Origin of the sequence: Halomonas jincaotanensis (assembly GCF_018448785.1) — a bacterium.
Classification (GTDB): domain Bacteria; phylum Pseudomonadota; class Gammaproteobacteria; order Pseudomonadales; family Halomonadaceae; genus Halomonas; species Halomonas jincaotanensis.
The window spans coordinates 1-57,169 of the sequence record NZ_JAHCLU010000011.1; the positions used below are offsets into that span (position 1 = coordinate 1).

54 protein-coding genes and 1 pseudogene (1 of these 55 cut by a window edge) are annotated in these 57,169 nt (G+C 60.7%); 16 read left to right on the plus strand and 39 right to left on the minus strand.

Translation table 11 applies throughout. From position 1 onward, the window contains the following. Positions 1-154: 154 nt before the first annotated feature. Positions 155-1,645 (minus strand): glycerol kinase GlpK, encoded by a 1,491-nt coding sequence (gene glpK, locus KG088_RS11050; protein ID WP_213825590.1) that lies wholly within the window; start codon positions 1,643-1,645, stop codon positions 155-157. Between the two features lie 153 nt (positions 1,646-1,798). Here glpK and KG088_RS11055 point away from each other — a divergent pair, with 153 nt between their 5' ends. Next, positions 1,799-2,557, plus strand: coding sequence for a DeoR/GlpR family transcriptional regulator (locus KG088_RS11055; RefSeq protein WP_213825591.1), 759 nt, complete (start codon positions 1,799-1,801; stop codon positions 2,555-2,557). A gap of 298 nt (positions 2,558-2,855) precedes the next feature. After that, the gene (locus KG088_RS11060; RefSeq protein WP_213825592.1) at positions 2,856-3,920 is read left to right on the plus strand and encodes an endonuclease/exonuclease/phosphatase family protein; all 1,065 of its coding nucleotides are present in this window, start codon (positions 2,856-2,858) and stop codon (positions 3,918-3,920) included. Positions 3,921-3,987: 67 nt separating this feature from the next. On the opposite strand, the gene KG088_RS11065 is transcribed toward KG088_RS11060, so the two are convergent. Then, on the minus strand, positions 3,988-5,367 hold the full coding sequence (locus KG088_RS11065) for a class II fumarate hydratase (RefSeq protein ID WP_213825593.1): 1,380 nt from the start codon (positions 5,365-5,367) through the stop codon (positions 3,988-3,990). A gap of 207 nt (positions 5,368-5,574) precedes the next feature. Here KG088_RS11065 and KG088_RS11070 point away from each other — a divergent pair, with 207 nt between their 5' ends. Continuing rightward, positions 5,575-6,135 (plus strand): carboxypeptidase-like regulatory domain-containing protein, encoded by a 561-nt coding sequence (locus tag KG088_RS11070; protein WP_213825594.1) that lies wholly within the window; start codon positions 5,575-5,577, stop codon positions 6,133-6,135. Positions 6,136-6,159: 24 nt separating this feature from the next. Here KG088_RS11070 and hda read toward each other — a convergent pair whose 3' ends face one another. Together hda and KG088_RS11080 are read right to left on the minus strand one after the other, a co-directional pair. Further along, entirely contained in the window at positions 6,160-6,861 is a 702-nt protein-coding gene (hda, locus tag KG088_RS11075) for a DnaA regulatory inactivator Hda (protein WP_213825595.1), read from the minus strand. Then, positions 6,858-7,943 carry an AI-2E family transporter gene (locus tag KG088_RS11080; protein ID WP_213825596.1) on the minus strand — a complete coding sequence of 362 codons (1,086 nt, stop codon included), beginning with the start codon at positions 7,941-7,943 and terminating at the stop codon, positions 6,858-6,860. The genes hda and KG088_RS11080 overlap by 4 nt, the downstream gene beginning before the upstream one ends. A gap of 133 nt (positions 7,944-8,076) precedes the next feature. On the opposite strand from KG088_RS11080, the gene purM reads away from it, so the two are divergent. Further along, positions 8,077-9,150 (plus strand): phosphoribosylformylglycinamidine cyclo-ligase, encoded by a 1,074-nt coding sequence (gene purM, locus KG088_RS11085; RefSeq protein WP_213825597.1) that lies wholly within the window; start codon positions 8,077-8,079, stop codon positions 9,148-9,150. Beyond that, positions 9,147-9,887 (plus strand): phosphoribosylglycinamide formyltransferase, encoded by a 741-nt coding sequence (gene purN, locus KG088_RS11090; protein ID WP_213825598.1) that lies wholly within the window; start codon positions 9,147-9,149, stop codon positions 9,885-9,887. Before purM ends, purN begins: the two co-directional genes overlap by 4 nt. Before the next feature lie 22 nt (positions 9,888-9,909). On the opposite strand, the gene KG088_RS11095 is transcribed toward purN, so the two are convergent. The 5 genes from KG088_RS11095 to KG088_RS11115 all read right to left on the minus strand — a co-directional run bounded on the left by KG088_RS11095 (position 9,910) and on the right by KG088_RS11115 (position 15,648). Beyond that, complete coding sequence (locus tag KG088_RS11095; protein ID WP_213825599.1) at positions 9,910-11,742, minus strand: autotransporter domain-containing protein; 1,833 nt, start codon at positions 11,740-11,742, stop codon at positions 9,910-9,912. Positions 11,743-11,947: 205 nt separating this feature from the next. After that, positions 11,948-12,514: a dCTP deaminase gene (dcd, locus tag KG088_RS11100; RefSeq protein ID WP_213825600.1), complete on the minus strand. Its 567-nt coding sequence runs from the start codon at positions 12,512-12,514 to the stop codon at positions 11,948-11,950. A gap of 99 nt (positions 12,515-12,613) precedes the next feature. Then, positions 12,614-13,414, minus strand: coding sequence for an iron-sulfur cluster carrier protein ApbC (gene apbC / locus KG088_RS11105; protein ID WP_213825667.1), 801 nt, complete (start codon positions 13,412-13,414; stop codon positions 12,614-12,616). 160 nt (positions 13,415-13,574) lie between these two features. After that, positions 13,575-14,807 carry a coiled-coil domain-containing protein gene (locus KG088_RS11110; protein WP_213825601.1) on the minus strand — a complete coding sequence of 411 codons (1,233 nt, stop codon included), beginning with the start codon at positions 14,805-14,807 and terminating at the stop codon, positions 13,575-13,577. A gap of 163 nt (positions 14,808-14,970) precedes the next feature. Beyond that, positions 14,971-15,648, minus strand: a complete 678-nt coding sequence (locus KG088_RS11115; protein WP_213825602.1) for a polyamine aminopropyltransferase — start codon at positions 15,646-15,648, stop codon at positions 14,971-14,973. A 214-nt stretch (positions 15,649-15,862) separates the two neighbouring features. On the opposite strand from KG088_RS11115, the gene KG088_RS11120 reads away from it, so the two are divergent. Further along, positions 15,863-16,858 (plus strand): serine hydrolase domain-containing protein, encoded by a 996-nt coding sequence (locus KG088_RS11120; protein ID WP_213825668.1) that lies wholly within the window; start codon positions 15,863-15,865, stop codon positions 16,856-16,858. Positions 16,859-17,035: 177 nt separating this feature from the next. Continuing rightward, complete coding sequence (locus KG088_RS11125; RefSeq protein WP_250148211.1) at positions 17,036-17,971, plus strand: YihY/virulence factor BrkB family protein; 936 nt, start codon at positions 17,036-17,038, stop codon at positions 17,969-17,971. A 138-nt stretch (positions 17,972-18,109) separates the two neighbouring features. Here KG088_RS11125 and KG088_RS19585 read toward each other — a convergent pair. The 17 genes and pseudogenes from KG088_RS19585 to KG088_RS11210 form a co-directional block, all read right to left on the minus strand. Beyond that, positions 18,110-18,382 (minus strand): annotated as a pseudogene (locus KG088_RS19585) (phospholipase D-like domain-containing protein); the annotation flags it as partial. Positions 18,383-18,483: 101 nt separating this feature from the next. After that, complete coding sequence (locus tag KG088_RS11135) at positions 18,484-18,720, minus strand: hypothetical protein (protein ID WP_213825604.1); 237 nt, start codon at positions 18,718-18,720, stop codon at positions 18,484-18,486. A 62-nt stretch (positions 18,721-18,782) separates the two neighbouring features. Next, positions 18,783-19,421, minus strand: coding sequence for an urease accessory protein UreG (ureG, locus tag KG088_RS11140; RefSeq protein ID WP_213825605.1), 639 nt, complete (start codon positions 19,419-19,421; stop codon positions 18,783-18,785). 11 nt (positions 19,422-19,432) lie between these two features. Further along, positions 19,433-20,209, minus strand: coding sequence for an urease accessory protein UreF (locus tag KG088_RS11145; protein ID WP_213825606.1), 777 nt, complete (start codon positions 20,207-20,209; stop codon positions 19,433-19,435). Beyond that, entirely contained in the window at positions 20,199-20,714 is a 516-nt protein-coding gene (ureE, locus tag KG088_RS11150) for an urease accessory protein UreE (RefSeq protein WP_213825607.1), read from the minus strand. The genes KG088_RS11145 and ureE overlap by 11 nt, the downstream gene beginning before the upstream one ends. 43 nt (positions 20,715-20,757) lie before the next feature. Next, entirely contained in the window at positions 20,758-22,461 is a 1,704-nt protein-coding gene (ureC, locus tag KG088_RS11155) for an urease subunit alpha (protein ID WP_250148212.1), read from the minus strand. Beyond that, positions 22,458-22,829, minus strand: a complete 372-nt coding sequence (locus KG088_RS11160; RefSeq protein WP_213825670.1) for an urease subunit beta — start codon at positions 22,827-22,829, stop codon at positions 22,458-22,460. Before KG088_RS11160 ends, ureC begins: the two co-directional genes overlap by 4 nt. Positions 22,830-22,854: 25 nt before the next feature. Next, entirely contained in the window at positions 22,855-23,157 is a 303-nt protein-coding gene (locus KG088_RS11165) for an urease subunit gamma (protein WP_213825608.1), read from the minus strand. A 25-nt stretch (positions 23,158-23,182) separates the two neighbouring features. Beyond that, positions 23,183-24,091, minus strand: a complete 909-nt coding sequence (locus tag KG088_RS11170) for an urease accessory protein UreD (protein ID WP_213825609.1) — start codon at positions 24,089-24,091, stop codon at positions 23,183-23,185. Continuing rightward, entirely contained in the window at positions 24,088-24,792 is a 705-nt protein-coding gene (gene urtE / locus KG088_RS11175) for an urea ABC transporter ATP-binding subunit UrtE (RefSeq protein ID WP_213825610.1), read from the minus strand. The genes KG088_RS11170 and urtE overlap by 4 nt, the downstream gene beginning before the upstream one ends. Beyond that, on the minus strand, positions 24,792-25,637 hold the full coding sequence (gene urtD / locus KG088_RS11180; protein WP_213825611.1) for an urea ABC transporter ATP-binding protein UrtD: 846 nt from the start codon (positions 25,635-25,637) through the stop codon (positions 24,792-24,794). The genes urtE and urtD overlap by 1 nt, the downstream gene beginning before the upstream one ends. Further along, positions 25,634-26,764, minus strand: a complete 1,131-nt coding sequence (gene urtC, locus KG088_RS11185) for an urea ABC transporter permease subunit UrtC (protein ID WP_213825612.1) — start codon at positions 26,762-26,764, stop codon at positions 25,634-25,636. Before urtC ends, urtD begins: the two co-directional genes overlap by 4 nt. Before the next feature lie 6 nt (positions 26,765-26,770). Next, complete coding sequence (gene urtB, locus KG088_RS11190) at positions 26,771-28,378, minus strand: urea ABC transporter permease subunit UrtB (protein WP_213825613.1); 1,608 nt, start codon at positions 28,376-28,378, stop codon at positions 26,771-26,773. An 81-nt stretch (positions 28,379-28,459) separates the two neighbouring features. After that, complete coding sequence (gene urtA, locus KG088_RS11195) at positions 28,460-29,788, minus strand: urea ABC transporter substrate-binding protein (protein WP_213825614.1); 1,329 nt, start codon at positions 29,786-29,788, stop codon at positions 28,460-28,462. Between the two features lie 302 nt (positions 29,789-30,090). Beyond that, complete coding sequence (locus KG088_RS11200) at positions 30,091-31,617, minus strand: tripartite tricarboxylate transporter permease (RefSeq protein WP_213825615.1); 1,527 nt, start codon at positions 31,615-31,617, stop codon at positions 30,091-30,093. Next, entirely contained in the window at positions 31,617-32,069 is a 453-nt protein-coding gene (locus KG088_RS11205; protein WP_213825616.1) for a tripartite tricarboxylate transporter TctB family protein, read from the minus strand. Before KG088_RS11205 ends, KG088_RS11200 begins: the two co-directional genes overlap by 1 nt. Then, on the minus strand, positions 32,069-33,055 hold the full coding sequence (locus KG088_RS11210; protein ID WP_213825617.1) for a Bug family tripartite tricarboxylate transporter substrate binding protein: 987 nt from the start codon (positions 33,053-33,055) through the stop codon (positions 32,069-32,071). Before KG088_RS11210 ends, KG088_RS11205 begins: the two co-directional genes overlap by 1 nt. Before the next feature lie 243 nt (positions 33,056-33,298). Between KG088_RS11210 and KG088_RS11215 the strand changes: the two genes are divergently transcribed. The 4 genes from KG088_RS11215 to KG088_RS11230 are packed head-to-tail and all read left to right on the plus strand — an operon-like array spanning position 33,299 to position 37,021. After that, on the plus strand, positions 33,299-33,910 hold the full coding sequence (locus KG088_RS11215; protein WP_213825618.1) for a helix-turn-helix domain-containing protein: 612 nt from the start codon (positions 33,299-33,301) through the stop codon (positions 33,908-33,910). Next, entirely contained in the window at positions 33,907-34,569 is a 663-nt protein-coding gene (locus tag KG088_RS11220) for a response regulator (RefSeq protein ID WP_213825619.1), read from the plus strand. Before KG088_RS11215 ends, KG088_RS11220 begins: the two co-directional genes overlap by 4 nt. Then, positions 34,566-35,945, plus strand: a complete 1,380-nt coding sequence (locus KG088_RS11225; RefSeq protein ID WP_213825620.1) for a sensor histidine kinase — start codon at positions 34,566-34,568, stop codon at positions 35,943-35,945. The genes KG088_RS11220 and KG088_RS11225 overlap by 4 nt, the downstream gene beginning before the upstream one ends. Then, positions 35,942-37,021, plus strand: a complete 1,080-nt coding sequence (locus KG088_RS11230; RefSeq protein WP_250148213.1) for an ABC transporter substrate-binding protein — start codon at positions 35,942-35,944, stop codon at positions 37,019-37,021. The genes KG088_RS11225 and KG088_RS11230 overlap by 4 nt, the downstream gene beginning before the upstream one ends. A gap of 3 nt (positions 37,022-37,024) precedes the next feature. Here the strand turns inward: KG088_RS11230 and cobA are convergent, their stop codons facing one another. Next, entirely contained in the window at positions 37,025-37,837 is an 813-nt protein-coding gene (gene cobA / locus KG088_RS11235) for a uroporphyrinogen-III C-methyltransferase (RefSeq protein ID WP_213825672.1), read from the minus strand. Between the two features lie 351 nt (positions 37,838-38,188). Between cobA and cfa the strand changes: the two genes are divergently transcribed. Both cfa and KG088_RS11245 read left to right on the plus strand, forming a co-directional pair. Further along, positions 38,189-39,340, plus strand: a complete 1,152-nt coding sequence (cfa, locus tag KG088_RS11240; RefSeq protein WP_213825621.1) for a cyclopropane fatty acyl phospholipid synthase — start codon at positions 38,189-38,191, stop codon at positions 39,338-39,340. 114 nt (positions 39,341-39,454) lie between these two features. Further along, on the plus strand, positions 39,455-41,416 hold the full coding sequence (locus tag KG088_RS11245) for a RecQ family ATP-dependent DNA helicase (protein ID WP_213825622.1): 1,962 nt from the start codon (positions 39,455-39,457) through the stop codon (positions 41,414-41,416). A gap of 11 nt (positions 41,417-41,427) precedes the next feature. Here KG088_RS11245 and KG088_RS11250 read toward each other — a convergent pair whose 3' ends face one another. After that, positions 41,428-42,060, minus strand: coding sequence for a hypothetical protein (locus KG088_RS11250; RefSeq protein WP_213825623.1), 633 nt, complete (start codon positions 42,058-42,060; stop codon positions 41,428-41,430). A 191-nt stretch (positions 42,061-42,251) separates the two neighbouring features. On the opposite strand from KG088_RS11250, the gene KG088_RS11255 reads away from it, so the two are divergent. Next, positions 42,252-42,590: a 4a-hydroxytetrahydrobiopterin dehydratase gene (locus KG088_RS11255; protein WP_213825624.1), complete on the plus strand. Its 339-nt coding sequence runs from the start codon at positions 42,252-42,254 to the stop codon at positions 42,588-42,590. Then, entirely contained in the window at positions 42,591-43,778 is a 1,188-nt protein-coding gene (locus KG088_RS11260; protein ID WP_213825625.1) for an amino acid aminotransferase, read from the plus strand. A gap of 130 nt (positions 43,779-43,908) precedes the next feature. Here the strand turns inward: KG088_RS11260 and KG088_RS11265 are convergent, their stop codons facing one another. The 3 genes from KG088_RS11265 to KG088_RS11275 form a co-directional block, all read right to left on the minus strand. Next, positions 43,909-44,655 carry a Crp/Fnr family transcriptional regulator gene (locus tag KG088_RS11265; RefSeq protein WP_213825626.1) on the minus strand — a complete coding sequence of 249 codons (747 nt, stop codon included), beginning with the start codon at positions 44,653-44,655 and terminating at the stop codon, positions 43,909-43,911. A gap of 691 nt (positions 44,656-45,346) precedes the next feature. Continuing rightward, the gene (locus KG088_RS11270; RefSeq protein WP_213825673.1) at positions 45,347-46,666 is read right to left on the minus strand and encodes an MATE family efflux transporter; all 1,320 of its coding nucleotides are present in this window, start codon (positions 46,664-46,666) and stop codon (positions 45,347-45,349) included. An 88-nt stretch (positions 46,667-46,754) separates the two neighbouring features. Further along, on the minus strand, positions 46,755-48,479 hold the full coding sequence (locus KG088_RS11275; protein WP_319941425.1) for a putative bifunctional diguanylate cyclase/phosphodiesterase: 1,725 nt from the start codon (positions 48,477-48,479) through the stop codon (positions 46,755-46,757). A 391-nt stretch (positions 48,480-48,870) separates the two neighbouring features. Here KG088_RS11275 and KG088_RS11280 point away from each other — a divergent pair, with 391 nt between their 5' ends. Beyond that, positions 48,871-49,665: a 2OG-Fe dioxygenase family protein gene (locus KG088_RS11280; protein WP_213825628.1), complete on the plus strand. Its 795-nt coding sequence runs from the start codon at positions 48,871-48,873 to the stop codon at positions 49,663-49,665. Between the two features lie 98 nt (positions 49,666-49,763). Here KG088_RS11280 and KG088_RS11285 read toward each other — a convergent pair whose 3' ends face one another. From KG088_RS11285 to accD, 8 genes are all read right to left on the minus strand, one after another. Continuing rightward, entirely contained in the window at positions 49,764-50,345 is a 582-nt protein-coding gene (locus KG088_RS11285) for a YceI family protein (RefSeq protein ID WP_213825674.1), read from the minus strand. Positions 50,346-50,388: 43 nt separating this feature from the next. Further along, positions 50,389-50,943 carry a cytochrome b gene (locus KG088_RS11290; RefSeq protein ID WP_213825629.1) on the minus strand — a complete coding sequence of 185 codons (555 nt, stop codon included), beginning with the start codon at positions 50,941-50,943 and terminating at the stop codon, positions 50,389-50,391. A gap of 176 nt (positions 50,944-51,119) precedes the next feature. After that, a complete protein-coding gene (locus KG088_RS11295; RefSeq protein WP_213825630.1) occupies positions 51,120-52,316 on the minus strand; it encodes an O-succinylhomoserine sulfhydrylase in 1,197 nt (398 codons plus the stop codon). Positions 52,317-52,326: 10 nt separating this feature from the next. After that, a complete protein-coding gene (purF, locus tag KG088_RS11300; RefSeq protein ID WP_213825631.1) occupies positions 52,327-53,850 on the minus strand; it encodes an amidophosphoribosyltransferase in 1,524 nt (507 codons plus the stop codon). A 64-nt stretch (positions 53,851-53,914) separates the two neighbouring features. Continuing rightward, positions 53,915-54,499: a CvpA family protein gene (locus KG088_RS11305; RefSeq protein WP_213825632.1), complete on the minus strand. Its 585-nt coding sequence runs from the start codon at positions 54,497-54,499 to the stop codon at positions 53,915-53,917. Position 54,500: 1 nt separating this feature from the next. After that, complete coding sequence (locus tag KG088_RS11310) at positions 54,501-55,202, minus strand: SPOR domain-containing protein (protein WP_213825633.1); 702 nt, start codon at positions 55,200-55,202, stop codon at positions 54,501-54,503. Then, positions 55,199-56,629, minus strand: a complete 1,431-nt coding sequence (gene folC / locus KG088_RS11315) for a bifunctional tetrahydrofolate synthase/dihydrofolate synthase (protein ID WP_213825634.1) — start codon at positions 56,627-56,629, stop codon at positions 55,199-55,201. The genes KG088_RS11310 and folC overlap by 4 nt, the downstream gene beginning before the upstream one ends. An 11-nt stretch (positions 56,630-56,640) precedes the next feature. Continuing rightward, positions 56,641-57,169: the 3' portion of an acetyl-CoA carboxylase, carboxyltransferase subunit beta gene (accD, locus tag KG088_RS11320; protein ID WP_213825635.1), read on the minus strand. 491 nt of this gene lie beyond the right edge of the window; 529 of the gene's 1,020 nt are visible here — the last part of the coding sequence; its start codon lies off the right edge, out of view; its stop codon occupies positions 56,641-56,643.

Genomic DNA, 57,169 nt, shown 5'->3' on the forward strand with positions numbered 1-57,169 from the left:
TGCTTTCCATTTGCCTGTTCTACACGGCTGTTCGCCTCAGTACTTCGAGTCTATCTAAGACCACGAAAAGACTTGGCGCGTTTTTTCGCTGGAAGCGCCGTGGCAACGGAGACATATCTTACCGGTATCGCTTAACTTTGCAAGCTCCGAGTGCTCAAAAGCGGTCACTCTTGACCCGCTCCACCGCCTCGAGCCATCCCTGATAGAGCCGCTGACGCTCGCCTTCTTCCATGCTGGGAAAGAAACTGCGCTCGCACTGCCAGAAAGACGCGATTTCGTCGAGATCCTGATACCAACCCAGACGCAATCCGGCCAGATACGCCGCGCCAAGGGCTGTGGTTTCGAGTACGGTGGGCCGGTCCACTTGAACGCCCAGCATGTCCGCGAGGAACTGCATGACCCAACTGTTGCAGACCATGCCCCCATCGACCCGCAAGGCACCGGGCGAGGCTGCCATATCATCAAGCATGCAGGCCTGGAGATCCCGTGTCTGATAACACACCGCCTGCAGCCCGGCCGCCACGATCTCGGCGATGCCGGTATCCCGGGTCAACCCGAGTATCGCCCCTCTTGCCTTGGGGTCCCAGTGGGGAGCGCCAAGCCCGGTAAACGCCGGCACCAGGTAGACGCTGTGGCCATCGCGCGTCTCGCTTGCAAGTGACTCCGTCTCGGAAGCATTGGCGAATAGCTGCAGCCCGTCTCGCAACCACTGCACCGTGGCTCCGGCCACGAAGATACTGCCCTCCATCGCATATGTCGGCTTGCCGTTCAGGCGATAGGCCACCGTAGTCAGTAATCGGTTGCGCGAGGTCTCGGCAACATCGCCTGTATTGACGATCATGAAACAGCCGGTGCCATAGGTGCTCTTGCCCATTCCCGGCGTAAAGCAGGCCTGACCGACCAGTGCGGCCTGCTGATCGCCGGCCACACCGGCAATGGGCAGCTCTACCCCAAGCCAGCCAGTCTCGACCTGACCGAAATCATCGCTGGAGTCCTTCACTTCCGGCAGCAGGCTGGCCGGAATATTGAACAGCTCGAGAAGAGCCGGGTCCCATTGCTGTTCGTGGATATTGAAAAGCGCAGTGCGCGATGCATTGGTAGCGTCAGTGGCGTGAACCTTGCCGCCGGTAAGGCGCCAGATAAGGAAACTATCCACGGTGCCGAAGGCAAGCTCTCCCCTTTCGGCACGCTCACGAGCCCCCTCGACATGCTCGAGCAACCAGGCGAGCTTTGTGGCCGAGAAATACGGATCGATCAGGAGCCCGGTGCTAGCCTGCAACAATTCGGTATGTCCCTGCTCGCGCAATGCCTGACAGCTGTCCGCGGTCCGGCGATCCTGCCAGACGATCGCGTTGTACAACGGCTTACCGGTCGCCCTGTCCCACAACAAAGTGGTCTCGCGCTGATTGGTAATGCCCACCCCAACGATTCGGTCGACTCCTACCCCGGCCGTTTCAATCACCTCATGGCAGGTAGCAAGGACCGTTTCCCAGATCGCTTCAGGGTCGTGCTCGACCCACCCATCGTTGGGAAAATACTGGGTGAACTCTCGTTGCGACGTTGCCACATTACGCCCCGCCCGATCGAAGAGGATGGCGCGAGAACTCGTCGTACCCTGATCGATGGCAAGCAGATAGTCAGTCATGCGAGCTCCTGTGTTTATATGTTCGATTATGATCATCAAGAGTACTGCAGTGTGTTCGGAATTCTTTACTACCTTCGTCGCACGCGCCCCCACCTACACCTGCCGAAACCTGCCAAGATGCCCTACAATGGGACGATCGAGAAGGGAGCCGACATGAATCAGCAACAACGACAGAATGCGATCATCGATCTGGTCCGACATCAGGGCTATGCCAGTATCGAGCAGCTCACCGAACATTTCGTGGTCACCCCACAAACGATTCGACGCGACCTGAATGCCCTGGCCGGTGAGGGGATGATCCGACGTGTTCACGGCGGCGCCGGGCTCGAATCGAGTACGGTCAATACCGCCTACAGCACCCGCAAGTCCCTGAACCTGGAAGCCAAGCAGCGCATCGCCGAGTTACTGGCCCAGCACATCCCCGACCATGCCTCCCTGTTCATCAATATCGGCACCAGCAACGAAGTTATCGCTGAAGCGCTACTTGGGCATCAAGGGCTCGAAGTCATCACCAACAATCTCAAGGTGGCCGCCATCCTGCAGCCCAAGGAGGATTTCAATGTCATCATCGCGGGTGGACAGGTCCGCTCCCGTGACGGTGGAATCATTGGCGAGGCAACCATCGACTTCATCAACCAGTTCAAGGTCGATTTCGGCATCATCGGCATCAGCGGGATCGACGAAGACGGCTCGCTGCTCGAATTCGATTATCAGGAAGTACGTGTCGCCCAGGCGATCATTCGCAATTCACGCCAGGTCTACCTGGCTGCCGATCACTCGAAGTTTCATCGCAACCCGGTGGTTCGCCAAGGCAATATCGCCCAGCTGAACGCACTTTTCACCGACCGTCAGCCTCCTGATACCGTGCTTCGCCTGCTTGAAATCCATGATGTCGCCCTGCATATCGCCTGACTCGCCCACCGCTACTCCTCCGATGCTGCTGCCTTGCCGTTATCGTCTCTCCCGAAGAGTCACGGCAGACTGTCCTTTATGTTCGTTTTTGTTGATAATTTTTCGATTCCAAACATTCAGATTTATCCGAGCACACTGATTGGCAGATCCCTGGCGGGCGTCTTACATGAGCCAACCTCCGGGGTGAGACCCCTGTGCGACGAAAAATCGGCTGATCTCCTAGCCTCAGCCGCCTGATTCCCTGGCCGGGTCGGGTATGTTATGAATGGTGTCTAACCCACTGGTAAAGAGCCCGACCATGCTCGATTTGCTAATCTGCAGTGCGTCTACATTGCTGCTTGCCATGACGCTGCTGGGCAGACTACCGACCCACTGGTGGTGGATACGCGCATGTGAATTTCCGCGCCTGCAGATCAGCTTTCTCGCTCTGGTCACCGCCGCGCTATCCCCTCTCGCCGAGTCTCCCTGGATCTGGTATGCGTTGGCCACGAGTCTGCTGACGGTGGCGCTGCAACTTCCTCGTATACTGCCCTGGACACGGATCTGGCCCATCCAGGTCCAGACCGCCGAGCCGGGACAAGCGCCACGTTGCGTTACCTTACTGGTGGCCAACGTGCTTACCTCAAACCGTTGTTCCGAGAAGCTCATCAGCGTGATTCACCAACACGACCCAGATCTCGTGTTAACGCTGGAATCTGACGAATGGTGGCAGGAGCGTCTTGACGCAGCGTTGAACGACGGCTGGCCCCATAGCGTGAAGATTCCTCAGGACAACCTTTACGGCATGCACCTGTATTCGCGGCTCCCCTTGGAGCGTCCTGAAGTGAAGTGGCTCATTCAGGACGACATCCCCTCGATCCATACCGGCGTCACGCTCCCCAGTGGCGACATCATCAGACTGCACGCCCTGCACCCGCGACCCCCAGCGCCCAATGAGAGTGAGGAGTCGCTTTGGCGTGATGCGGAACTGCTGCTCGTGGGCAAACGCATTCACGAGAATCCGCTACCCACCCTGGTGGCCGGAGATCTCAATGATGTGGCCTGGTCACGCTCCACACGTCTGTTTTGCCGCGTCAGCGGCATGCTCGATCCGCGCATTGGTCGCGGCATGTTCAGCACCTTCCATGCAGCCTACCCTTTCTTACGCTGGCCACTGGATCATATCTTTGTCAGCGAGCATTTTACTCTCAACACCATGCGTCGCTTGCCCAAATTCGGCTCGGATCATTTTCCGATACTCGCCACCCTATGCTTTCGTCCTTCGCGTGCCGATGAAACTTCCACACCCGAGGCCGACCATGAGGAATTTCGCGATGCTGATGAGACGATTTCTGAAGGCCGGGAGCGGGACCAGGAAACCTGACCCGCGAGAGCTTCCCACCCGCTTCCAGCCGGGCCTGTCGTCCCGCTTGTCGTTATTCCAGAGTGGCTTATTGCGGTATTCCTCCTCGCGTCAGCGCAGTGGGATCCAGGAGTCGTTCGAGCTCCTCGCGGGAGAGTTCTGTCTGCTCCTGAGCTACTTCGATGATGGGGCGTCCGGCTTGATAGGCCTGCTTGGCGATCGCCGCCGCGGCGTTGTAGCCAATCACCGAATTGAGTGCCGTCACCAGAATGGGATTGCGCGACAAAGGTTCGGCCAGGTTTGCCTCACGAACCTTGAACGTGGCGATGGCACGGTCCGCCAGCAGCCAGGCGGTGTTGCTCATCAGGCCAATCGATGAGTGGAGGTTGTAAGCGATCAAGGGGAGCATCACGTTGAGCTGGAAGTTGCCACTCTGGCCGGCTACCGTTACGGCGGCATCGAGACCGATCACCTGAGCGGCGGCCTGGGCGGCGGACTCGGGAATCACCGGGTTGACCTTGCCGGGCATGATAGAACTGCCCGGCTGCAGTGCCTCGAGTTCGATCTCGCCCAGACCGGCCAGGGGGCCCGAGTTCATCCAGCGCAGGTCATTGGCGATCTTCATGACCACGCAGGCGAATCCCTTGAGCTGGCCGGAGAGTTCCACCGCCGCATCCTGGGAGGCGAGGCTGGCGAAGAAGCTGTCGTTGGGTGACAACGCCAGCCCTGTCTGGTCGCTCAAGTCGCGGGCCATGCGCTCGGCGAACTCGGGATGGGCATTGATGCCGGTGCCGACGGCCGTGCCGCCCTGCGCCAACCGGCAGAGGCGTACCATCGCGCTATCCAGCCGCTCGATGGCTTGCCCGACCTGACTCGACCAGCCGCCAAGCTCCTGGCCGAGTCGCAACGGCATGGCATCCATCAAGTGCGTACGACCCGTCTTGACCACACCGTCGAGTTCCACCGCGCGGGCATCGATGGTCTGCCGCAAGTGTACCAGGGCCGGGCGCAAGCGAGACTGAACCGCCAGTGCAGCCGACAGGTGAATCGCCGTGGGTACCACGTCGTTGCTCGACTGGCCCATGTTGACGTGATCGTTCGCACCGACGTCTTGCCCCTCCCGACTGGCCAGGTGGGCAATCACCTCATTGACATTCATGTTCGAGGAAGTGCCGGACCCGGTCTGGAAGATATCGACCGGGAACTGGTCATCATGTTGACCGGCGATCACTTGTTCTGCAGCGGCGACGATCGCCTCGGCACGCGGAGAATCGAGCAATCCCAGATCGCGATTGACCCGGGCGGCGGCCAGTTTGATACGCGCGATGGCGTGGATGAAAGCCGTGGGCATTGGTTGCCCGGATACCGGAAAATTGTTGACGGCCCGTTGTGTTTGAGCCCCATAAAGGGCCGATGCCGGCACTTCCAGCTCGCCCATGCTATCCCGTTCGATACGATATTCGCTCATGCTCTCTACCTCCCAGCCACGCTGAATAGATGACTTAACCATGGTGGCCACTCTGCCGGCTTGCAAGGCAGAAGCGTCTTCTAACGGTCTAAACAACGTCTTCAATAGACCTTGAGCCTCGATGTCCCCCTCCTGACAATGATCGTCGACGGTTTTGCGTTATGCTCTCTGGACGAGCCATCCAATAGTCTCTCCGGGAGAGTCAAGATGCCACGCTGGATCCTTCCCCTTCTGATCGTACTTCTACTTGCCGGGTGTCAGGTCATCGAGCCCCGCTATCCCGACAGAGAGCGCGAACGCATCGAGGTGATCGACAAGAGTGACGATTTGCCCGGAGTCGATGAACGCGAGCCATCGCCACCGCCCACTGCCTCCCGCCGCGTGCCCCGGCAGGTCGACTTTCCAGCGCAGGAGTATGCGGCGCTTGAAAAGAGCGGCAGCGGTGTCATCTCGGGACGGCTGACACTCAGCGGGCGTCCCATTCCTGATCGCCCCATCTCGGTGGCGCCGGTTACCACCTATTCGGCCGAAGCGGCTGAACAGGCGCTGGCGGGGCGCGCGGTGGAACCCGCCGACCCCAGAGCAAGGGACTATACCCATACCAGCCGGACCGACGGCAATGGGCGATTCCGCGTTAGCGGTCTACCCGCCGGCGAATTCTATGTCTCGAGCAGTGGGCGTGACCCCGCCAGCGGCGAAACCCGCGTGATCATCCACCAGATTAGTCTCGACAATGGCCAGCAGCGCAACGTCGATCTCAGTCGATAACGTTGAGCTCAGCCGCCATGAAAGCTACCAGCCCAATGCCTGCTTGACGAACGGTATCGTCAATTTGCGCTGGGCAGAGAGTGACGCCACATCGAGGTGCCCAAGCAGAGAGAACAGGTCGACGAGGCGCCGCGGGCCACGATGCAGGATATAGCGGGCAACGTCGTCTGACAGCTCTATGCCGCGCTCCTTCGCCCGCAATTGCAGCGCCGCGAGGCGGTCGCTGTCATCGAGCCCTTGCAGGTGGAAAGTCATGCCCCAACTCAGACGAGAGCGTAGATCGGGGAGGGCCGCCGGAAGCTGGCGGGGAGGCGCTTCCGCAGACACAACCAGCTGTTTGCCGGCATCACGCAGGCGATTGAAGGCATGGAACAGGGCCTCCTCCCAACGTTGCCGGCCCACCACACGGTCGAGATCGTCGATGGCGACCAGGTCCAGGCGCTCTATCTCCTCCAGCATCAATGGAGGAAAGTGGCCCAGCTCCTTCAACGGCAGATAGAGCGCGCGCTTATCTCGCGCCGTTGCAGCATGGCAGACAGCCTGTAATAGATGGGTGCGGCCGGTGCCCGGTGCCCCCCAGACGTACAAGAAAGGCTCACCCCCGACATCGAACTGCTGCTTGAGCCATTCAACCAGGGTGGTATTAGGCCCTGGGTAAAAGTTGGCAAAAGTGGCGTCGTCGCGACGGCCCATTCCAAGCGGCAATTGTCCGGAGGCACCCTTCATGGTGATTCCTCATCCTCGCGACGATGACGATGACGATCGGCATCATAGAGGGAACTGTTCTTGTAGTGCCCGTGCAGATAACGGAGCACCACCATGATCATCGCTGCCACCGGAAGCGCCAGCAGCACGCCCGTGAACCCGAACAGCTGCCCCCCGGCCAGTACCGCGAAAATCACGGCAACGGGATGCAGCCCGATCTTGTCGCCAAGCAGCTTGGGCTGCAGCAACACGGTCTCGACAAACTGGCCGAAACCGAAGACCGCGGCAACACCCACCAATATCAGCCAGTCGCCGAACTGGAAGAAGGCCACGAGCCCAGCCACGCTGATGCCGACGATCACGCCCAGATACGGCACGATGCTCGCCAGCCCCGCGAGCATGCCGATCAGCACCCCGAAGCTGACACCCAGCAGCGTCAGCCCCACGGCATAGATCGCCCCCAGGCACAGCATGACGATCAACTGACCGCGCAGGAAAGCGGACAGTACCTCATCGCACTCGCTTGCCAGTTGCACCAGTGAAGGCTCCCAGCTTCTCGGCAGCGAAGCGCGACACTTGGCCATGATGGAGTCCCAATCCAGCAAAAGGTAGAAAGTTACCACCGGAATCAGTGCCAGGTTGGCCAACCAGGCGATCAATGCCAATCCCGAACGCGAGGCCTGTGCCAGCAGGCCAGCGGCGAAACTGCCGGTTTCCTTCCAGTTGTCCACGACCGTCTGGCGGATCTGATCAATATCGGTACTCAAGTCCATGCCGGTGAGCGACTGTATACGTGGCACCACCGTCCTCTGCGTCCAGTTGAGCACCATAGGCAATGCCTCGATCAGTTGTCCAAGCTGGCGACCCAGAATCGGAATTACCAGCAATAGCGTCAATCCGATAGCCAGGGTCAACAACAGAAACACCAGCGACACTGACAGGCGTCGGGTCAAGCCCACTTCCTCGAGACGGTCCGCCAGAGGGTCGCCCAGATACGCTAGGATCATACTGACAAAAAAAGGCGTCAGTACCGGCTCGATGCTGATAAAGAACCAGAGCACCACCAGCGCCACGCCGGTGGCTACCCACCACTGCTTTTGCATCGCTTGCTCCTAGGGACATGACGGGTCGCAGGCTGCCAGCCGTTCGCCGTGATGTTACAATTTAGCTCCCAATCTTGCCTCATATGTCCCGCATTACCCTTTCACGACCGACACTTCATACTCAGGACAGGCCATGACCGACTCCACTCAACGCCCGACCAAGGCTTCGCTCAGCTACAAGGACGCCGGTGTCGACATCGATGCGGGCAATGCCCTTGTGGATCGCATAAAAGGCGTCGCCAAGCGCACCGCCCGTCCGGAAGTGATGGCCGGCCTGGGAGGGTTTGGCGCCCTTTGTGAGTTGCCCTCCGGCTACCGTGAGCCGGTGTTGGTCTCGGGTACCGACGGTGTAGGAACCAAACTCAGGCTGGCCATGGATTTGGGCCGGCACGACACTATCGGAATCGACCTGGTGGCAATGTGTGTCAACGACCTGGTGGTGGCTGGAGCCGAACCGCTGTTCTTCCTCGACTACTATGCCACGGGCAAGCTAAACGTGGATATCGCCGCCGACGTGGTGACGGGCATCGGCAACGGCTGCGAACAGGCCGGTTGTGCGCTGGTTGGCGGCGAAACCGCCGAGATGCCGGGCATGTATGAAGGCAGCGATTACGACCTGGCCGGCTTCTGCGTTGGCGTGGTCGAAAAGTCCGAAATACTCGACGGCAGCAAGGTCGATAATGGCGATGTGATACTCGGACTGGCATCCTCGGGGCCCCATTCCAATGGCTACTCGTTGATCCGCAAGATCCTCGCCGTCAGCGAAGAATCGCTCGACACTCCCATCGGTGGCCTATCCCTTGGCAACGCCCTGCTGGCGCCGACGCGCATCTACGTCAAGCCGTTGCTGTCATTGATCAAGCAAAGCGGTGTGCCTGTGCATGCCCTGTCGCACATTACCGGCGGTGGATTGTTGGAGAACATTCCCCGGGTCCTGCCGCAGGCTCTCGCCGCACGCATTGATACTCAGAGTTGGAACCGTCCCGCCGTCTTCAACTGGCTCCAGCGGCACGGCAACGTCGACGAGCAAGAGATGCTTCGTGTCCTCAACTGCGGTATCGGCATGGTCGTGGTCGTGCCGGCGTCGCATGCCGACCGAGCCCGCGAGCATCTGCAAGCGCAGGGTGAAACGGTGTATCGCATCGGTGAGATTGTCACCCGCCAGGGCGATGAACCGCACGTCCAGTTGGAGACTCGGAAGCCATGAGCGAAACGGACTATTACAGCGACACCCTGGGAGACTTCGCGCCGGACCCAAGCGAAGCGCGTCGCGTCGTGGTACTGATCTCGGGCAATGGCAGCAACCTTCAGGCACTGATCGACGCGCAACAACATGACCAGCTGGGGGGCGAGATCGTCGCGGTAATCTCCAATCAGCCTGATGCCTACGGCCTCAAGCGCGCCCGCGATGCAGGCATCGATGCCGTCGCCCTGCCGCATCGCGAATACGAAAGCCGAGACGCTTTCGATGGCGCCCTGATCAAGGTCATCGAGCGCCATGAACCGGACCTGGTGGTGCTCGCCGGCTTCATGCGTATTCTCACGCCCCGGTTTGTGCAGCGTTTCCTGGGTCGGATGCTCAATATCCATCCTTCGCTGCTGCCCGATTATCAGGGCCTACGCACTCACGCTCGAGCATTGGCCGATGGTGTCCAAGAGCATGGCTGTAGCGTGCACTTCGTCACCGAGGAACTCGACGGTGGCCCCGTCGCCCTGCAGGCAGCAGTGGCCGTCGCCGAAGGTGAGACCGAAGAGAGCCTCAAGTCAAAGGTGCAGGCCAGAGAACACCTGATCACGCCCATTGCCGTGAAATGGTGCCTCGAAGGGCGGCTGCGTTTCGGTACGAAAGGCGTCACCTTCGATGGCACGCCGCTGCCGCCCCAGGGAATGCGAATGTCCCATGCCGACGCCGCCGAGGAACTCGATGAGGCGTCCGGCGATTGAATGCCGCGAAACGCGGTAGAGGCTAGAAACTGAAACCGGCACTCAGCTGGAAATACGGCTCCAGGTTGTCCCAGCCCTCAATGCCCGCACCAGCCTGAATGCGGGTATTGCCCAGCGCGAGGCGCAGGCCGGTATCGAGTCGCAGGTAGTGATCATCATCGCCCTCGCCGCCCTCTCCCGACCAGCGGTTGGTTGGCAGTGACGCCAGCCGGACCTCGGCAGCGTCGTTTTCATCATTCAGATATTCGCCCCAGGCCAGCTCAGCGAAGACACCGATGCCGCCTTGCGGGGAACGATCCATCATCAGCCCGACTTCCACCCGACGCTCATCAAGTTCCTGGTCGGAAACGATCAAGGCATTCGCCATGGAACCCGCTTCACGATAGCCATCGATATCGGCAGCGATGTGCCGATACGCGATGAAGGGCGAGGTATACCAGGCTGACTCTTCGGCCGTCAGCCGATAGTCGAGTCGCAACTCGGCCGCCCAGCTGCGTGCCGAGGTTTCCCCTGACAACGTGCGCTCGGCCATGCCCAGGCTAACCCGCCGGCGTAGCTCAAGATCGAAATCCCCCTGAGTGACAATCGCTTGCCCCCCGAGTCGCCCCAGATGCTGACGCGCAAATAGACTGAAGGCCAGCCCCTCGAGCTCGACATCCGCCGGTGCCTCAAGCTCGCCCTCGCGCTGAGTCACGGTGGCACCCAGCCACCCCTGACCAATCGGCACAACCGCCCCAATGCCTGCGCCACGTTGCTCAGCCTCGACGTTGTCAACATAGCTGACACCCTGGGCCTGATCGTCGCGATAATCCCCGTGCACGAAGATGCGCCATTCGTCGGATTGCTGACCGGGTCGCAATTCACTACCGACCAGTTGCTGCTGGGCATTCATGCTGCCGGTCACCAGGCCACCGGATAACGAGAGAATCCTCGGCGCCTCGATCATCGCGTAGGCATAGTCAGCCAGGATTTCTTGACCGATCGTCGTCGGGTGCACGGTATCGTTGAACAACAACTTAGAGGGGTCCGGGGTGCCCGCTGCCAAGCCGAAGTTGGAAATGTCACAGGACTCAGCGCTAAAACAAACCTCAGATAACGGTATATTTTCAGCCAGACCAAAATCTCCTGGCGTGCTGATCACTTCGTCAAATAGCGCGCCGACATCGAGACGAATGATATTCACCTGACCATCGTATTGGGCCAGTCGCTCACCGAGTGCCTGATTGAAGACCTGCGTCAGTGCCGACAGCGATTCCCGCTGCCCACTCTGCGCACCAGCCGGTGTCGCCCCCACATCAGGAAGGTTGGCAACCACGATGCTCTTAGCCCCCGCCGAAACCAATGCAGTAACGCCTTCAGCCAGCGTCGCTGCACTGGTTGTCGCCGTCGTGACATCGGTAGCGACACCATCGAGGAAATCGTTCCCCCCGCCATTGAGGTAGTAAAGGGCATCGGGGTCAGCTGTGTCCACTGTCACTAGATACCCATCGCGGCTGCGCACCGCTACCCCTACACCGCCGACCACCGATCCCTCCGGACGGGTAATCGAGCCAAGGATATCGTCGGTGATATAGCCACCGGTGGCATAATTGGTGCCATCCGGCAGGTTGAGCACGTCGCGAACAATAGAGGTGGAGGGTAATAGCGGCTCCAGCCCCAGCGCCCTGGCCAGTCGTTGCGTGCTTACCTCACCATAAGGCGAAGGTGCCAGGAATGTCGGGCCCAGTCGGTTGGTGAAGCGCAGGCTTTGTATTTCCCCTGAGGCGAGACTCTCCACGTCCGGAAACTGCCCCGAATCGCTCAGGCTGTCGCCGAAAACGATCATCCTCGAGTAAGCCGAGGCGCCAGCAGGCAAGATTGAGGCTCCCAGCAACACCGATACCATATAACGACGGATTAGCCGTCGACGGTCGAGGGAACGAACAATGCGACAAGAGAAGGGAAAGGGCATGGCCAGGGCCTCATGCAAGTCAGGAAAACCATGACCATGTCTCGCCGGGTCATGGTCTTTCCAGCGTAGAGGAACCCCGTAATTTGGCCAGCCGAACGATGATGTGCAGCTAGGTTCTGGGCAGGGTTACCCCACGCTGGCCCATGTACTTCCCGCCACGATCGCGATAGGACGTCTCACACTCCTCATCGGACTCCAGGAAAAGCATCTGTGCGACACCTTCATTGGCATAGATCTTGGCCGGCAGGTTGGTGGTATTGGAGAATTCCAGCGTGACGTGACCTTCCCATTCCGGCTCGAGCGGTGTGACGTTGACAATAATGCCGCAACGGGCATAGGTGGACTTGCCCAGGCAGATAGTCAGGACGCTGCGCGGGATACGAAAGTACTCCACGGTACTCGCCAAGGCAAAGGAGTTGGGAGGTATCACGCAGACCTCGCCCCTGATGTCCACGAAGCTCTTCTCGTCGAAGCCCTTGGGATCCACTATCGCCGAATGGATATTGGTGAAGACCTTGAAATGATCCGTACAGCGTACGTCGTAGCCATAGCTGGACGTGCCGTAGGAGATCACTCGCTTGTCGTTGACATAGCGGACCTGGTCAGGCTCGAAGGGCTCGATCATGCCTTCCCGCTCCGCCATACGGCGGATCCACTTATCAGACTTGATGCTCATCGAAACGTCCTGCTGAATGATCAGAGAAAACCGGGACCGTTATCATAGCGGTCCCGGCCAGTAACGTCACAGCCACGCTGGATTCCTGAGCCAGCCTTGCTAGCTAAAGGATATCTCGGGGCCTTCATTGCCCCCCCGTTCGCGAATCTGTTCTGCCACCTGACGTGCCATGTCGAGGAACGTGCCGGTTACCTCACCATCCGGTTCAGCCACGACCGTGGGACGCCCGCCATCCACCTGCTCACGAATTGACATGGTAAGCGGCAAGCGGCCCAGCACGCGGGTATCGTATTCGGCCGCAATGCGCTCACCACCGCCTTCACCGAAGATAGGCTCGCTGTGGCCACAATGGGAACACAGGTGCAGGCTCATGTTTTCCACCACACCGAGTACCGGCACGTTGACCTTACGGAACATTTCGATGCCTTTGCGAGCATCCAACAGCGCAATATCCTGAGGCGTGGTCACGATCACCGCCCCGTCCACGGGCACTTTCTGGGCCAGTGTCAGCTGAATATCGCCCGTTCCCGGTGGCATATCGATGAACAGATAGTCCACGTTGTCCCAGGCGGTCTGAGTCAGCATCTGCTGAAAGGCACCGGCGACCATCGGGCCGCGCCATACCATGGGCTCACGCGTATCGACCATGAAAGCCATGGACATGGCTTGAATGCCGTGGACCTGAAGCGGCAGAAAGCCGTTCCCGCTCGATGACTGTGGCCGCACGCCCTCACCAACGCCCAGCATCTGGGCCTGGCTAGGGCCATGAATGTCCGCATCCAGAATACCAACGCGATATCCCTCGGCGGCCATGGCCAGCGCCAGGTTCACGGTGACGGTAGATTTGCCGACGCCGCCTTTGCCGGAAGCCACGGCGACAATATGCTTGACCCCTTCAATCACGACTCACTCCCTAAAGAATATGGGGTTGCCACGCTTGCAGCATGAACCTTCAGTATACGCATCAAATCGCGACATCACGCAATGGCATGGCCAGTACGCAGAACGGCGAGCCATCAAGGCTCGCCGTTCGGGTCATGCCGGATAAACCAATAACAGATCAGTTCTGCTCGGTCTGCTCCTCACTTTCGGAGTCTTCAGAAGACTCAGAGCCGTCATCTGACTCGGATGCAGAATCACCTTGCTCTTCGGACTCACTCGAGGACTCCTCGGAATCACCGGAGGATTCGCTTGAAGAGGCAGAGTCGCCTTCAGACCCGGAGTTGGAGTCCCCTTCAGACTCAGAACCGGAGGCGCTATCTGTCTGTGACTCGGTGTCGGATTGTGAGGCTGACTCGCTATCCTCCTGACCAGACTGGCGCTGTTGCAGATCGGAGAGTTCGCGCTGCCAGTCGGCAAGCTGTGACTCCAATCCCGACAGCTGGCTCTGGCGGCGCTCGATCTGGGAATCGATCTCTGCAACCTCGTTGCGTCCTTCCTCAATGGCGGTCTCGAGCTGCTCGAAGTCGCTATGAGCCTGCTCGACTTGTGCTCGTGCGTCTTCTTGTTGCTCGCTAATAGCTTGCAGCTCGGATTCAGCTGCCTCGCGCTGTTCGCGCAGCGTCTCGAGTTCGGCTTCCAGCGCCTCCTGGGTCTCTTCCTGCTCAGTTACGGCATTGTTGACACGCGCCAAGCTATCCTGAACTGCACTGATATCGTTCTGGAGTGAGGTCAGTTCCTCACGAGCTGCATCACGCTCTTCTTGCGCAGCATCACGCTCCTGTTGCGCCTCTTCAGTGCGAGCCTCAGCCTCGTCGCGGGCTGACTCAGCGGAATCGCGGGCCTCCATGGCCTGGTCGCGAGCCGCTTGGGCTTCCTCAAGAGCGCTTTGGGCTTCATCGCGCTGCTGGGCAACCTCGTCACGCTCTTCACGCAAGGAAGTCAGTTCCTCCTGTGCCTGGTCACGTTCTTGCTGGAGGGTGCTGATTTCCTCCTGCAATGACTCAATCGTCCCCTCCGCTTCCGTGATCTGATCACGTACCGAAGAAAGCTCTTCTTCCGCGTCAGCCAACTCCTGCTCGATGGCCTCTAGTTCCTGCTGTCGCTGTGCCTGGCTTTCCTCGACTGCCGCAAGGTCGCTCCCGGCATCCTCGATTTCTGTGACTTGCTGATTCAGGGCTGCGTTCTCGCTCTCCAGAGCGGAAAGCTCATCCTGAAGAGCATTCGTCTGGTCCCGGTAATCGCCGGAATTTGAGGTGGCAATAATGGCCCAGATAAGAAACACAACCGCGACGGCACCAAGCACCCTGACGCGATTGTCTTTAAGCAATTCACTACTTGGGGTATCCGACATTTCCCGACGTCCTCTTGCTGGTCGATGGCTCCCGACACTTCATGCGCGGAAGATGGTGGTAACACTCAGGATACACAATTGTCGCTCACTGGCTACCTCGACAAGAGTCGCTGACACACGGTGACTCCACGGACAATCATAATATAAGGCTTCTGCATGACTATCACCATGCAAGCCAGATCCAGTGCTTGGCTCCCTTGCCAGGCCGATGGGCCCGCACCATCACTTCTTCTACCAGAAAGCCGACTCGCTTGAGGCGTTCAGTAAAAGCCGGGTCCTGGCCTGCCGACCACACGGCCAGGATACCGTCCGGGCGCAGCGCTGCCTGGGCCGCCGCCAGGCCGTCAGGGGAGTAGAGCCAGTCGTTCTCGCGTCGAGTCAAACCTTCGGGACCGTTGTCCACATCCAGCATGATGGCGTCGAAACCGCCGGGGCCCTTGCGTATCAACTCGCCGACATCACCAAGACTGACCTGCGTTCGCGGATCCTTGAGCGGATAACCCGCGGCCGCCCCGAGGGGACCACGGTTCCATTCCACCACGCCCGGCACCAATTCCGCGACAACCGCTGTGGCGTCATTGGCTAGACACACCAGGGCAGTCGCCAAGGTGAACCCCATGCCCAACCCACCAATCAGCACGCGCGCATCGGCTCGGTCGGCAACACGCCGGCAGGCCAACTCGGCCAGGGCCTCCTCCGAACCGTGCAGGCGAGTGTTCATTAGATCGCCACTCTTGCCGGCAATACGGATTGAGAATTCATCATTGCGCTGCAGGAGCCTGAGCTCTCCGCCTTGTCCGGGAATGCTCGCCGTGGCTATCTCTTCGAATTTGGCCATCATGTCTCGCTTGTGAAACCGTGTGTTGTGTCGAATGGCGCACGCCACTCATCGCCATCATGCGCCGGGGCATGATGGCGACTCCCTCGACCGCCAGGGAACCTATCGGCCAAGATTCGCCTCGAACGCCCCGCCCTTACGTCAGGAGACATGCAGCATGCACCGCCCACCAACACAACGAGGCATCAGGGAAAGAACGCTGTCTTGCGTGAGCATTATGCTGGCGCTTGCCATGATTTGCCATGCATCTAACGCCATGGCCTCCAATCAGAAAGGACCACTAGAAACTGATTTTCAGCGTTTCGAATCAGCCGCAGAGGCGCTCGACCGCCTGCATGCGCTGGTTGTGGCCAAAGACGGCGAGATCGTTTACGAACTTGCCTTCGCCGGCCCCGGCGTGGACCAGCCCGCCAACATCAAGTCACTCTCCAAGACCGTGCTGGCGGCCCTGGTGGGGGCGGCCATCGAGGCGGGCATCATCGACGGGGTCGACCAATCGGCCACCTCCCTGCTGGGCCCTCTGGTACCAGCGACCGCCGAGCCGCAGGTCAACGAGATCACCATGGGGCATCTGTTGTCCCTGCAAGCCGGGTTGGAGCGAACGTCGGGAGACAATTACGGCGCCTGGGTGGCCAGCCCCAACTGGGTCGAGTACGCCTTGACGCGCCCCTTCGTCGATGTGCCAGGCGGGCGGATGCTCTACTCTACTGGCTCGAGTCATTTGGTCTCGGCGGCGCTGACCCAGGCCAGCGGCGAGACGACACTCGAACTGGCTCGGCGCCTGCTTGGCAAGCCCCTCGATATCGCCATCCCGCCCTGGCCCCGCGACCCTCAAGGCATCTACTTTGGCGGTAACGACATGCAGCTGTCTCCGCGAGCGCTCGTGCAGATCGGCGAGTTGTATCGCCAGGACGGCATCATCAACGGTAACAGGATCCTGCCGGAAGGCTGGGTCGAGGCATCCTGGACGGCTCGCGGTCGCTCGCCCTGGACGGGGGATGGCTACGGGTACGGCTGGTTTGTCACCACCCTCGCTGGAGAGCGTGTCTACTACGGCCGCGGTTACGGTGGTCAGGCACTGTTCGTGGTGCCAGAGCGCGGGCTGACCGTCGCGATCACCTCAGACCCAACCCCTCCCTCCCCCGGCGGGCAATTCCAGGGCCGACTCAACCGGTTGATCGAGATTCTGCTGGGCAAAGATGAGGTCAAATGACCGTGAATAGTTTCCCCGCTGGCCGCTGCGCTACAGGTCGCAGAAAAAACCACGCGTGGATGCTTCAATGCCGTCGTTCAAGACATCCGCCTTGCCACCGTTGTCCTTGTCACTGTTATTGACCTTAAATACTGCCAAGGGCGTATCATTGCCCCATGCCCATGGATGGCCAGGTCAATGACGCTTTTCCGCGCTGAGCATTTCTCGCTCAAGACACTGAGCGCCCTACTGCCAAAGGTAGGGCGCTTCATGTGGCGTGTGCTTCTGGCTTTCCTGCGAAACCGAGGCATCCTGCTGGCGGGTGGCGTTGGCTACAACATTCTGCTGTCGATCGTGCCGCTATTCGCCCTGCTGGTGGTGCTGCTTGCAGGCGTGGTCGATCAACAGCGGCTACTGGAAGTCCTGACGATCCAGGCGCGTCACCTGGCGCCTTCGCATGCCGAGGTACTGCTCGAGGCCGTGCGTACCCTGCTCGATTCCCGTGACGTCATTGGCATTCTGGGCTTCCCCATACTGCTGGTGTTCAGCTCCTTTGCCTTTCGCATGCTGGAGGATGCCCTGGCGCTCATCTTTCATGCCCATGAGACCCAGCACCACCATCGCAGCGTCTGGGTATCGGTGCTGATGCCCTATGCCTTCATGGTGGTGCTGGGGGCCGGCCTGCTGGCCTTGACCCTGCTGGTGACCTTAGTCAGCTCGATCAACGCCTTGTCTCTGGCCATATTCGATCGTGAGCTGCCGCTGGCCGGGCTCTCGGAGTCGATGCTGAACCTCTTCAGCTTTGTGGGCGTTTTCCTGCTTTTCAGCGCTATCTACAAGGTGTTGCCGGTGGTCAAGATCGCCATCCGGCGGGCCATCGTCGGCGGGTTCGTGGCAGCGCTGCTCTGGGAAGGGGTACGACTGTTGCTGGTGTTCTATTTCGCCAACCTGTCTTTCGTCAATGTCGTTTACGGCTCGTTCGCCACCCTGATTGTGATGCTATTAAGCCTGGAGGTGGGCGCGATCATTCTGTTGCTGGGCGCCCAGGTGATCGCCGAACTCGAGCATAACGCGCGTCATGGACTTCCCTGGCATGTCGACCCCCGACGCCAGGCCATCACGCATGTCGATTGAGTCGATGCACGAGTCAGAAGGTCGACAGCCCGTCGCCACCATGACCCGATAACGTAGGCGCTGCCAGGCCGTGGTCTCGTCGTGGGCTTCGAAGGGCTCGCTGGTGATCTGCTGCGGCGCTGACTGCCAGCGACGCTCAAAGGAGGCAGCAGCATCACGCAGGGCCGGAAATTCCGCTCGCCCCTGCAGACGCACGCCGGTTTCCAGGTTGAGATTATCGAGATTGCGACGGGTAAAATTGGCCGATCCGACGATCATCTCGGTCTCGCCACCGTTAGCCGGTCTTCGCAGCAACAGCTTGCTATGGCACCGCTCGCCCCGCGTTACACACCGGCGCACCGCGATACCGGCATCGACCAGCTCCTGGGCGACCGGACGGTTAGGAATGCCGTCCTTACTTCCTCGCGCCACATGCCGCCGGGTCGGCCGACGTCAGCGGCCAGCATAGCGACAGGTGGGGCAAAAAACAGTGCGCCCGACAGAAGCCGGGCGCACTGCATGCCGAATGTCGATCAGGCTCGGGTCTGGCAGCGTAGCCGGCGGCGACGCAGCACTAGGCGCAATAACGGCACCAGCGCCGCGACTCCCAGGGCTGCGATCCCGAGCACCACCAGCATCGCCGGGCTGCCGGTATGGGCATGGACCGAGGGAGCCCCATGACCGGAATGGGCCAGGGCGGTGGTAGCAGGTAGCAGCAGGCAGGCACCAAGGACGGCGGGGCGAAGCGGTTCGAAAGGACGCGTCATCATGGAACGATCTCCTGGCAATGGCGAAGGATAGCAATAGCTAAATGGGGTGAGGCAAAAAGGCGTCAGGTGGTAGCGACAGCGGCCCGTGGGCGGCGCTCCGGCAGCATGCCGCGATCGAGGATGAAGCGGATGATCTCCTCGAGGCCTACGCCATCGTAGAGGTTGGTGAAGACAAAGGGTCGTTCGCCGCGCATCAGCTTGGCGTCGCGCGCCATGACCTCGAGCGAGGCGTGAACCTGTTCGGCGATGTCGATCTTGTTGATGATCAACAGGTCCGACTTGGTGATCCCCGGCCCGCCCTTGCGTGGGATCTTGTCGCCGGCGGAGACATCGATGACGTACAACGTGAGATCCGATAACTCGGGACTGAACGTCGCCGAGAGGTTATCGCCGCCGGATTCCACCAGCACCAACTCCAGGTTCGGGTGTCGCGCCAGGAGGTCGTCAATAGCGGCGAGGTTCATCGAAGCATCCTCGCGTATGGCCGTGTGCGGGCAGCCGCCCGTTTCCACACCGAGGATACGGTCGGCCGCGAGCGCCTCGTGCTTGAGCAGGAAGTCGGCGTCCTCGCGGGTATAGATGTCATTGGTGACCACCGCGATATCGTAGTGGTCGCGCAGCGCCAGGCAGAGCTGCTTGAGCAGTGCCGTCTTGCCGGAGCCCACCGGGCCGCCGACGCCGATACGCAGGCAATGGGTCATGGTCTTTTCTCCTAGCTTCTGAACAGTCGCGAATACTGGGTCTCATGCAGGGCGCTGGCCAGCGCCAGGCCGGGCAGTGCCGGGCCGAGCTCGTCGTCGTCCAGGGACAACGCCTCGTCCACGGCCGTTACCAACAAGGGACGCAAGCGCTCGACCAGACGCTGGGCGGCGGTATGACCCAGCGGCAGCGCCTTGCAGGCTACGGCGAGCTGATTCTCGAGCCATGCCCAGGCGAAGCCCAGCAGTGCCTGGCGAAGCGGCACGCCCCGCATCTTCGCCGTCCAGGCGAACAGCGTCACATAGCCTGCACCGGGAGGCAGCATCGGGGCATCTGGTGAATCGCCATCTTGTAAAGGGCTATCTCGTGAAGGGCTTTCTTGTGAAGAATAAACTTGTGACGTGCTACCGGGTAGCCGGTCGAGGCTGCCCAGCAGGCGCGTCAGCGAAGCGCCCAGGCGCGCATCCTCGGCGGCGAGTTCGGCCGTCTCGCGGTTGGCGGCAAGCCAGGCATCCCATTCGCCGATCGCCTCGCCATCGCGCTCTGACCAGGCGACATGCAGGCGCGCGAGCACCGGCAATTCACAGCGTGTCAGGCCATCGTCGAGCACGCCTTCCAGCCAGTCACCGAGGCTCGCCTCGTCACTGACCCAGCCCAGCTCGAAGGCACTCTCGAGCCCTTGAGAAAATGCAAAGGCGCCGATGGGCAGCGCCGGGCTGACAAGTTGCAGCAAGCCAAGCAACGCCAGATCACCACTCTGCCCTTCATGGCCGGGCGACTCAGTGCGCATGATCGTGCTCGTGGGCATGAGAATGATCCTGGCCATGGGTATGGTCATGGCCATGAGAATGCCCCACCTGGGAATAGGCACCGGATTCGGGATCGAAAGGTACCTGATGATGCACCAGGGTTGCCCCCAGCAAGGTGGCGAGTTCCTCGAGCACATGGTCCGGCGGGAAGCGTACGAAGCCGCCCTCCTCGTCCTCGCCAAGGGCCAGTTGTACATGGCGGTTGCCCAGATGGTAGGCGAGCCGCGCCAGGGGCAGGCCCGCGGCGATACGGGCGGTAACGACCGGCTCAACGGCGGCCTGGATACGCACCAGCTCGCCGCTCTCGGCACGCAATCCTTCGCCATCTTGCAGCACCGGGCCGCGGTCGAGGAAGAGGCCCAACTCGCGGCCAGCATCGCTCATCGCCTTGAGCCGGCCGCGGATCCGCAGCTCATAGGGCAGCGTCAGGGTGTCACTCGCCTGGCTCGCCTCGATGGGACCAAGTCGTTCGGTCAGTTTCAGCATCGTTTACCTCAATCTCGAGCGTCGTGCCGTTCTCATACATAGCTCAAAACAAATGATACCGTTGAGCCAGCGGCAGCTCGGTCGCCGGTTCACAGGTCAGCAGTTCGCCATCGGCATGAACCTCGTAGGTCTGCGGGTCCACGGTCAGCTCGGGGCAGGCGTCGTTGAGCTTCATGTCGGATTTGCGCACGCCTCGCACGTTCTTGCAGGCGGTCAGTTCACTGCGCAGGCCCAGCCGCTCGCCGATGCCGGCGTCCAGCGCCGCATGGCTGACGAAGGTCAGGCGGGTCTGGCTCGCCGCCCGGCCGAAGGCACCGAACATGTAGCGATAGTGGACCGGCTGGGGCGTGGGGATCGAGGCATTGGGGTCGCCCATCGGCGCGGCGGCAATCATGCCACCCTTGATGATCATGGCCGGCTTGGTGCCGAAGAAGGCCGGTTTCCAGAGCACCAAGTCAGCCAGCTTGCCGACTTCGACCGAGCCCACCTCATGTCCGATGCCATGGGTGATGGCTTGATTGATGGTGGTCTTGGCGATATAGCGCTTGGCACGAAAATTGTCGGCGCCCAACGCCTCGTCTTCGGGCAGCAGGCCGCGCTGCACCTTCATCTTGTGGGCGGTCTGCCAGGTACGGCACACCGACTCACCGACGCGGCCCATCGCCTGCGAATCCGAGGCGATCATCGAGATCACCCCCAGGTCATGGAGAATATCCTCGGCGGCGATCGTCTCGCGGCGGATGCGCGAATCGGCGAAGGCCACATCCTCGGGTATCTTCGGGTCGAGGTGATGGCAGACCATCAGCATGTCGAGGTGCTCGTCGATGGTGTTAACGGTATAAGGTCGCGTCGGGTTGGTCGACGACGGCAGCACATAGGGCCTTGCACAGGCGGTGATGATGTCCGGCGCATGGCCGCCGCCGGCCCCTTCGGTATGGTAGGTATGGATGCAGCGTTCCTTGAAGGCCGCCAGGGTATCTTCGACGAAGCCCGACTCATTGAGGGTATCGGTATGGATCGCCACCTGGACATCGTAGCGGTCGGCCACACCCAGGCAGTTGTCGATGGCCGCCGGTGTTGTACCCCAGTCCTCGTGGAGCTTGAGACCCATGGCACCGGCCTCGAGCTGCGCCTCCAGCGCCTCGGGCAGGCTGGCATTGCCCTTGCCCAGAAAACCGATGTTCATGGGCATGTCGTCCACCGCCTGGAGCATCTTGCCGATATGCCACTCGCCGGGCGTGCAGGTGGTCGCATTGGTGCCGGTGGCCGGCCCGGTGCCGCCGCCCAGCATGGTGGTGATGCCGCTCATCAGCGCCTCCTCCACCAGCTGCGGGCAGACGAAGTGAATGTGGGCATCCAGTGCGCCGGCGGTGAGAATCTTGCCTTCGCCGGCGATGATCTCGGTGCCGGGACCAATGACGATCTCCACATCGGGCTGGGTATCGGGATTGCCGGCCTTGCCGATCGCGGCGATGCGCCCGCCCTGGATGCCCACGTCGGCCTTGACGATGCCCCACCAGTCGAGGATCAAGGCGTTGGTGATCACGGTGTCCATCACCGTACCGTCGGCGCGCTGGCTCTGGCCCATGCCGTCGCGGATGACCTTGCCGCCGCCGAACTTCACCTCGTCGCCGTAGTGAGTCGCATCGCGCTCCACTTCAATCCACAGATCCGTGTCGGCCAGGCGCACTCGGTCGCCCACCGTGGGTCCGTACATATCGGCGTAGGCCTGCCGACTGATCTTCATGATTGCTCACCCTTGCCGTCGAGGTTGGAAGTAGAGGAGGTTCGCGCGTCACCGGGCGCGGTAGAGAGCGAACCCATCACGTCACCGCGGAAGCCGTAGATACGACGCTGCCCTGCATAGGGAATCAGCGTGACCTCGCGGCGCTGGCCGGGCTCGAAGCGGATCGCCGTGCCCGCGGCCACATCGAGACGGTAGCCGCGGGCCTTGGCACGATCGAAGGTCAGCGCCGGGTTAGCCTCGGCAAAATGGTAATGCGACCCGACCTGGATGGGGCGATCGCCGGTATTGGCCACCTCGACGGTGATTCTTTCGCGCCCTTCACAGAGCTCGATGTCGCCGTCCCGTAATTTGTACTGTCCTGGGATCATCGATTCGGAAATCATCGCGCGCTCCTTACACTATGGGCTCGTGGACGGTAACGAGCTTGGTGCCGTCGGGGAACGTGGCCTCGACCTGCACCTCGTCGACCATCTCGGCCACGCCCTCCATGACCTTGTCGCGACTCAGAATCTCGCGTCCGAAGCTCATCAGGTCGGCCACGCTGCGACCGTCGCGGGCGCCCTCGAGAATCTCGAAGCTGATCAGCGCCACCGCCTCGGGATAGTTGAGCTTCAAGCCCCGGGCGAGCCGGCGTTCGGCCAGCTGCGCGGCCGAGAACAGCAGCAGCTTGTCCTTGTCTCTGGGGGTCAGTTCCATGGCGGCGTCTCCATTGGCAGAAGAATCAGGTCAGCCAGATACGGGGCACATGCGCGTCCCGGCCGATAAGCAGGGGCCTGAGGTTTTCCCAGGCACGCTGACAGAGCGCCCAGGCCTCGTTGCGCTCATGGCCCAGATAGCGCAGCAGCAGCACACCCTGGCGCACCGTCACCGCCCAGCGGATGCTGGCGGTGACGGTCGCGCGCAGCGCCTCGATGGCGGCGGGTTCGTCGTCGAGCCCCACGGCCCATAGCGTCGCCTGTACGGTGGCGCCGCCCTGTCCCCAGCGTCCGCTGAAACGCGAATGCAGCGGGTCGAGGGGCTGTCGCTCCACCCAGAGCGGCTTGCCGTCTCGGCAAAGGCGAAAATGCTGGTCGATGCGCCCCGTGGCGAACGGCAAGTCACTGGCGGGGCGGCCCAGGGCCATGATTTCCCAACCGAGACAACGCGCACTGCCCTCAAGGTCGATCGAGGTTTGCTGCCGGCCTCTCGACCCATCGAAGGCGAGAGTTTCCTGGGGCAGCCATTCGAGCACTCCGCCATCGGCAACTTCGAGACGGGTCTGCTGAGACCATGCCACGCCATGGGCATCGGCCTTGTAGAGTCTATTGGCCGCGGGCGTGGTCAGAAGCGCATGGGCGCCCGGGCCGGCGCTGGCATGAATCGACAGCGCGTCGCCACTGACCAGCCCTCCCGGGGGATGCAGCAGGTAGGCATGGCAGGGGCCGCTCTTGTCTTCCGGATTCTTGGCTTCCGGGTGAAAGGTGCGCTGCACCCGCAGTGGGCCCTGGTGTCGTGACCGAACCAGACGCGTCACGCCGTCGCGCACGCCGAAGTCGAGCTCGATCGACGCCGCCCAGTGACGCTTGGCATCGAAACGATGCCCTGAGGCCGGTGAATGCATCGCGGCCGGTGGAGGCGTGAATGCCGTCATACCGTCAGATGCTCCTTTATGAGGGCATCGCTCAACTCGGCGATCTCTCCACCGGCCACCGGAGAGCCACGATCCATGATCACGAAGTTATCGGCGTATTTACGGGCGAACGGCAGTTTCTGCTCGACGAGCAGAACCGTCAGCCCATCCTCCCGCATCAGCCTGCGGATGACCTCGCCGATCTGGGCGATGATATTGGGCTGAATGCCCTCGCCTGGCTCATCGAGGATCAGCAGGCGCGGCTCGAGTACCAGGGCACGACCGATGGCTAGTTGTTGCTGCTGCCCGCCAGACAGGTCTCCACCGCGTCGATGCTTCATCTCGTCGAGCACCGGGAAGAGCTCGAAGACCCGCTCGGGAATCGTCCTGCTGCCGTCGCTCCTCGCGGCAAGACCGGTGCGCAGGTTCTCCTCCACCGTCAACAAGGGGAATATCTGTCGTCCCTGAGGGACATAACCGATGCCCAGCCGGGAACGCTCCTCGACATGGCGCCGAGTCAGTTCGACTTCATCTTCGTCGGCGTAGCGGATGCTGCCCGAGGCCACGGCCACCTCGCCCATGATCGTCTTCATCAGGGTGGTCTTGCCCACTCCGTTGCGCCCCATCACGCAGGTGCAAGCCCCTGTGGGCACACGCAAGTCGAGATCCCAGAGGGTATGGCTTTCTCCGTAGTACTGGTTGAGCTTATCGATGGTCAGCATCAGGCCACCTCCTCGTCGGGATCGGCACCAAGGTAGACCTCGATCACCTTCGGGTCGCTTGCGACCTGATCCATGCTGCCCTCGGCCAGTACGCGGCCCTGATGCAGTACCGTCACGGTGCGCGCAATCGAGCGCACGAAGCCCATGTCATGCTCTACCACCACCACCGACTGCTTGCCCTTGCCGGCAAGGCCAGTGAGGAGTTCGGCGGTACGCTCCATCTCCTGCCCGGTCATCCCGGCTACTGGTTCGTCCACCAGCAGCAGACGCGGGCGCTGCATCAGCAGCATGCCGATCTCCAGCCACTGTTTCTGACCGTGCGAGAGGATACCCGCCGGGCCATGACGCAGTTCGGTGAGCCCGATGGTCTCGAGCACTTCCTCGATGCGATCGCGAATCTCGCCGGTCATGCGTGCCGTCAGGGTGGGCAGGATGCGCTTGTCGGCGGCCATGGCCAGTTCGAGGTTCTCGAACACGCTCAATGCCTCGAACACCGTGGGCTTCTGGAACTTGCGGCCGATCCCGAGACTGGCGATATCGGGCTCGTTCATGGCCAGCAGGTTATGCCGGCTGCCGAACCACACCGAGCCGGTATCCGGCCGAGTCTTGCCGGTAATAATATCCATCATGGTGGTCTTCCCGGCCCCATTGGGGCCGATGATGCAACGCAACTCACCGTCATCGATGGTCAGGTTGAGGTTGTCGATGGCCCGGAAGCCATCGAAGGTCACCGTCACATCATCGAGGTAGAGGATGGGCCCGTGGCGAACGTCGACCGGGGACGTCGCCGGAACCAGAAAATCGAAGACGCGATCGCGATCGGCCAGTGAGCTCAGGAAACTCATGCTGCGGCCTCCTTGGGGGAATCGTGGGACCGGGATGCCTGGCGGTCGCGTTTGAATCGGTACGCCAACAGGCCGGCAATGCCCTTCGGCAGGAACACCGTGACCAAAACGAACAGACCCCCCAGCGCGAACAGCCAGGCATCGGGCATGGCGCCGGTAAACACGGTCTTGGCGTAGTTGACCAGTATGGCCCCGATCACCGCGCCATAGAGCGTGCCCCGGCCACCGAGGGCCACCCACAGTACGATCTCGATGGAGAAGATCGGCGAAAATTCGCTGGGGTTGATGATCCCCACTTGCGGCACGTAAAGCGCGCCGGCCACCCCGGCAAGCATCGCCGAGACGACGAAGACAAACAGCTGGAAGCGCTCCACCCGATATCCCAGGAAGCGCGTGCGTGCTTCGGCATCGCGGGTGGCGACACTGACGCGGCCCAGCTTGCTGGCAACGATCGCCCGACAGATGACGTAACCCAGCGCCAGCGCTATCCCGGTGGCGATGAACAGCCCCAGCCGCGTGGCATCGCTCCGCAGGTCGAAATTCAGCAGCTCGCGAAAATCGGTGAGGCCGTTGTTGCCGCCGAAGCCCATCTCGTTGCGGAAGAAGGCCAGCATCAGCGCAAAGGTCATCGCCTGGGTGATGATCGACAGATACACCCCGGTCACCCGTGAGCGAAACGCCAGGAAACCGAACACCAGCGCCAACAGCCCGGGCGCCAGCATCACCATGAGAAAGGCGAACCAGGGCATGTCGAAGCCGAGCCAGTACCAGGGCAGCGAGTCCCAGTCGAGAAACACCATGAAGTCCGGCAGGACCGGGTCGCCGTAGGTGCCGCGATCGCCGATCTGGCGCATCAGGTACATGCCCATGGCGTAGCCGCCCAGGGCGAAGAAGGCGCCATGGCCGAGGCTCAGGATGCCCAGATAGCCCCAGACCAGATCCACCGCCACCGCGAGCAGCGCATAGCTCAGATACTTGCCGAGCAGCGTCACCGTATAGGTGGACACGTGCAGGGGGTTGTCGGCAGGCAGCGCCAGATTGAGAAAAGTGACTATCGCCAGAGCAGCCAGCAGCACACCGAGAAAGAGCTGGGTCGAGCGTTCACGAAACGGTCTTGTTAACCACATGTCGAATCAGCCCTCCGCCGCACGGCCCTTCTGCGGAAAGAGTCCGCGGGGGCGTTTCTGAATAAACAGGATAATGAAGACGAGCACCACGATCTTGGCCAGTACCGCGCCCACCCAGGGTTCGAGAACCTGGTTGATGACGCCCAGCGACAACCCGGCTACCAGTGTTCCCCAGAGATTCCCGACGCCACCGAACACCACCACCATGAACGAATCGATGATGTAGTTCTGGCCGAGGTTGGGGCCGACGTTAGTGAGCTGGGAGAGCGCCACACCCGCCAAGCCGGCCACGCCGGATCCCAGCGCGAAGGTCATGATGTCGACGCGGGTGGCGCGGATGCCCATGGCGCGTGCCATGGCGCGATTCTGGGTGACCGCGCGCACTTCGAGACCCAGCCGGGTGCGGCGCATCACCAGCATCAGGCAGGCGAACACCACCAGCGCGAAGCCGAGCACGAAGAGACGATTCAGCGTCAGCGACAGCCCTTCGTTGATCATCAGCGAGCCGCTCATCCACTCGGGCGACACCACGGTGCGATTCAGCGGTGAAATGACCGTGCGCACCAGCTGCTGCAGGATCAGGCTGACACCGAAGGTCGCCAGCAGGGTTTCCAGCGGCCGTCCCTTGAGAAACTGGATGACGCCGCGCTCGATGGCGATCCCGGCGAGTGCCGACACCACGAACCCGGCGGGAATCGCCAGCACCAGTGCCAATCCCGGCTGACCGGGCAGCATCTGCTGCATGCCCCAGGTGGTGTAGGCGCCGAGCATGATTAGCTCACCATGGGCCATATTAATCACGCCCATCACGCCGAAGGTGATGGCCAGCCCGATGGCCGCCAGCACCAGCACCGAGCCCAGCGACAAGCCAAAGTACAGCGTCTCGAGACCACTATTGATGCGAAGCTTCTGTTCGATATCGAGCAGCGCCGCCGAGGCGGCATCGGCTACCAACGGATTATCGCTTCGCGTTGCCGAGTTGAGGGCCGCCCGAACACGACTGTTCAGGCTGCCCTCGAGCTCTGCGATAGCATCGATGTCGCCTTCATTGAGACGGTGAATCGCCAGGCCCTGCTCGAGCAGACGGCGAACCTCGGCATCGTCTTCACTGCCCACGAGCTCGCGAAGTGGCTCAACCATCGCGGCATCCACGCTGCCCAACAACTCGCGGGCCGCATCGCGCCGGTCATCGACATCGTCGGTGTAGAGATCGAGTACCGCCAGGGCGCTCTGCAATTGCCCGCGTAGGGCATTGTTGATGCCGATACGGTCGAGATCGCGCCGCGACATCTCGCCAGCATCCTCGAAGCTCAAGGCGTCGATGACCGGCCAGTTCCGTCCACGATTCTCGAGCACGATCACGAAGCGTCCGGTTTCCTTGTGACGCTGTAACTTGCCACCGAGCAATTCTTCGAGCCAACGACGACTGCGCTCATCACCACTGGTGATGATGGATTCGATGGCCTCGCTCTTCGCCTCGTATGACGAAACGGCCAGTGCCTCGAGCAGCGCTTGGCCTGCAGCTTCGTCCTCCTGGGCCTGTACAACCGGTACTAGCCCGAACAGCAGACAGAGGAGCAACAGCCCAGGCACGAAGGATCGGATCATCCTCATGGGTGAGTCCTGTGGGTTATGGGGAAAATATCGAGCGGCGTGATAAAAGGGCCAGCCATCGCGGCCGGCCCGTAGCGCTTGTTAATCGGTTTCTGCTTCGGCTGCTTCGGCCTGACCACCGCCACAGCTTCCCTCGACCACATTGAAATTGCCGCATTCCAGCGGTTTGCGCCAATCGCTGATCAGATCACGCGAACCTTCAAGATAATCCGACCAGGCATCGCCGGCGACCGTCGAGGGAGTTTCCCAGACGATGGAGAACTGGCCGTTGTCCTGGATTTCGCCAATGAGCACTGGCTTGGTGATGTGGTGGTTGGGCATCATCGCCGCATAGCCACCGGAGAGATTGGGCACGCTGACGCCGATGATGGCGTCCTTGACCTCATCAACCTCGGTGGTGCCGGCCTTGCGCACCGCCTCGGCCCACATGTTGAAGCCGATGTAGTGCGCTTCCATGGGGTCGTTGGTCACCGACATCTCGTCGCCGGTATGCTCGATCCAGGCATCGATGAAGTCGTAGTTGGCGTCGGTATCGACGCTCATGAAGTAGTTCCATGCCGCCAGGTGGCCCACCAGCGGAGCGGTGTCGATACCCGAGAGCTCCTGCTCGCCCACCGAGAACGCCACGACCGGGATGTCGGCGGCGTTGATGCCCTGGTTGCCGAGCTCGCGATAGAAGGGCACGTTGGCATCACCATTGATGGTCGAGACCACGGCGGTCTTCTTGCCCTCGCTACCGAATTGCTTTATCTCGGAGACGATATTCTGCCAATCAGAATGCCCAAAGGGCGTGTAGTTGACCATGATGTCTTCTTCTGCGACACCGAACTCATCCCGGAGATAGGCCTCAAGGATCTTGTTGGTGGTGCGAGGATAGACGTAATCGGTGCCGGCGAGCACCCAGCGCTCCACACCAACGTTGTTCATCAGGTAATTGACGGCGGGAATCGCCTGCTGGTTGGGCGCCGCCCCCGTATAGAAAACGTTCTCGGAGGACTCCTCACCCTCGTACTGCACCGGGTAGAAAAGCAGACCATTGAGCTCTTCGACCACCGGCAATACCGACTTGCGCGACACTGAGGTCCAGTTGCCGAAAATCACATCGACCTCTTCCTGGGAAAGCAGCTCGCGAGCCTTCTCGGCGAATAGCGGCCAGTCGGATGCCGGGTCGACGACCACCGCTTCCAGCTGACGCCCCAGCAGACCGCCCTTTTCGTTCTGTTGTTCGATCAACATCTCGACGGTGTCCTTGAGCGTCGATTCGCTGATTGCCATGGTGCCAGAGAGCGAATGCAGGATACCGACCTTGATCGGATCATCCTCTTGGGCCAGTGCTGGCGCCGCGACGCCAAGACTCAGCAGCGAAGCGGCCAGCCAACGGTAAGAGAGGGCAGGAATTGTCGGGATCATGGGATCTCCTTGCGTTCGATGTTGTTGTGATGTCTGTCTCAAAGGTTATGGCAAGGGATGTGCCAAAATGGTTAAATATCTATTTAATACTTAATTTTCAGAAACTTGAAAAACAGTATCATTGATAACCGTTAGTAAAAATGCCGCTTCTTGGTGCATGCCAATTTCTTTACCGCTCTATTCTTGTGCTTTCTGCTCGTCAAGAGCACATTTTTGGTGCGGCGCACAGGAAAACCCCAACCAGACATAAAAAAGGGCGCCGAATCCATCGGCGCCCTTCGGCTACGTAAAGCGTCAGCAGGTCAGTCGCTTTCAGGACCACCCGAGTCGGGGGCGGCTTTCATGCGGCTGCGCAGCATGGGGCCGACGATATACGGCAGGATCAACCCCAGCCCGGCGAACACCCAAAGGCCGATGGCCAGCCCGCTGTTCCATAGGATGGTCCAGTCACCGTCGGAGATATCCATGGCGTGGCGCAGGTTCTTCTCCATTTCCGGCCCCAGCAACAGACCGAGGATGATCGGTACCAAGGGGATCTCCAACTTGCGGAAGATGTAGCCGGCGACGCCGAACGCCACCATGAAGTAGAGATCGAAGGTCGTGTTACTGATCGAGTAGATGCCCACGAAGGCGATCATGGTGACGATCGGCAGCAAGAACATCGGCGGTACCGACAGCAGCTTGACGAAGATGCCCACCATCGGGATGTTCAGGATCAGCAGCAGAAAGTTGCCGATCAGCAGCGCGGCGATCACGCCCCAGACGATGTCGGCATTCTGCGTGAACATTAGCGGCCCGGGGGTGATGTTCAGCGAGATCAGCAGCGCCAGCAGCACCGCGGTGGTGCCGCTGCCTGGCACGCCCAGCGTCAGCATGGGCACCAAGGCCCCGCTGGAGGCACCGTTGTTGCCGGCTTCAGGGCCGGCCACGCCACGCGGGTCGCCTTTTCCGAAATAGCCCTTCTTGCCGATCACTTTCTTCTCTAGTGTATAGCCGATGAAACTGCCCAACGACGCCCCTGCGCCCGGCAACACGCCGGCAATGAAGCCGAGCACGCCGCCGCGGAAACTGGACGGAAGGATGTCGCGGATGTCCTTCCATTTCAGCGTGAGCTTGTTGACCTTCATCTTTTCCTTGCCACCCCCCGCCTTCTCCTCAATGAAGAACAGCAGCTCCGAGATGGCGAAGAGACCGACGATGGCGATGATGAAATCCACGCCCTCGTAGAGCTCTAGCACCCCGAAGGTGAAGCGCTGCACGCCGGTGGAATCGATGCCGACCGTGGCGATCATCAGGCCGATGGCGGCGGCTACCACCGTCTTCATGGGGTTCTTGCCGGTTATCCCGCCGAGAGTGGCGAAGGCCAGCAGGAACAGCGCGAAGTACTCGGCCGGGCCGAAGGTCAAGGCGAACTTCGCTAGCAACGGCGCCAGCAGGATCAGGCCGATCGTGGCGACCAGGCTGCCGATGAAGGAAGCCACGGCGGAGATCGCCAGCGCCTCGGAGGCCTTGCCCTGTTGCGCCATCGGATAGCCATCGAGACAGGTCATCATCGCCGGCTCATCGCCGGGAATATTAAGCAGTATCGAGGAAATGCGCCCGCCATACATGGCCCCGGCATAGACCGAGGTCAGCATGATCATGGCGGTTTCCGGGGCCAGCCCGAGGGTGAAGGCCAGCGGAATCAGGATCGCCACCCCATTGGCCGGGCCAAGTCCTGGCAGCGCGCCGATCAGGGTCCCGAGAAAGGCCCCGATCAGCGCGAACATCAGGTTATGCGGTTGCAGCGCGACACCAAATCCATCCATCAGAAAGCCGAGAGTTTCCATCAGCCCACCTCCAGGAAAGACAGCACGCCTAGCGGTAGCGCAAGGTCGAGGGCGAAATTGAACACCAAATACACCACCACACCGGAAATCGCCCCGGTGACATAGGCCTTGACCGGTCGCGAGCCCATTCGCCAACAGAGGGTACCCACGGCCAGAGTGGTGCTGATGATGAAGCCTAGCGGCTGCAGTAACATCGAATAGAGCACCAATACCACCACGGCAATGATCAGCTCGATGCCCGTACGACTCCATGGCCAGGCATTATCCGGGTCCGGGCGCACGACCATATACAGGCTGGAAAGCCCCAGCACGATAGCCAGTAAACGAGGAAAGGTTTCGGGTCCGACAGCCTCGGTCCCACCGAAAGATTCGGGAAACTGGGTGGTGCCCCAGCCGTACGCGACGGCCAGGACGATCATCAGTATTCCGAAGATACGGTCGTTGTAAGTCATTATTGAATCAGCCCGATATCTTTGGAGAGCTGTTCGATATCTTCGATCTGGTCGAGGACGAACTGCTCGAATTCACCGGCGGTCATGTGGAAGGGCATCAGACCGTTCTGTTTCATGACGCTCTTCCACTCGTCGCTGGCATAGACGGTGTCCATGGCATCGGTCCAGTATTGCTTGGCTTCGTCGGAGATGTCCGCCGGCATATAGAAGCCACGCCAGTTGGGGCCCACGGCATCGATACCCTGCTCCATGGCAGTGGGAATATCCTCGTACTCACCGGGCAAGCGCTCTTCGGAAAGCACAGCGAGCACCTTCAGGTCACCGGACTCCATGAAGCCCTGAGCCTCGGTGATATCGCCGGTGAATGCTTCAACGTGCCCCCCGATCACCTGGGTCAGCGCTTCGCCACCGTTGTTGTACGACAGGTAAGCGATACGTGGCAGGTTCTCGATCCCCGCATCCTGTGCCGCGATCAACACCTTGAGATGATCCCAGCCGCCTTTGGCGCTGCCGCCGGCGAACTTCACGCTGCGCGGGTCTTCCTTGAGGGCGTCCATCACATCATTCAGATCCTCGTACTCGGAATCGGCCGACACGGCGATGATCCCATAGTCGGCGCCCAGCGCCCCGATCCAGTTGACCATGTCGGCGGTCATGTCAGGGAACTGGCCCTGGGCCAGGCGGGTCGTGGTGGCGGTAGACGCCGCCACCAGCAGATGATCGTCGCCGGCACGCTTGCTGATGGTATGACCGAAGGCCACACCGCCACCGGCACCGGCCATATTGATGGTCTGCACATTGCCGGGGACCAGATCGAGATCCTGGAGCACGTTGCCGACACTGCGGCAGGTAAAGTCCCAACCGCCACCGGGATCAGACGGCGCGATGCACTCCACCTTGCCCTCCGGTTCAAAGGCCATGGCGCTTCCCGCGCTCACGGTTAACGCGGCAACGGCGAGCAGTTTGAGTGGCGTTCTAGTGGACATTGTTATATTCCCCTAACGGAATGGATCAGAGACGGATCGATGGTTTGACTTGTCAAGGTTCATCGCTTACCTTACAGTTCTGTAAGGCAGAACTACGTTCCTCAGAATGGAAAGTTAGGCGTCTCGCCAAGCGAGGTCAACGGCTGTCTGACCAATTTCGACTAAAGTGTAATCTGGGCCGCATCACGCTTTCTGATTTTCTACCGGCCGCCATCAACGCGGCGTCACATAGAGGTATAGCTCATGGCACAGGATCGCGTGGAGGCCGTCGAGCGGGCGCTCACAGTGCTCGAAGCGTTCGATTCTGCCCAAGAAACCCTAAGCCTAGCCGAGCTTGCTCAAGTCACGGGGTATTACAAGAGTACCCTGTTGCGGTTGCTCGGCTCGCTTGAACGCTTCGATTATGTCAAACGCGGAGAGAATGGCCGCTGGGGCCTGGGACACACTCCTGTCCGTCTGGCGCGACGCCACACGCCCAGTCGCCACCTGGCAGCCCGTATCCAGCCGTTGCTCGACCGCTTGGCATCGGAGAGCGGTGAGACGGCCGCGTTGCTGGAGGGTCGGGGTCGTTACATCGAATGCCGGCTTGCCGCCCTTCCCGATGCCAGCCTACTCCACGACCTGCGACCCGGTGCGCGCTGGCGACGTACCCATGGTCACGACCCGCGATCGGTTGTAGCCGGCGGTGTCATGGTGTGTCGACCGCTACCCACCCCACCTGATGAGCCGCCCTTGTGGCTGTCGCTGTCGGGTCCGGCAGGTCGACTTGACCCAGCGCTTGCCGCCACCCGCCTGGATAACGCCTTGACAACGCTGGAGCAACCACGGGACGCCTCAATGGAGGCTACCCCATGACGCTGTTGCTGGTGGAAGATGATCGCCTACTGGCAGAGACTCTGGTCGACACTCTGCAGCTGGGAGGGCACGAGGTGGACCACCTGGCAGACGGCGAAGCGGCGCGCATGCGCCTCTCGACAGTGGATCATGGGTATACTCTGGTGCTGCTGGATCTCAATCTTCCCGGTTGCGGCGGTCTCGACGTGCTGGCGTCGCTGCGCCGCCAGGACAGTGACACGCCTGTACTGATTCTGACCGCACGCGGTACCGTCGAAGATCGCGTCTACGGCCTCGATTTGGGCGCTGATGACTATCTGGCCAAACCCTTTGCCCTTGACGAACTCGAGGCTCGGGTCAGGGCATTGATGCGTCGTCGAGGCAGTGAACGGCAACTCAAGGTAGGGGCATTGGTGCTCGATGTCATGGCCCAGCGTTTCACGCTTCAAGGCGAGCCGTTCGGCCTTCCCCCTCGCGAACAGCGCTTGTTGACCTGCCTGATGCGTCATGCCGGGGAGCCAGTGGAGAAGACGCGGCTGGTGGGGGAAGCCTTTCAGGACCAACCCATGGGCGATAACGCCATCGAAGTGTATGTCCACCGTTTGCGCAAGCGACTCGACGGTCGTGGGGTGGAACTGCGCACCGTGCGCGGCCTGGGCTACCTGCTGGAGTCGACGTGACGCTTCCCGACAGCCTCTACCGACGCCTGCTCGTTTGGCTGCTGCTGCCGCTGCTCGCCCTGGGTGGATTAATGCTGTTGCTGGCCTGGAGTGAGGCGCGCCGTACCGCCGATCGCGCCTTCGATCGTTTGCTCGAGGCGGCAACTCTGGCCATTGCCGAGCAGGTGCAGCGGCAGGACAACAAACTGTGGCTTGACCTGCCGCCTGCGGCGCTGAAAATGCTCGCGACCGACGCCGAGGAGCGTGTTTTCTACAGCCTGGTCGACCAGGACGGCAGCCTCGTCACTGGTAACGCCGAACTGCCGGGTGACCCGCGTGGCGATACCGAGTCGGACGACATTCACCTTTTCAACGACATCGAGTGGCGCGGACTCCCGCTACGCCAGGGCGTGCGTCGCTCGCGGCTCGAAGACTGGCGCCAGAGGGAGCATTTCGAGGTGCGGGTCGCCCATACCCGCGAGGGTCGCGATGCACTGACGAGAGAATTACTGCGCGGCAATCTCGCCTATATCCTGGCCATGGCGGCCGTAGCGATTACTGTGCTGCTGCTGGCGATCCGCGCCGCCCTCGCCCCGTTGACCCGGCTGCGGCGTGCGATTCGCACCCGCGACCCACGCACTCTGGAACCTTTGACATTGCCACTGCCACGGGAGCTTGCCGAGCTGCGCGAGACCCTCAATGACCTGCTCGCCAGGATGCGCCGCGTGCATGCCAACCAGGAGCGCTTCATTGGCGATGCCTCCCATCAGCTACGCACCCCGTTGGCGGGACTCTCCGCACGTGCCGAACTGGCCCTGCGCCAGGAAGACCCCGCTCGCTGGCGCGAAGCCCTTTTCGCTATGCAAACGACCAGTGCCAGAACCGCGCGGTTGGCAATGCAGCTTCTGTCGCTGACTCGACTTAACAATCCCGAATACCATCCAGACCTCGCCCCGCTCGACCTCAATGTCATCGCCCGACAAGCGGTTCGCGACCACTGGAGTCAATGCCAACGCAGCGACATTGACCTGGGACTCGAGGAGCCGCCCGACCCCGACCCCTTGATCATCAGTGGTGTCGATTGGCAACTCACCGAGGCACTTAACAACCTGATCGACAATGCGCGTCGCTATGGCGCTCGCTGCATCACAGTACGCACCCGGGCGACGCCTCCTACCCTGGAGGTCGAGGATGATGGCCCCGGGATACCCGCCGAGCTACGCCGCGGGATGTTGCGCCCCTTTCATCGTGGAAACGAGGCCCTGGAGGGGTCGGGGCTCGGCTTGGCCATTGTCGAGGGCATCGCCCGCAGCCACCATGCCACGCTGACCCTCGACACGGATCAGGACGGTCGCGGCTTGTGCGTGCGATTGGTATTTCCGGAGGAAGCGCAATGAGCACGCTATGTCATTGGCTGTCGCTGATGCTCGGTCTCTGGTCGTTGGCCTCCCTCGCCGATGAGTCCCTGCACTACCCAGCCGACCCCAGCGCTGGCCCTCCCCACACCCTGGTGATAAATGCGGCCCTCGACCTTCCCCAGGCCGAACCGGTCCTGCAGGCCTTCCACCGCCTGCATCCCGAGGTCGAACTGACCTACCACAACTTCACGACCCTTGACCTGCATCAACACTTTCTCGATGCGCCGGACGCAGCCGACGTCATGATCTCCTCTGCTATGCCTTGGCAGTATCAATTGGCCAACGATGGTCACGCGCGCGAGCAGCTCAGTGCCAATGCACTCGACTGGCCCGCCTGGGCTCGATGGCGCCATGAACTTTTTGCCTTCACCTTCGAGCCCATCGTCATGGTAGTCCGCCGAGAGCTGGATGAGCGCTATGGCGCGCTCCAGGGCCATGCCGACCTTCTGGCACTGCTCGAGCGTCACAGTCGTGAACTGTCAGGTCGGGTCGTAACCTACGATCCCGCCCGCAGTGGGGCGGGCTACACCTATGCCATCGAGGAGTCGCGTCTCTCGCCACGCTACTGGGAACTGGTGGCCGCGCTCGGCCAAACTAGAGCAAAGCTAGTCGACACCACCGGCGAAATGCTGGATGGCCTGGTGGAGGGGCGCTACCTAGTAGGTTACAACCTGCTGGGCAGCTACGCTCGTGAGGTGGTCGCCGCGAACCCCGAGTTGAGACTGGTCGTGCCCGATGACTACACCCTGGTGATACGCCGCCTGGCCTTCGTTCCCCAACATGCGCCGCATCCCGAGACCGCGGGGCGTTTTCTCGACTTCTTGATCAGCGAGACGGGCCAGCGAATCCTCGCCGAGCAGACCGCCCTGGGCGCCATCCATCCGGTGCTGAATGGCCCAGGCACCGCAGAGGCGTTGCGACAGGAACTCGGTGACGCCTTGCGACCAATCGATCTGGGGCCGGGATTGTTGGCCACCCTCGATGATCTGAAACGCCAGACCCTGCTGATGCGGTGGAAGCGCGAGTTCAGCCGCTACAACGCTTTGATGCCTTGATCGTTAACCGTCACGCTGGCCTTGCCCGGTTTCCCAACCGACCGCCAGGGCATGCTCGGGAGAGAACCAGCCGAGCCGCTCATGCAACCCCACGACCCCGCCGACGATGATCAGGGTGGGCGGACGAATGCAATCACGCTCAAGAGAGTCAGGCATTCTGGCCAGGGTACCGCAATGCACGCGCTGCCGTGCCGTGGTCCCCTGTTCGATAAGGGCCAGCCGCGTGTCGGCACTCAGACCATATTGCATTAGTTGGCGGCGTATCTCATCGAGTCCCTGCAGGCCCATATAGAAGACCAGCGTCTGCCCGGGGCTTGCCAATGCGGCCCAGTCCAGATCACAGCTGCCATTTTTCAAGTGTCCGGTAATCAATCGCACCGACTGGGCATGGTCGCGATGGGTCAGCGGAATGCCAGCATAGGCCGCGCAGCCAGAAGCCGCAGTGATCCCGGGGATCACTTCCACCTCGATGCCGGCTGCCACCAACGCCTCGAGCTCCTCCCCTCCGCGCCCGAAAATGAAGGGATCGCCGCCCTTCAATCTGACGACGCGCTTGCCGGCATTGGCCCAGTCGACCAATGCCTGATTGATCCCATCCTGGGGAACACTGTGTCGGGAGCGCGCCTTGCCGACATAACGGCGCTCAGCGTCGGTGGCGGCTAGCGCCAGGATTTCCGCACTGACCAGGCGGTCATGGAGAATGACCTCGGCGTCCTGGAGTCGACGCAGCGCCTTCAGCGTTAATAGCTCTGGATCACCCGGACCGGCGCCGACCAGGCTGACGCGTCCTGTCGTACTCTTCGCGGTTCCCTGCATGGCGTAGCGATGCTCGACGGAGTGGTCAGCGCGGCCGTCAGCATTTTCCATATTCCAGAAACCTCAATTTTCATTTATCGGATATACCCTACGCTAAGCAATCTCTCCTCAATACGCTGTCTAGACGAGCAGGCTACGAGCAAGACCCAACACACATGCCGCCGTTTTTTCATTTCTCCAAGGCTCCTGATTACGATATGGGCACCTGAATCGATAGCCAAACTGTAAGACGAAGTTTCTCGCGAGTTTTCGAGCTGGTCTATGCTCATGGTAACCGGAGAAGGCCATGAGAGCACTGCCCTGTTATGCCGCCAGTTAGGACGCAATTTTACAGTGAATCAGGAGGATTCCATGACCAGTAACCTTCGTATCAGCCCGATTTCACTCCCCGACAATCGTGCCCGACGCATCATCGAGCAGCTACTGGACGGCTCCGGCATCACCTTGAATGGCTCCGCAACTCAGGATATCCGCATCTTTCACCCAGACCTTTTCTCGCGAGTGCTGCGCCAAGGAACGCTGGGTCTCGGTGAGTCTTACATGGACGGCTGGTGGGAATGCGAACGTATCGACGATCTTGCCTGCCGGCTGATCCGCCATGGCCTGGGTGATCGGGCACACCCAGCCTCCAAGCGCCTGTTATATCGTCTGCAGTCCGGCCTTATCAACCTGCAGAGTCGGGCCAGGGCGTATATCGTCGGTAAGGCCCACTATGATCTCGGCAACGACCTCTTCGAGGAAATGCTCGACCCCACCATGTGCTATTCGTGCGGCTACTGGAAACAGGCTGAAAACTTGCATGAAGCCCAGCACCAGAAGCTGGAACTGGCCTGCCGCAAGCTACAATTGACCCCTGGGATGCGTGTGCTCGACATCGGGTGTGGGTGGGGCAGTTTCGCTGATCATGCGGCTCGCCATCATGGTGTCGAGGTCACCGGCATCACGATTTCCAAGGAACAGGCCAACCTCGCGCGCCAACGTTGCGCCGGGCTGCCGGTGGATATCCGACTACAGGATTACCGGGAGCTGAAAGGCAGTTTCGACCGCATCGTCTCCATCGGCATGTTCGAGCATGTAGGCCATCGCAACTACGACACCTACTTTCGCACCGTCAAGCAACGACTAGTGCCAGACGGCCTATTTCTGCTGCACACCATTGGCGCCAACATTTCCCGGATCAGGGCCGATCCGTGGATCCATCGCTACATCTTTCCCAATGGAGTATTGCCCTCTGCCATGCAAGTGGCAAAGGCCAGTGAAGGCCATCTGCTGATGGAAGACTGGCAGAACTTCGGCCCTGATTACGACCACACGCTAATGGCCTGGCTCGCCAACTTTGATGCCCATTGGCATAAGTTGACCAACCGTTACGACGAGCGCACCCGACGCATGTTCCGTTACTATCTGGCAATTTGTGCGGGCGCCTTTCGTGCCCGCCACCTGCAACTCTGGCAGGTGGTGTACTCCCGCCATCGCCAGGGACGCTATGACGCCCCACGCTGAAGACTGCTATGGGAGTCCAGGTTGCCGTGACATAAAGACGGGAGGCTGATCGCGGCAATCAGCAATTCCAGTGATATGCTTTACGCCCTGATTCCTGCAGAGCGGCACCCTCCCATGATCCAGCAGACGCTCGAACAGGTCTTCGGCTATGCCACGTTACGCCCGGGCCAGCGCCAAGTGATCGACACGGTGATCGCCGGAAGATCGGCGGCGGCAATCTTTCCGACAGGATCTGGAAAGTCGCTCTGTTATCAGCTGCCGGCGCTGCACCTGCCCCACCTGACGCTAGTAATATCGCCGCTGCTGGCCCTGATGCAGGACCAGTTGGCCTTCCTGGCCCAGCACGGCATCAGTGCCGCCAGCCTCGATTCCGGCCAGAGCCGCGAAGCAGCAGCGGCGGTGATGGAAGGCGCCAAGCGTGGCGATATCCGCATCCTGATGGTCTCGGTTGAGCGGCTCAAGAACGAGCGCTTCCGTGCCTTCATCCGCCAAGTACCGATCTCACTGATGGTAGTGGACGAGGCCCACTGCCTTTCCGAATGGGGGCACAACTTCCGACCGGACTACCTGAAGCTGCCGGCCTACCGCCACGAGTTTGGCGTCCCTCAAGTACTGCTGCTCACCGCCACAGCCACCCCGCGGGTGATCGACGACATGCGCTCGCGCTTCGACATCGCCCCGGGGGATGTGACCAGTACCGGCTTCTACCGTGAAAACCTCGATCTTCAGGTGACGCCGGTAGCCGCCGCCGAACGTCCCCGTCGCCTGGTCGACTGGCTGCGCCCCAGGCTCGAGGCCAGACCGCCCGAGCCGACCATCGTCTATGTCACCCTGCAGCAGACCGCCGAGCGCGTTGCCGCTTACCTGAGCAAGGCGGGCCTTCCCGCCGTGGCCTATCATGCTGGGCTCGACGGCGAGCGGCGCGAAGCGATCCAGCGGGACTTCATGGCCGGTCAGCTACCCTGTATTGTTGCCACCATCGCCTTTGGCATGGGCATCGACAAGGCCGATATCCGTAATCTGGTACATTTCGACCTGCCGAAATCCATCGAGAACTACAGCCAGGAGATAGGCCGTGCTGGTCGTGACGACCTTCCCTCCAGCTGCCTGATGCTGGCCGGGCGCGACCACCTCGGTGTGCTGGAGAACTTCATCTACGGCGACACCCCGGAGCATCACGGCATTCGCCGGGTGATCGACGATCTCCGCGCCGCCGGCAGCCAGTGGGAGCTGATGCTCAATACGCTGTCGCGGCACAGCAATATCCGCCCCCTGCCGCTGAAGACCTTGCTGGTTCAGCTCGAGCTCCGCGGCATCATCGCCCCACGCTACAGCTATTTCGCTGATTACCGTTTCAGACTGGACGACGATTCCAATGCCCTTGCCGAGCGTTTCCAAGGCGAGCGACGCGCCTTCGTTCAGGCGATTCTCGACGCCGCCCAGCGCGCCCGCACCTGGTACAGTCTGGATTTCGCCGCCCTGGAGGCACTGGGGGCGGAGCGCGGCCTCGATACGCGCAGGAGCCGGGTCATCGCCGCCCTCGACTACTTCGTCGCGAAAGGCTGGATGACACTCGAGAGCAAGCAGATGACTGACGTCTACGAGGTACGGGCGACCGACATTGACCCGTTGGCGCTGACCGACGAGATCTCGGCCTATTTTCGCGACAAGGAACGGACCGAGATCGAGCGTTTGCACGCCATGTTAGCCCTGTTCGAGTCAAGCACCTGCCTCAGCCGACGACTGGCCGACTGGTTTGGCGACAGTCAGGCTCCAACACGATGTGGGCACTGTTCAGCCTGCCGGGGCCAGGTAGCACAACTCCCGTCGGCCGAGCCGACAGCGCCGCTGTCTTCGAGCGACCTCAGGGCCCTGTGCCGCCCTTTCCTGAAGCGACTGGCCGAGGTCGACGAGGGCCATCCCGCCACTCCGGATCTGCTGACGCGCTTTTTATGCGGCATCACTACCCCGCTGTTCACCCCGATGAAAGCGCGCAAGTTCGATGGCTTCGCCGCCCTGGAGGACTGTTCCTATGCCGAGGTTCGACGTTGCCTTTCCGAACACCTGGCCGGCTGACCGAATCCCGGTCAGCCACGACGGCGACGCAACAGGACGAGGGTCAGCCAGTGCACCGGCAGGTATAGCACCAGCGGCCAGAGCATCATCAGCACGCCGACGTAAAGCAGCGGGTCCACCACCGACTGAGGCTGACCGAAGGGCCCATGGACCCAGTTGATGTTGCGTTCGGGCTCGGTGAAGAGATAGCTGCCGGGGATCAATATCCAGGTGAGTACGCTCTGCCAGAGGAGAGCCCGGCGATCATAACCGATCCGCCAGATCGCGAATCCCGCCACCAGCGGCAGGGCCAGGTGGTAGAGCGACATCGCCCGTGTCAGTGGGGGGTGCTCAGCATCGAACATGTATTCGGTGCCGCCGATGGGGTGCCAGCCTGTCAGCGAGGCCGTACCCACATCCACCGCCCAGAAGGTGCCCACCAGGGCCACCGCCAGCCACTGCATGGAAACCAGCCGACGGCTCTCGAGCCAGAGAGCCGCCAGGAGCAAGAAGTTGGCAAGATTGCACAGCCAGAAATAGTTCTGCGGGCCCAACAGCACCCAGTAGGACGGCGCCCAGACAATGACCCAAAGGCTCAGCACCAGCTTGAGCCACCGCGGCAGCCCTTTACGCGGCAGAGATTTTCCGGTCGTATTACTCAGCATTCCCCCTCCCTGTCGGCCCCAAGCGCCTGCACCTGACGGCGATGGCGGTTTGGGACCCTGCTGTGCTGCTTACCCATCTTCCCGCCGATCTACGACGTGCTTGACGATTCTATCAGCCTGCACGACCTTTCCCGGCAGGGCATCATGCACACGATGCACCGTGCGACCCATCGAGATGACAAGGAGTGACCATGAGCCAGCTTTCCAAGCAGCAGTGCGAGGCCTGCAGCGCTGATGCGCCCCGCGTGACCGAAGCCGAGATCGAGCAATACAAGGCCGGAATCCCCGAGTGGCAGATCATCGAGCGTGATGGCATCATGAAGCTTGAACGCACTTTTACTTTCAAGAATTTCGTGCAGGCGCTCGACTTCACTCAACGTGTCGGCGAGCTCGCCGAACAGGCCGACCACCATCCTGCAATTTTGACCGAATATGGCAAGGCGACCGTGACCTGGTGGTCGCACAAGATCAAGGGCCTGCACAAGAACGACTTCATTCTTGCGGCCAGAACCGATGAGGTAGCGACATAAATGTTCGAACACATTGAGCGGGTTCCCGGGGATGCCATCCTCGGTCTGATCGAGGCCTTCAAGAAGGATACCAATCCGCAGAAGGTTGATTTGGGCGTGGGCGTCTACAAGGACGACCAGGGCAAGACCCCGGTGATGCGCGCCGTGAAAGAGGCTGAGGCCCTGCTGCTCAAGAACGAGACGACAAAGACCTATATCGGCTCTCATGGCGCACCCAGCTACGGCGAGGTAATCCTGCCTATGGTGCTGGGCGAAGACTCCCCGGTACTCGACGCCAAACGTGCCAGTGCTACCCAGTCACCGGGTGGCACCGGCGCCCTGCGACTGGCAGGAGACTTCATCGCCAAGCACTTGCCCGGCAAGGCGTTATGGGTCAGCGACCCCACCTGGCCCAATCACTTGGGGCTCTTTCCGGCCGCCGGCCTGACTTTGAAGAAGTACCCCTACGTTGACGCCGACAACCGGCTGGACTTCGACGGCATGCTCGCCGCCATCAAGGAAATTCCCGAAGGGGATGTGGTACTGCTGCATGCCTGCTGCCACAACCCCACCGGCTTCGACCTTTCCCATGAGCAATGGCAAAAAGTCCTGGAAGTGGTTCGCGAACGCGGCCTACTGCCGTTGATCGACTTCGCCTATCAGGGTTTCGGTGAGGGGCTGATCGAGGACGCCTATGGGGTACGCCTGATGGCCGAGAGCCTCGATGAGGTCATCATCACGAGTTCCTGCTCGAAAAATTTCGGTATCTACTGTGAACGGACTGGCTGCCTGATCATGGTGGCGAAAGACCATGAGCAGATGGAAAACGTGCGCTCACAGATCGCGATCGTGGCAAGGGAAAACTACTCTAACCCCCCTGCCCATGGCAGTGCCATTGTCAGCGAGATCCTGCAGTCTGCTGAGCTTGCTGCCCTCTGGCGTGAGGAACTTACCGAGATGCGCGATCGCATCAATTCCTTGCGTCGCGATTTCGTCGATGCCTTGAAGCCCTTCGGTCTCGATCAGAAATTCGCCTGCGTGGCAGAACAGCGCGGCATGTTTTCCTATACCGGTCTGCAACCTGAACAGGTCGATCGCCTGCGCGACGAGTTTGGCATCTATATGGTGCGCTCTGGGCGCGCGAACGTGGCGGGCTTCTCCCATGAGAAGCTGCCTTATCTGGCCGAGGCGATCGCCGCGGTCAACTAAAGCCACCGCGCTTAACACGATCGAGATACGCCCGGGCCCGTACAGACCCGGGCGTTCTTGTTTGTGACTTTTCACCAGCCACTCAGTGAAGCAAGACACTGCCAAAAAGACATCCCAGCCTGGGCATAGCTTATTCTGCCTTTAACAGCGGCCTCAAGTTATCGATGAGATAGCGGTCGTCGAACTCCGCTTCGCCTACCAGCGCCTCGAGATTCGGTATTACCACGTCGTGGCGTTCACGATGCACCAGACCTTCACGGCTCAGAGTAGTGAAGGTGCGGCTGACATGTACCGAACTAAGCCCCAGCAGATCGGCGAGAAGCTCCTGCGACAACGGCAGACGCAGATTGCAACCGCTTTCGATTCCGGTTCCGGTTTGTCGCAGCCGCTGGTGCATTTCAAGCAGAAAGTGCGCCATTTTCTTTCTGGCACTGCGCCGCGCAATGTTCACCAGCCTTTCGGTCATCAGCACCTGCTGGCGACTGGCAATGGCAAACATCACGGCTGTCAGGGTAAGAGATTGTCGGAATAACGCCATGATCCTGTGATGAGGAAAACAACAGATAACGCCATCCTCGATCATTCGCACGCCGGCCAAACGCCTGGAAAACGCGAACTCCCTGAGACCGATAATATCCCCAGGCAGGAATACCTCGAGGATCTGTCGAGAGCCATTTTCGAGGTGTCGATAGGAGTAGGCCCAGCCAGTGCGAAGCGTATAGAAGTCCTCAGCAGCATCGTTTTCTTCCCAAAGGGACTCCCCCGCCTTAACCTCAGTAGGACTCTGCTCGAGCTCGTCGAGCAGGGCTTTTTCTTCCTTCGTCAGAACGCAGTAATGGCTGAAATGACGAATGATACAACTGTCTTGATCTTCCACGGTGGCCTTCCTCTGGTAAGCCATAGGCGACACATTCGACTGGGAACCCACTGCATACTGCCTAGAGGCTAACTTTAGCATTTCTTATTCAGTAAAAGAAAAATACAGTATTCCTCCCTACCATCGTGTTTACCGACTGCCCCGCTCACCGCTGCTTGACGACTTTCATGCTAGGAACACCAGGCACCTGAACACCTGCAGACGAAAAAAGCCCGGCCTTTCGGCCGGGCTTGAACACCGCTTTCCTTGGCAGTTCTCAACGAGCGTCTTGCTCGGGCATCCCTTGGTCAATGGGCGTCCCTGCCCGGCATTCCCTTTGGAGCCACTCCCTTGCTCGATATGATCAGTATCCCACCTTTCCAGCAGTTTTCTACTAACGCATGTTATGAAAATAAAAATAATTTAGGGTTATTGTAATCCATGTTAATCCGTACTCGCTAGGTAATCGACGCCAGACTTTCGAAATGAAAATAACACTACACTTCATTCTCAAATCAGTAAATTTTTAACAGTTGACACATAGTTTCTTTCATAACATTAGGCGTTTTTAACCCTTTTTATTCGTAGCGACATGGACGAAGAATTATCGCAAATTCAGTTCGTTGTCACGATGACTTCCAGCTACCTCAAACCACTATCCTGCCACTACTTATCCTGCCACTACTATCTTGCCACTACTATCTTGCCACTACTATCTTGTGACTACGGCAGGCTTGCGCCGTGGGCTTGCCAGGATAAGTCTCAATAGTTGCCAGGCCGCGAGACCCGCCAGCAAGTTGCCTATCGCCGCCCCGATTGCCAGACCCACCAAACCATCCGACAGCCATGCCCCTGCCCAGAGGCAGGGGAGATAAAAGACGAACAATCGCGCCCCGGACATCAGCATGGCGCGCAAGGGCCAACCCAGCGCGTTACCTGCCGAAACGATCAGCATGCAGATACCCAGTGCCGCATAACTCGGCAGAAGAAAGCGAATCAATGTCGCCAGGTCGTCTCGCACCTCGGGATTGCCCGACAGTGCCAATGCCACCCAAGGAGATAAGGCCGCCATGAGGATACCAAGTGAAAGCTGCCAGACCACCACCACCTTGAGTGCCAATTGCAACAGCCGGCTTATCTGATCCCAGTCGCCAGTACCATAGCAACGACCCAGCCAGGGAGGTAACGACATGGTCATGGCCAACACCACCATAAGCGACAACGTCTCTAACCGACTGGCAAGCCCCCAGGCCGCCACCTGCGTCTCGCCCAGGGTCGCCACCACCGAGATCGCCAGCATGGCCGCCAAGGGCGGCATCAGTTGGCTGATCATGGCCGGGCCGGCAATACCGAAAAAGGCACCGGCCGACTGGCGCATCTCACTAATCAGGCCCGTTCGCGATAGCCAGTCGGTGCCCATCAAACGCTTGGCCAGTACCACCAGCCCGGTAGAAAACGCCGCTACCGTTGCCCAGGCCGCTCCCGGCAGCCCCATGCCGCCCCAGGGGCCTACACCAAAGATCAACAAGGGATCCAATACCACATTGATCAAACTGGTGATTACCATCATCTTTCCTGGCAGCCAGGTATCGCCATGCGCACGGAAAAGGCTATAACCGAAATAGAGCACCGCTCCCGACCAGGCCGCCAGCAGCTGGGGTGCCCAGTAGGCGCGAATCAATTCCAGGCTCGTCGCATTGGCCCCCAGTAGGGTGAATATCCGCTCTTGAGCTAACCAAAGGCCTATCGCCAGTAGCGCAATGATTGCGCCGCCAGCCAACAACACCAGGCTGCCCAACCGGTGGGCCCTAGCGTGTTGATCGGCACCGAGGGCACGCGAGATCAGGGCGGCGATGGCGATCCCTAATCCCACCTGAATCCCGATGACCAGAAACGACAAGGGAAAGGTGAATGACTGCGCTGCCAACGGGGCGGTGCCCAACCGGGCAATAAAGGCACTATCGACCAGTTGAAAACCGAGCAGCGCCAGCACGCCAATCGCCATTGGCCATGTCTGGCGCCAAAGCGTCATCCCCAGCGAGTCATGGGCTCCGGCTCGAATCACGACGGCTCCGACGTCGATAAACAGAGGGGTATGGTAAGCGAAACCACGAGAAAACTCAGCTCGACAAGCCTGACTGTGCCGGCACGACACCCTCGATGAGACGCTCGATGCAATCTGCCGTCATCGGGCGGAAGAAATAGAACCCTTGCACCAGATCACAATGAATTTCACGGACCAAGTTGAGCTGCTCGATACTCTCCACGCCTTCCGCGACGACCTCGAGCCCCAGGCGGTGACCGATGAAGACGGATGCCTCCATTATCGCCCGATCCTTGGGCTGCAAGGGTGCATCCCGCACGAAACTTCGATCGATCTTGAGCGCCGTAACCGGGAAATACTTTAAGTAGCTGAGTGAGGAATAGCCGGTACCGAAGTCATCGATCGCAATGCGAACCCCTTGGTCGTGCAACGAGCGAAGGCCAGTGAGTATTCGACCATCGGCTTCGATCAGAACATTCTCGGTGAGCTCGATGCCAATATGTCGAGGCCCCAGCCGGTGACGATCGAGGCACGACTCGAAACGCTGAAACACATCGAGTCGGTTGATCTGCCGACCGGAGAAGTTGATGTCGATACGTTCGATTGGCAGACCGATATCCCGCCAGCGGGCTCGCTGCCGGCAGGCCTCCTCCATCACCCAGTCACCGATGCGGTGAATCAGGTCGGAGCGTTCGGCAACCGGAATGAATTCCGCGGGTGAGACCGCTGGCCCTATAGAAGGCTCCCAACGCAACAACGCTTCAAGATTTTCGATCCGACCACTGACCGCTGACACTTGCGGCTGGTAGTGCAGACAAAACTCGCCCTCATCAAGGGCACGTTCCAGGCGATCGACCAGGCGATGTTTATTCAGTAGTTCGTCATGCAATTGCTGGTTGAAAAACAATACACTACCGCGGCCAACGAGCTTGGCACGATTCTTGGCCAGATCGGCATTGTGCATCATCTCTCTTGCCGATTCGCCGTTAGCAGGAAACACGCTGATGCCCAGACATGCTGTCACCTTGCGCCTGTGGTTATCCAACGCGAAGGGCTCGCGCAGGATCTCCTGAATCTTTTTCACCAGACGGTTGATGGCCTTTTCATCGTGCTTGCCGGGAAAGGCCATCACGAACTCATCGCTGGAGACTCGCGAGAGCATGTCGGTGGCTCGCTGGCCGTTACGCAGTCGACGCGAAAGCTCCACCAGCAACTGATCTCCCTGCTCATACCCCAATGCATCGTTGATCTCGACGAAGTGATCGACATCCAGATAGATCAGTACCAGAGACCGCTCGTGCCAACGGCATTCCTCAAGGGTTTCATCGAGGCGCTCTTCGAAGGTCTGGCGATTGGGCAGACGTGTCAGGCTATCGAAACGAGTGGCGAAATCCAGTTCGCGGCGGGCCCGCTTCTGATCAGAGAGATCCACATCGACGCAGAACATCAGCGGCTCGTCGGTATGCTCGTTGAGCATCACATGATGAGAGAAAACGGGCACCAGCTCACCACTGCGATGAAGCAACTCAAGTTCATCAGCAGGTATTTCAAGCCCTTCCCGCATCCAGTCAAGATGGGCCTGAATCACGGGTTCGCGCATCGCTGGTGGAATGATCAGGTCTTCAAGCGGGCGTCCGAACGCCTCATCGGCTGAATAGCCATAGAGACGAGCACTCGCCTCGTTCCAGTAGATGACCCGCCGTTCGCGATCGTATCCCTGCACGGCCACCTTGGGCAGGCTTTCCAGCAAAGCTCGAAAACGCTGCTCGCTCTCAAGATACTGGCGTCGAACGAGCTCCACCTCCCCCCGCGTCGATCTCTCGAAAGGGTAAAGGTGCTTTATGCTCCCACGCCGCGGTAGCTTTCTCAGCCACCTCCGCAGACGAGTGTCACCACCAAGCACTGGGTGCCTCGTCGTTCAGGAAGAGTGCAGTCATCTAATAGCATTAGCCTCTTTATTCATGACGTCGTACATCCTACACGCCTGAGTCACGGATCTCCTAGCCGGAACCTCTAGCGTCTGCATTGCTTTCTCCCTTCTTTTATCCCGTTCTGCGTCAGCCTTTGGTATGAGATTTAAACCATCATTTTTTTGACATCCCGTTTCATTTCTTTTCATTTCATGAGTGTTGACCGAGCCAAGGCTCGTCAACCCACGGGCAATATCGCCCAAAACACAGGAGAAAGTGAACATGAAACTCGACAATCTCAAGCATGGCTTCGATGTTTCCACCATGCCGATGGACCCGCTGGCGGATTATTGGTCGCCCGGCGTGGTCAAGGCTCTTAATACCGAGCACTGGAGCCTGACCGACGTTCGTAGCCGGATCGACTTGGAGGCCTGGCAGGGCTTCATTGGCGACCTTCCCCGCGACCCCTACGTCAACCAGCGATGGAAGCGGATGTCCTGGTTGACACTCAATGGCCAAGGAGACGTGGAGGAAATGGGGAACTGCCCGATGGCTCAGGGCGGCGCCTTCAACGACGCCGAGAGCATGGCGGATCGCCTGCGTTACTACGATCCGCTGACGTCGGAATTCCTCTCACGCCCTGACGTCAAGGCCTTCGTTCGCGCCTGGGCAAGGCTCTGGTCGATCGTACCTCAAGAACCCATCCTGATGCAGATTACCGGCGTGCGTGGCGAGGGCCAGGTCGACCCCTTGCAGGGCCAAGGCATCCATGCCGATGGTTGTAAGGCGCTAAGCATCATGGTGGTGAACCGCAAAAATGTCTCGGGGGCAAAGAATCACCTGTATGCCGACAAGGCCGGAAGTCAGCCGCTGACCACCACCACCATGGCGCCGGGTGACATCCTTCACTTGCGTGATGACAAGGTGTTTCACAGCGTGGAGGGAATCGAACAGCAAGAGCCGAATACGCCTTTCGAGCGCTTCATCATCATTATCAATAGTCGCTTCGTGGATGAGTTCCAGAATCGCATCCTGCGTCGCCATTTCCCCGACGCGGTACTCAACGAGACCCGCTGACGATCGAACCGGGGAAAGGAACTCCCCGGCATGTCCTACTTAACGACAACACCCCCCGGGCCGGAGCCCGGGGGGTGTTCGTATTGCTCGGTCCGATGTTACTGGCGAACACCCTCGAAGGTCACGTAGAGCTCGAGTTCGTGCATCATTTCGGGAAAGTCGCTCATGTCGATACCAAAATCGGCAAGCGTCAACATGGTCGAGCCCTCGAAACCGGCACGATAGCCACCCCAGGGATCTTCCCCCTCGCCTACTAGCGTCACCGGCATCTCGATCTCGACGGTCTCGCCGTGCAGCGTCAGATCGCCGGTCATTACACCTTCATCTTCGCCGCTGGACTCGAAACCCGTAGAGGCGAAGGTGGCCGTCGGGTACTCGCCGGCATCCAGGAAATCATCACTCAGGATGTGTTTGTCGCGTTCGGCTTGGTTGCTGTTCAGACTCGCCACATCAACGTCGACATTGACCGATGAAGCACTCGGATCCTCGGCGTCATAGCTGAACTCGCCACTGAAGTCCTCGAAACTACCCAGGATATAGGAATAGCCCAAGTGGCTGATCTTGAACTGCACGAAAGCATGTTGCCCTTCGGTGTCGATGGTGTAATCAGCGGCCTGGGCCTGAGTCAGGGGGATGGAGGCAACCGCCAGGGTTGCAGCCATTACGGTTTTCTTGAACATCATGGAAATCTCCTTGAGGGGAACATGTCGGTCGGGCGGCGTTTCAGCGACGACGTGACCGGGTCGGATCGAGCATTCGCAACAGAACATCGTTGCGGTCGACCAGATGATGCTTGAGGGCCGCCAGGGCATGGCCCACGGCCAGGATGATCAGCGCCAGCGCACTGTACCAATGGATAGTTCCCGCCAGCGTGGCTTGGTTGGGCAGATCGCTGATGAGCGCTGGCGCCTCAAACCAGCCGAACACGTCGATACCTCGTCCGTCGGCGGTGGAAATCAGGTAGCCACTGACCAATACCACCAGCATCAGCACGTACAAACCAATGTGGCCGAGATGGGCCGCGATGCGCTCGAGGCGAGGACCGCGGGCGACCGGGACCGGCAACACCAGTCGCCAAACTACCCTTAACAGGGTGGCAACGAGTAACAGCACGCCGACGGAACGGTGCCACCAGGGCGCCAAGTTGTACCAGCCATCGTAGTAACCCAGATCCGTCATCCACCACCCCAAGGCGAACAGCCCGACAATCGCCAGGGCACTCAGCCAGTGCAGGGCGATACTGACGAGCCCCCAGCCGGAGCGAGTGTTACGCCACATGTCCTTCGCCTTTTCAGTGATGTGATATGTCGCTGGTGTTATAGGGCGTTCAGCATACCGTAGCGCAGCATGACCATCCGCTGAAAAAAGCCGAATGCATCATTCGGAAAAAACGATGCCGCCCGTCACAGCAATGGTGGCGGGCGGCAAGTAAAACACAGGCCGAGGTTCAACCCTCAGGCCAGGGCGTCCAGCCCGCGCGCCAGATCTCCGCGAATGTCGTCCATCGACTCCAGCCCCACCGAGACGCGAATCAGGTTCTCGCTGATGCCGGCAATGGCCTTCTGCTCATCCGAGAGCCTCCCATGGGTAGTGGTGCCCGGATGGGTGATCGTCGACTTGACGTCGCCCAGGTTGCCGGTGATGGAGAGCATTTGTGTCGCATCGATCACCGACCAGGCCGCCTCACGCCCTCCCTTGACCTCGAACCCCAGCACCGCGCCGAAGCCATTCTGCTGACGAGCGGCGAGAGAATGCTGCGGATGGTCTTCCAGCCCACTGAAGTGCACTCGCGTCACGGCGGGATGCTGATCGAGCCAGCGTGCCAGCGTCAGGGCGTTATCGCAGTGGGCGCGCATGCGCAGGTTCAGAGTCTCGAGCCCCTTGGTAAATATCCAGGCGTTGAAGGGGCTCATGCACGGTCCGCAGGTGCGCACCACCCCGAACAGCTCTTCGAGCTCCTTGTCGCGCCCCACGACCGCCCCGCCGATGGCGCGTCCTTGGCCGTCCAGGTACTTGGTCGCCGAGTGGATGACCAGGTCCGCCCCCAGCGTCAGCGGCGTCTGCAGGGCCGGGGTCAGAAAGCAGTTGTCGATCGCCAGCAGCGCATCGTATCGATGGGCGATCTCGGCCAAGGCCGCGATGTCGACGATCTCTGATAGGGGGTTGGAAGGTGTCTCGGCGAACAGCAGCTTGGTTGCCGGGGTGATCGCCGCCTCCCAAGCGTCGAGATTGGACAACTCCACGTAGCGCGTGGTGATGCCGAGCTTGCCCAGATACTTGTCGAAGAGGCTGACCGTGGAGCCGAACAGCGAGCGGGAGGCCACGATCTCATCACCAGCCTTTAGCAGCGCCAACGCAGTCGAAAGGATCGCCGACATGCCCGAGCTGGTCGCCACGCAGCGTTCGCCGCCTTCCATCGCCGCAAGGCGCTGTTCGAACGTGCGTACCGTGGGATTGGTGAAGCGGGAATAGATGTTACCGGGCTCCTCGCCGCCGAACTTGCGGGCCGCCTCGGCAGCACTGCCGTAAACGAAGCTCGAGGTGGGAAAGATCGGCTCACCGTGCTCCTGCTCATGGCTGCGCTGGTGACCGGCGCGAATCGCCAGCGTCTCCAGGTCCCAGTCAGCCTGCGGTGAATGCTCATCGTGCATGATCGTCCCCTCAGTCGTCGATTCCATCTTCCTGATTGTGCATTCCCACCAGGGCATGGTGACCGGCACTCTGCTCCTGCTTCGCTACGTCATTGCGTGAAGCCTCGAGGTCACTCAGGTAACGAGCGTCGATGTCGCCGGTGACATAGTTGCCGTCGAACACCGAGCAATCGAAAGATGTCAGCGCTGGATTGACATCGCGGCAGGCGGCCTTCAGGTCGTCGAGATTCTGATAGAAGATCCGATCGGCGCCGATCAGCTCACCCACCTCCGCTTCGCTGCGACCATGAGCGATCAACTCGTCGGCCGCCGGCATGTCGATACCGTAGACATTGGGGTAGCGCACCGGTGGGGCTGCCGAAGCGAAATAGACCTTACGAGCGCCGGCCTCGCGTGCCATCTGAATGATCTGCTTGCAGGTCGTGCCACGCACGATGGAATCGTCCACCAACAGCACGTTCTTGTCCTTGAACTCGATGTCGATGGCGTTGAGCTTCTGGCGCACCGATTTCTTGCGCTGGGTCTGCCCTGGCATGATGAAGGTCCGTCCGATATAGCGATTCTTCATGAAGCCTTCGCGGTAGGTCACACCCAGGTGTTGCGCGAGCTCAAGCGCCGAGGTGCGCGAGGTGTCGGGAATGGGAATGACCACGTCGATGTCGTGCTCGGGCCAGTCGCTTTGGATGCGATCCCCCAGCTTGCGGCCCATCTGCATGCGCGTGCCATAGACATAGGCACCATCGAGAATGGAATCCGGACGCGACAAGTAGACGTGCTCGAAGATGCAGGACGTCAGCTGCGGGTGATCGGCACACTGTTGGGTATGAATCTCGCCTGCCATATCGACGAAAATGGCCTCGCCCGGCCCGAGGTCCCGATGCAACTCGAAACCGCCAACGTCCAGCGCCACCGACTCGGAGGCGATCATCACATCCTGACCGTTGACATCGTCACGAGTACCGAACACCACGGGGCGAATACCGTGGGGATCACGAAAAGCCACCAGCCCGACGCCGTTGATCATCGCGACGGCAGCGTAACCCCCTCGACAGCGGCGATGTACCCGACGCACCGCGTCGAAGATGTCGCCGGGTGCAAGATGCGGTCCTTGCTTGCCCAATTCATGGGCGAAAACGTTGAGCAGCACCTCGGAATCGGAGCTGGTATTGATATGCCGCAGATCGGAGGAAAACAGCTCCTGCTTGAGCTGCTCGGAATTGGTCAGGTTGCCGTTGTGGGCCAGGCAGATCCCATAGGGGGAATTGACATAGAAGGGCTGAGACTCCGCTTCGCTGGAGGAGCCTGCCGTGGGGTAGCGCACATGGCCGATGCCCAAATTTCCCTTCAAGCGAGACATGTGACGAGTGTGAAAGACGTCCCGCACCAGGCCGTTGCTCTTGCGCAGCAGGAAGCGGCCTTCGTTCCAAGTCATCATGCCAGCGGCGTCCTGTCCGCGATGCTGAAGCACCGTCAGAGCATCATAGATGCCCTGGTTAACCGCCTGCTTGGCCATCAGGCCCACGATTCCGCACATGTTGCCTTTCCTCACTTGCCTTGATCGGTAAGCCGCCAAATGCGGCCCGCCCGGGATTTCTGTTTCAGGGCTGATCGGTGGTCCTGATCGTTTTCTCGATGGAGGCACGGGTCCCCTGCTCCTCGTAGGGCATCGAGATATCCGGCAATGATTCGGCTGTACCGGGTAGCTCGCCTTCCCAGGCTTCCAATTGGCTGACCGCCCAGTGGCGCAATTCTTCGAAGGTCGGTCGCAACTGCGCACCCTGCCAGGCATCCAACTGGGCCAGTGGCGTAAGGGAAATGAGAATGGTCACCAATACCAGGATGGCCGCCCCCTTGGCACCGCCGAAGGCGGCGCCCATCACGCGATTGAATAACCCCATCCCGACCCATTCCACGGCGGCGTGGACCAGGCGAATGACAATGCCGCAAAGCAGTACCACCGCAAAAATCACCAGCACGAACGCCAGCACCAGGCGACCATCAGGGTTATCGATCACGCCGGCCAACAGGTCCGCCACCGGCTCGGCGAGCAGGCGTGCGGCCAACAAGGCGATGATCCATGCGGCCAGGCCCAAGGCTTCGCGGATCAGGCCGCGCAGAAACCCGGTAAGGGTGGTGACGGTCAGCACCACAATAAATAGCCAGTCGAGCCAGGTCAGCAGCATATCAATCCCTAACGCGCACTAGCAGGCCCTGGAGGTTCGCCTGCTCCTTGAGCTCGCCCATGGCTTGCTCGCCGGCCTCCGATGACTCGAAGGGTCCGACATAGACAGTCGTCAGATCATTGTCACGAGGCCGACTGAAGGCGCTGAACCCCTGCTCGTTAAGCTGGGACTGCAGGCGCTCGGCATTGTCCGGCTGGCCGAAACTGCCCACCTGAACGGCCCAGCCTCCCGAGGCAGTGGCCGCCGTCGTGTTCGCCGCCTCGCTCTCATCGGCACCTGGCTCGTCCTGCGACAGCCGTTGGTCGGCGGCTCTTGCCAATTCGGCGATTGGATCGTTGGCTGGCGGATCGCTGTCAGGTGCCTCATCACTCGGCGGTGGTGTGATTGACGGCGAATCAGGCGCGGATGCCGCGGACTCGCCGCTAGTCACCGTCACACTCGCCTGCGTGGCGGCCTCTTCAACGACGAGCTCGGGCGTTTGCGACGCCGTCCCGCTGGGAAAGCGAATTTCGCCGAGGCTCGACGGAGGCTCGGGGTCGGGCACGTCCTGGCGTTCGACTTCCACCGGTTCCTCGATTGTCAACGCCGGCTCCGGGGGTTCGTCACGCGGGGCTGGCTCATCGAACAACATCGGCACGAAGATTACCCCCAGGGCAATCAGGATCACGGCACCGCTCAGGCGCTCGCGCATTCCATATTTCATGGTGCTCCCTCCGTGGCCGAATCATTAACGTCAGTGTGTTCCGAGGCGCGCCACCCAGCCAGCACGGCTGCCACGGTAAAGAAGGAACCGCATACCAGCACCCTGTCCTCGGGTGCCAGGCGAGTCGCCAACCAAGCGGCACCGGCAACAGGCGAATCGGCGCAGTGCCACACAGCGTCGCCTCGGGCTGTCACCCGGGCCGCCAGATCAGCGGCCGTGCGTGCCCTGTCACCCTCCAGACTTACCGACACCCAGGCATCCACGGCCGGCTGGAGGGCCTCGATGACCCCATCGGCGTCCTTGTCGACGAGCATTCCCAGCAGGGCGATCGTTCGGCCAGCGCTGGGTCGTGCCATCAGACGAGACGCCACATAGGCGGCAGCGTGAGGATTGTGTCCAACATCTAGACACCACTGCCCCCGCCACTGCATGCGGCCGGGCAAACGGACCGCCGCCAGCGCGCGACGACAATCCGCGGCGTTCAATTCAACACCCGCCAGCGCCAGCGCCTGCAGCGCCGTGGCAGCGTTGTCCAGCGGCAAGCCGGGATCGGGCAGATCGGGCACGGTGATGGAGCCAGCGACGCCAGAGTAGCCTTTGGGGTCTGACCCCATGGCTTCTGACGCCCTCATGGATGATCCATGTTGCGGGCCTCGATTATCGAGGGGGTCAGACCCCAAGGGCGCCACCTCGGCAACACTTCCAAAGAATCTCCAGCCGTCGCCCTCCCCTTCACGGGAGAAATCCTCGTCCAGGGCGTAGACCCGAGCGCCGAGCTCGGCGGCGACCTCCCGCACGCTCTCCGGCAGCGTCGTGCTGCCCAGCACCACCGGACGACCTGACCGCATGATGCCCGCCTTTTCGCGGCCAATACCCTCGATATCATTCCCCAGGTAGGCGGCGTGATCCTGCGCCACCGTGGTAACGACGGCGACATCGGGGTCAACGATGTTGACAGCATCGAGTCGTCCACCCAGCCCCACCTCGAGTATCGCCAGGTCGGGGCGTTGCCGTGCAATGGCCCAGAGCGCGCCCAGGGTGCCGACTTCAAAATAGCTCAGACTTATTGGCGGGCCGTCGATGCGCGCCCTTTCCACCGTGGCAAAGCCATCGATCAGCAGGCTATCAGAGGCCTCGGCGCCCGACAGCCGCAGACGCTCGTTGTAACGCAGGAGATGCGGCGAGGTGTACGCCGCCGTCGACCGGCCATGGGCCTGGGCCAGCGCGTCGAGCATGGCCACCGTGGATCCCTTGCCGTTGGTGCCAGCCACCGTGATGAGCCGCCCGGCCACGGGAGTGTCCAGCAGGCCCATGCGCCGGGCGACCCGGGCCACGCGTTCGAGCCCCAGGTCGATCCCCATTGGGTGAGCAACTTCCAGACGTTCCAGCCAGGCATCCAGTGCGGTTGACGAAGCCACGGTGTGCATTGAGATACCGATCAGCGCAAGCCGTCAGCGCGTCCGTCGCGATCATCTTCCTCGCGTTCGGCAGCAGGCAGGGCTTCTGGCTCGGGGTGTGTTCCTTCGACGCTAGCATCGTCCTGCTCGGCAACATCAACCAGATCGGGCTGCCATTCTGGTTCCTCCGGCGGCGCGCCATTGGCAGGATGATGCGTCAACTTGCGCAAAAGGCTGCCGAGACGCCTACGCATCTCGCGGCGATGCACGATCATGTCAACGGTGCCGTGCTCGAGCAGGAATTCGCTGCGCTGAAAACCCTCGGGAAGCTGCTCACGCACCGTCTGCTCGATGACTCGGGGACCCGCGAAACCGATCAGAGCGTTGGGTTCGGCCACGTTGATATCGCCGAGCATGGCAAGCGAGGCCGAGACACCGCCGAAGACCGGATCGGTGAGTACCGAAATATACGGAACACCCTGCTGCTTGAGCCTCTCGAGCGCCGCCGAGGTCTTCGCCATCTGCATCAGCGAGAAGAGCGCTTCCTGCATCCGCGCGCCACCGGAGGCG

Excerpts from the sequence above, each read along its gene's own strand:
- glpK (WP_213825590.1), bottom strand. The coding sequence starts at position 1,645 with ATGACTGACTATCTGCTTGCCATCGATCAGGGTACGACGAGTTCTCGC.
- KG088_RS11055 (WP_213825591.1), top strand. The coding sequence starts at position 1,799 with ATGAATCAGCAACAACGACAGAATGCGATCATCGATCTGGTCCGACAT.
- KG088_RS11060 (WP_213825592.1), top strand. The coding sequence starts at position 2,856 with ATGCTCGATTTGCTAATCTGCAGTGCGTCTACATTGCTGCTTGCCATG.
- KG088_RS11065 (WP_213825593.1), bottom strand. The coding sequence starts at position 5,367 with ATGAGCGAATATCGTATCGAACGGGATAGCATGGGCGAGCTGGAAGTG.
- KG088_RS11070 (WP_213825594.1), top strand. The coding sequence starts at position 5,575 with ATGCCACGCTGGATCCTTCCCCTTCTGATCGTACTTCTACTTGCCGGG.
- hda (WP_213825595.1), bottom strand. The coding sequence starts at position 6,861 with ATGAAGGGTGCCTCCGGACAATTGCCGCTTGGAATGGGCCGTCGCGAC.
- KG088_RS11080 (WP_213825596.1), bottom strand. The coding sequence starts at position 7,943 with ATGCAAAAGCAGTGGTGGGTAGCCACCGGCGTGGCGCTGGTGGTGCTC.
- purM (WP_213825597.1), top strand. The coding sequence starts at position 8,077 with ATGACCGACTCCACTCAACGCCCGACCAAGGCTTCGCTCAGCTACAAG.
- purN (WP_213825598.1), top strand. The coding sequence starts at position 9,147 with ATGAGCGAAACGGACTATTACAGCGACACCCTGGGAGACTTCGCGCCG.
- dcd (WP_213825600.1), bottom strand. The coding sequence starts at position 12,514 with ATGAGCATCAAGTCTGATAAGTGGATCCGCCGTATGGCGGAGCGGGAA.
- KG088_RS11110 (WP_213825601.1), bottom strand. The coding sequence starts at position 14,807 with ATGTCGGATACCCCAAGTAGTGAATTGCTTAAAGACAATCGCGTCAGG.
- KG088_RS11115 (WP_213825602.1), bottom strand. The coding sequence starts at position 15,648 with ATGATGGCCAAATTCGAAGAGATAGCCACGGCGAGCATTCCCGGACAA.
- KG088_RS11120 (WP_213825668.1), top strand. The coding sequence starts at position 15,863 with ATGCTGGCGCTTGCCATGATTTGCCATGCATCTAACGCCATGGCCTCC.
- KG088_RS11125 (WP_250148211.1), top strand. The coding sequence starts at position 17,036 with ATGACGCTTTTCCGCGCTGAGCATTTCTCGCTCAAGACACTGAGCGCC.
- KG088_RS11135 (WP_213825604.1), bottom strand. The coding sequence starts at position 18,720 with ATGATGACGCGTCCTTTCGAACCGCTTCGCCCCGCCGTCCTTGGTGCC.
- ureG (WP_213825605.1), bottom strand. The coding sequence starts at position 19,421 with ATGACCCATTGCCTGCGTATCGGCGTCGGCGGCCCGGTGGGCTCCGGC.
- KG088_RS11145 (WP_213825606.1), bottom strand. The coding sequence starts at position 20,209 with ATGCGCACTGAGTCGCCCGGCCATGAAGGGCAGAGTGGTGATCTGGCG.
- ureE (WP_213825607.1), bottom strand. The coding sequence starts at position 20,714 with ATGCTGAAACTGACCGAACGACTTGGTCCCATCGAGGCGAGCCAGGCG.
- ureC (WP_250148212.1), bottom strand. The coding sequence starts at position 22,461 with ATGAAGATCAGTCGGCAGGCCTACGCCGATATGTACGGACCCACGGTG.
- KG088_RS11160 (WP_213825670.1), bottom strand. The coding sequence starts at position 22,829 with ATGATCCCAGGACAGTACAAATTACGGGACGGCGACATCGAGCTCTGT.
- KG088_RS11165 (WP_213825608.1), bottom strand. The coding sequence starts at position 23,157 with ATGGAACTGACCCCCAGAGACAAGGACAAGCTGCTGCTGTTCTCGGCC.
- KG088_RS11170 (WP_213825609.1), bottom strand. The coding sequence starts at position 24,091 with ATGACGGCATTCACGCCTCCACCGGCCGCGATGCATTCACCGGCCTCA.
- urtE (WP_213825610.1), bottom strand. The coding sequence starts at position 24,792 with ATGCTGACCATCGATAAGCTCAACCAGTACTACGGAGAAAGCCATACC.
- urtD (WP_213825611.1), bottom strand. The coding sequence starts at position 25,637 with ATGAGTTTCCTGAGCTCACTGGCCGATCGCGATCGCGTCTTCGATTTT.
- urtC (WP_213825612.1), bottom strand. The coding sequence starts at position 26,764 with ATGTGGTTAACAAGACCGTTTCGTGAACGCTCGACCCAGCTCTTTCTC.
- urtB (WP_213825613.1), bottom strand. The coding sequence starts at position 28,378 with ATGAGGATGATCCGATCCTTCGTGCCTGGGCTGTTGCTCCTCTGTCTG.
- urtA (WP_213825614.1), bottom strand. The coding sequence starts at position 29,788 with ATGATCCCGACAATTCCTGCCCTCTCTTACCGTTGGCTGGCCGCTTCG.
- KG088_RS11200 (WP_213825615.1), bottom strand. The coding sequence starts at position 31,617 with ATGGAAACTCTCGGCTTTCTGATGGATGGATTTGGTGTCGCGCTGCAA.
- KG088_RS11205 (WP_213825616.1), bottom strand. The coding sequence starts at position 32,069 with ATGACTTACAACGACCGTATCTTCGGAATACTGATGATCGTCCTGGCC.
- KG088_RS11210 (WP_213825617.1), bottom strand. The coding sequence starts at position 33,055 with ATGTCCACTAGAACGCCACTCAAACTGCTCGCCGTTGCCGCGTTAACC.
- KG088_RS11215 (WP_213825618.1), top strand. The coding sequence starts at position 33,299 with ATGGCACAGGATCGCGTGGAGGCCGTCGAGCGGGCGCTCACAGTGCTC.
- KG088_RS11220 (WP_213825619.1), top strand. The coding sequence starts at position 33,907 with ATGACGCTGTTGCTGGTGGAAGATGATCGCCTACTGGCAGAGACTCTG.
- KG088_RS11230 (WP_250148213.1), top strand. The coding sequence starts at position 35,942 with ATGAGCACGCTATGTCATTGGCTGTCGCTGATGCTCGGTCTCTGGTCG.
- cobA (WP_213825672.1), bottom strand. The coding sequence starts at position 37,837 with ATGCAGGGAACCGCGAAGAGTACGACAGGACGCGTCAGCCTGGTCGGC.
- cfa (WP_213825621.1), top strand. The coding sequence starts at position 38,189 with ATGACCAGTAACCTTCGTATCAGCCCGATTTCACTCCCCGACAATCGT.
- KG088_RS11245 (WP_213825622.1), top strand. The coding sequence starts at position 39,455 with ATGATCCAGCAGACGCTCGAACAGGTCTTCGGCTATGCCACGTTACGC.
- KG088_RS11250 (WP_213825623.1), bottom strand. The coding sequence starts at position 42,060 with ATGCTGAGTAATACGACCGGAAAATCTCTGCCGCGTAAAGGGCTGCCG.
- KG088_RS11255 (WP_213825624.1), top strand. The coding sequence starts at position 42,252 with ATGAGCCAGCTTTCCAAGCAGCAGTGCGAGGCCTGCAGCGCTGATGCG.
- KG088_RS11260 (WP_213825625.1), top strand. The coding sequence starts at position 42,591 with ATGTTCGAACACATTGAGCGGGTTCCCGGGGATGCCATCCTCGGTCTG.
- KG088_RS11270 (WP_213825673.1), bottom strand. The coding sequence starts at position 46,666 with ATGACGCTTTGGCGCCAGACATGGCCAATGGCGATTGGCGTGCTGGCG.
- KG088_RS11280 (WP_213825628.1), top strand. The coding sequence starts at position 48,871 with ATGAAACTCGACAATCTCAAGCATGGCTTCGATGTTTCCACCATGCCG.
- KG088_RS11285 (WP_213825674.1), bottom strand. The coding sequence starts at position 50,345 with ATGTTCAAGAAAACCGTAATGGCTGCAACCCTGGCGGTTGCCTCCATC.
- KG088_RS11290 (WP_213825629.1), bottom strand. The coding sequence starts at position 50,943 with ATGTGGCGTAACACTCGCTCCGGCTGGGGGCTCGTCAGTATCGCCCTG.
- KG088_RS11295 (WP_213825630.1), bottom strand. The coding sequence starts at position 52,316 with ATGCACGATGAGCATTCACCGCAGGCTGACTGGGACCTGGAGACGCTG.
- purF (WP_213825631.1), bottom strand. The coding sequence starts at position 53,850 with ATGTGCGGAATCGTGGGCCTGATGGCCAAGCAGGCGGTTAACCAGGGC.
- KG088_RS11305 (WP_213825632.1), bottom strand. The coding sequence starts at position 54,499 with ATGCTGCTGACCTGGCTCGACTGGCTATTTATTGTGGTGCTGACCGTC.
- KG088_RS11310 (WP_213825633.1), bottom strand. The coding sequence starts at position 55,202 with ATGAAATATGGAATGCGCGAGCGCCTGAGCGGTGCCGTGATCCTGATT.
- folC (WP_213825634.1), bottom strand. The coding sequence starts at position 56,629 with ATGCACACCGTGGCTTCGTCAACCGCACTGGATGCCTGGCTGGAACGT.